We start from the raw sequence: 57,671 nt of genomic DNA, 5'->3' as shown, positions 1-57,671 counted from the left end.
CAGGCACGAAAGGCGCGGCAGGCACGGCGCCCGGTGAACCGGAGTCCCCGGAGGAAGCGAGGCCACCCATCCCATGACCACCTCTCCCCTCCTCGGCGCCGAGGGCGTGCACGTCACCTTCCCGGGCCGGCGCGGCGCTCCGGACACCCGGGCGGTGGACGGTGTCCACCTGGACATCGGTCCCGGTGAGATCGTCGCCCTGGTCGGCGAGTCGGGCTGCGGCAAGACGACGCTGGCCCGCGCCCTGCTGGGTCTGGTCGTGCCGACCGCGGGCCGGGTCACCTTCGGCGGACGGCCGCTGGAGTACTCCGGCCGCTCCCTGAAGGCGTACCGCAGGCGCGTGCAACTGGTGCCGCAGGACCCGGGCGGCTCGCTCAATCCGCGGCACACGGTGTACGACGCGGTGGCCGAAGGGCTGCGCATCCACGGTCACGGCGGTGACGAGCGGGCCCTGGTCGCCGACGCCCTGTCCCGCGCCGGGCTGCGCCCGCCGGAGCGCTTCTTCCTGCGCCGTCCGCACGAGCTGTCCGGTGGTCAGCGGCAGCGCGTGGTGATCGCGGGCGCGCTGGTGCTGGAACCCGGACTCCTCGTCGCCGACGAGCCGGTGGCCTCCCTCGACGCGTCCGTGCGCGGGGAGATCCTGGCCCTGCTGCTGCGGCTGCGCGCCGAGCTGGGCCTGTCCGCGCTGGTGGTCACGCACGATCTGGGGCTGGCCTGGAACATCGCCGACCGGGTCGCGGTGATGTACCTGGGCCGGATCGTGGAGACCGGAGCGGTGGAGCAGGTCCTGACGGCGCCCCGGCATCCGTACACCCGGGCCCTGCTGTCGGTCCTCCCCGAGGCGCCGGGCGAGCCGGTGATCCTCACGGGCGAGCCCCCGGACCCCTCCCGCGTCCCGTCCGGGTGCCGGTTCCACGCCCGCTGCCAGATCCTGGCGGGCGGTGAGGCGGACCGGGCGGGGGTGGCGGAGGCGTGCCGGGGCCGGGACCCGGGGATCCTCGACGGGGGTGGCGCGGCCCAGGTGGCGTGCCACTGGGCGCACGCCGGGAAGAGCTGACCGGCTACGGCTTCCCGGCCGCGGCCACGAGGTCCTTGCAGCGCTCGACGTCCTCGGCCATCTGCTCCAGCAGCGCCTCCAGGGTGTCGAACTTCGCCTGGCCGCGTACGAAGGCCAGGAAGTCGACGGCGACGTGGAGGCCGTACAGGTCGAGGCCGACGCGGTCGATGGCGTACGCCTCGACCGTGCGCTCGGTGCCGTCGAACTGGGGGTTGGTGCCGACGGAGATCGCGGCCGGCATGGCCTCGCCCTGGGCGTGCAGCCAGCCGGCGTAGACGCCGTCGGCGGGGACCGCGGTGTGCGGGAGGGTCTCGACGTTGGCCGTGGGGAAGCCCAGGTCGCGGCCGCGCTGGGCGCCCCGGACGACCACGCCCTCCACCCGGTGCGGGCGGCCCAGGATCTCGGCGGCGCCCTCGACCTCGCCCTCGGCGATCAGGCGGCGGGTGAGCGTGGAGGAGAACGGCTCGCCGCCGCCCGCCTCACCGGTCACGTACAGGTCGACGACCTCGACCTCGAAGTCGTAGACCTCGCCCTGCTCGGCGAGGAACGCGACGGTGCCCGCGGCCCGGTGGCCGAAGCGGAAGTTGGGGCCCTCGACGACCGCCTTGGCGTGGAGCTTGTCGACCAGCACCTTGACGACGAAGTCGGCCGCGGACAGCTTCGAGAACTCGCTGGTGAAGGGGAGGACGAGGACCGCGTCGACGCCCAGCTCGGCCATGAGTTCGGCGCGCCGGTGGTGCGGGGCGAGCAGCGGGGGGTGGCTGCCGGGGCGGACGACCTCGCTGGGGTGCGGGTCGAAGGTGACGACGACGGCGGGCACGCCGAGGTCCCGGGCGCGGTCCACGGCGTGACGGATGATCAGCTGGTGCCCGCGGTGGACTCCGTCGTAGGAGCCGATGGTGACGACGCTGCGCCCCCAGTCCTGGGGAATGTCCTCCAAGCCACGCCAGCGCTGCACTGTGCCTGCTCCTTGTCGAAACCTTGTCGGACGAACCCGGGTCCGTGGACTTCTCTGCGCAGCTCTAAGGGTGCCATGCCGCATGCCGGGGGTCCGCATCGGCATGGGGGCTGTGTGACGGGGTGCACGTGCCGGCCGGGGTCAGACGGGGACGCCCGCGCCGGCCGGGTTCTCGATCGTCCGGCGGGTGGCGGGGCCGACGAGCGCGGCCCACTCGTGCGGGGCGTCCGTCAGCCAGCCGGTCAGGGCGGCGGCGAAGCCCGGCACATGACGGCCCAGGTCGGCCAGGCAGCGGTCGAAGCGGGTGGCGCCCTCCGCGGTGCGGACGAGGAGCAGCCCGGTGCGGTGCACGAGGACGCGCGGCTCGGGGCCGCTGCCGCGGGCCGCGGCGCGCAGCACCGCCTCCAGGACGGAAGGGTCGGACTCGCGGGCGAGCAGGGTGTCCAGCAGCTCGCGGCGCAGCGGGCGGGAGGCCGGTGTGCCGGGAGCGGCGAGGACGCCGGCGAGGGCCACCCTGAGCGGTTGCGGGCCGCCGTCGAGCAGGCCGGTGAGCAGGGTCCTCAGTACGGCGCGGGCGGCCGGGCCCCGCTCCAGCCGTCCGTCGGCGTACGCGGCCACGTGTCCGGTCAGCTCCGGCCGCCGCTCCACCGTCTCCCGTACGAGTGCGGCGACCGGGCGGGCCAGGGCGGGTGGGGTGGCGTCGGCGAGGGCACGGAACGCCTCGCCCGCGTCGGCCCCGCCGAGTCTGGTCCGGAAGGCGTCGAGGACGGGCTGCGGATGGGTGCCGAGGGCGGGGGTGAGCGCGCTCGGCGGGAGGAGGGGGTCGCCGGCCGTGAAGCGCTCCAGGGCCCGTGGGAGGTGGCGGTCCCTGCTGTCGGGGTCGCGGACGAGGAGGGCGAGGGCGCCGCCGTGCAGATCGCGGTCGGCGGTGCGGACGAGGACCGCGAGCGCCGCGTACCTCAGCAGGGTGCGGTCGGTGTCGTCGCGCGCGTACGGCGCGACCCGCAGTCCGTGGGCGACGGCCGTGGCCCGGCGTGCGGGCCGTTCGTCCTTCGCCCACCGGTCGACGGCCCTGCACATCGCGGCGGGCTCCTCCTCCGCCAGCACGGTGAGCAGCTGGTCGGCCCGCCGGTGCGCGCTGTCGGCGAGCGCCTCCGTCAGCGCGTCCGGGGCCGCGTGCCGGTGGGTGTGCAGGAGCGCCTGCGCGGCGGTCGCCACGGTGGCGTGCGGGGTGGCGGGCAGCGGGCGCTCGTCCTCGAACCAGCGGATGAGGTACGGCATGACGGCGACGGGGTCGGCGGCGAGCAGCCGGGCGGCGGCGTCGAGGAAGCGGGGCCCGTTCTCGCACGGCGGGCCGTCGGCGTGGACGAGCCGGCGCAGCAGTGCGCAGCGCGTTTCCAGCGGCAGCCGGAGAGTGGTCCAGAAGGCGGGCCCCAGCTCGGGCGGCACGGCCCGCCGCTGCTCCCGCCAGGCCACGAGACGGTCGGCCAGCAGCCGCAGCACGTCCGTGTACGGCGTCGCGTCAGCCACGCGCGCGAGGGTCCCGCCGAGCAGGCGGGCGGCCCACCAGGAGCCCGGATCGGCGTCGAGGGCGTGCACCAGATCCGTGAGCCGCGAGGAGAGCCGTCGGCTCCCGTACCGCCGCGCGAGGAACAGCAGGGCCTCGACGACGGCGCCGATGCGGTGGTGCGGGACGGGGGTGACGCCCGGGAGGACGGCTTCGGCCCCGGGCGCGGCCCGGCGGCCGGCCGGTGGGAGACGGAGGCCGGACGCGGACCGTGACCGTGCGCCGGGGCCGGCGGCGGGCGGTGCCGGGCGGCCGGCGGCCGCACCGGCCCCACCGCCGTCGGCGGCGTTCCCCGGACGGGTGCCGGTCGCCGCGCCGCTGTGCCGGGAGGGCGGTGCCGGGAGGAGGTCGTCGTCGGCGGGCCGGTACTCGGCGTCGGCGACGGCCCAGGGGTCGGGGCCGGCGACGGTCCAGGGGTCGAAGGCGACGGCGGGCAGGGCGGCACGGCCGGCCGGCGGGAGAGGACCGTCGGCGGCGGGCCGGGTCCGGTGACCGGGCGGCGGGGAGCCGTCCCCGGTGGCGGCGGGCGGCGGGGTGCGGTCGTCGTGGATGGCCGTGGTGGCGGGGACGGTGTGGACCAGGGCGCGCAGGGCGTCGTCCACATCGAGGTGGGTGCCGTGGAGCCAGTCGGCCAGCTCCTCGTCCGCGAACCGGTGGCCGGTGGTCCCGGCCGGGACGAGGAGCCCCTCGGCGAGCACGGCGGAGGCCCAGCCGGTGCCGCCGCCGAGCCGGTCGGGGGCGACTCCCCGGGGGAACACCGCGTCGAACGTCTCCCGGTCCAGCTGCCCCGTGCCGAGACTGCGCCGGGCGGCCTCGTGCACCTGTCCGGCGACCCTGGCGGCGAGCCGGCGCACGGCGGTGCCGGAGATCCCGTTCCGGTCGGCGAGGCGGGCGGCGATCCGCAGGCACACCAGGTCCAGGTGGGCCGAGAAGACGGCGTCGCGGTCGACGGGGGCCTCGGGGGTGGCGCCGGCGAGGGCCGCCCGGACGTCCGCGAGCATCCGCAGGGTCAGGGGGTGGCGGGCGTCGGCGTCGGCGACCGCGCCCTCGGGGACGCCGTGGCGGGCGCGCGCCTCGCGGGCCTCCTCGGCGGTGAGGTCGCCGAGGACCACACGGGCGGGGAGCCCGTCGGGGCGGGGTGTGCCGGGGTGCAGCAGGTCCTCCGGGAACCCCGCCTCCTCCCAGTACTCCGCGCGGCACGCCACCACCAGCCGGGCCCCCGTCGCCCGCAGCCACCGCGCGGTCGCGGCGGTCCACTCGGCCGGCCTGTCGAGCAGGGCTTCCTCGGGTCCGTCGAGGAGCAGCAGCAGGGGACGGCCGGCCCTGCGGGCGATCCCGGCCAGGCGCTCCGGGCCGACGTCGCCGAGGGCGCCCGGGCCGGCCGGGAACGGGGCGCGGGAGGCGGCGACGACGGCGGCGGCCCGGTCCAGTGCCCGGCGGGCGGCGTCCGCGACCGAGCCGTCGCCCTCGCCCAGGTCGGCGCCGCGCAGCCGGAGGGTGGGCCGGCCCGCGCGGTGCCGGCGGGCGGCGAGCGCCGCGAGTTGCGTCGTACGGCCGCTGCCGGGCGGCCCGACCAGGCCCAGCACGGCGACCCCGCCCCGCTCGAACGCGGCGAACTCCGCGAGCACGGCGGGCCGGTCGACGGGCTCCACGGCACCGGGCGGCCCGTCCCGTCCGACCGGGCCGGCCGTGAGCCGCACCAGCCCGGCGAGGTTGAGATCGGCCCCGTAGGCCGGGACCGTCGCCGCGTTCTCGGCGAGCAGCTCGGCGAGCGGGCCCCGGGCGGGGGCCGGGGGAGGCAGCGGTACGGCGAAGCCCTCGCCCCGGTCGTCCGAGCGGAGCGCGGTGTTGAGGACGCCGAGCACAGTGCCGGTGGTGGCGTCGAGCACCGGGCCGCCGGCGGCCCCGCCGCCGAGCCGCAGCGCGTCCCGGCCCGAAGTGCCGACCGCCAGCTCCAGGGCGTCGCCGAGGGGGTACGCGCGGTCGGTGGCGGTGTAGGTCACGGCGCTCGTCCCCAGCACGCGCGCCTCGCGCCAGCCCCCGGCGGCGATCCGCACATAGGTGCCGGGCCGGACGGCGCGCCGCGCGGTGACCGGCAGCGGTGCGACGCCGAGCCCTTCGCTGCGGACCAGGGCCAGGCCGAGCGCGGGCAGCGGGGTCACCGCGTCCGCGGTCACCACGCACCGGCGGCCGGCCGCCGCGTGCAGCACGAGTCGGGGCAGACCGTCGACCGCCTCGTGGCTGGTGAGCACCGTGCCGCGGTGATCGGCCACGAAGCCGGTTCCGCGCGGCCGGCCGGCGAGGTCGTGCAGGCGGACCAGGACGTCGGACGGAACCGGAGTCCCGTCCGGCGTGTCCCGTTCGTCGCGGGGTTCGTAGGGGGACGGCATCGTCGAAGCCTCCCGTCGCGCATCCGTGCCCTTGACCGCGACAGTAGGGCCGGGATGATCAGCGGGACAGATCGCCCGGTGAACGCGCCCCTTCCGCTCCCCCGGTTCACTCCGAGCGCCCGCGCTTACGGGTGAACAGGCGGAGGTGGATGGATAACCCTAGGGGTGGGGGAACCGAGGGGGGCCGTGGAGCGGCGTCACGTCATTCCCGTGACGCCGCTCCACGGGCGGATCCGCCCGTGGAGCGGTCAGCCGAAGACGGCCAGGCTCCTGGCCTTGCCCCGCTGCTCCTCGACGAGCGCCAGGAACCGGTCCGCGGGGCCGAACACGGCCACGGCTCCGGAGCCGGCGTACTCCTCGGGCATCTCCAGGCGCACTCCGTTGGTGAGCAGCCTGGCCCGCCGGTCGTCGACGTCCCAGCGCGGGAACGCGGCCGTGGCGGCCTCGGCGATCGGCATCACCGTCAGCTCCTGCTGGAGCTGGTCCAGCGTCTTCGCGGAGTCCAGCTTGTACGGGCCGACGCGGGTCCGGCGCAGTGCGGTGAGGTGCCCGCCGACGCCCAGTCCTGCGCCCAGGTCGCGGGCGAGGGCGCGGATGTAGGTGCCGGAGGAGCAGACGACCGACACCACCAGGTCCAGCACCGGGGTGCCGTCCTCGGCGACCGCCTCCCGGACGTCGTACACGGAGAACGAGGAGACGGTGACCGGCCGGGCGGGGATGTCGAACTCCTCGCCCTCCCGGGCCCGCTTGTAGGAGCGCACCCCGTTGATCTTGATGGCGCTGACCTTGGACGGCACCTGCATGATGTCGCCGGTCAGCTCGGCGACGCCGGCGTCGATGGCCTCGCGGGTGACCGCGGAGGCGTCGGTGGAGGAGCTGATCTCCCCCTCGGCGTCGTCGGTGAGCGTGTTCTGCCCGAGCCGGACGGTGCCCAGGTACTCCTTCTCGGTCAGCGCGAGGTGGCCGAGGAGCTTGGTCGCCCTCTCGACGCCGAGGACGAGGACGCCCGTCGCCATCGGGTCGAGGGTGCCGGCGTGGCCGACGCGCCGGGTGCGCGCGATGCCGCGCATCTTGGCGACCACGTCGTGCGAAGTGAAGCCCGACGGCTTGTCGACGATGACGAGGCCGTCGGGCGTGGTGTGCTTCTGGGTCATTCGGCGGTGTCGTCCGTCTCGTCGTCTTCCGGCTTGCGGTACGGGTCGGCCTCGCCGGCGTACGTGGCGCCCGCGGACGCCTCGCGCACCTTCGCGTCGGACTGGCGCGCCTTGTCGAGGAGGTCCTCGATGGTGCGTGCCGTGTCCGGGAGCGCGTCCATGACGAAGGTCAGGATCGGCGTGAACTTCACGCCCGCCGCCCGGCCCACCTCGGAGCGCAGGACGCCCTTGGCGCTCTCCAGGCCCGCCGCGGCGGCCTTGCGCTCCTCGTCGTCCCCGTACACCGTGTAGAAGACGGTTGCCTCCCTGAGGTCACCCGTGACCCGGGTGTCCGTGATGGTGACGTGCGAGCCGAGCCGCGGGTCCTTGATCCCGCGCTGCAGCTTCTGGGCCACCACCTCTCGGATGAGGTCCGCCAGCCTTTTCGCCCGCGCGTTGTCGGCCACTGGTCCGTCTCCCGTTCTTTCCTGTCTGCGTATCTCTGGGCTGTGGTCGTCAGTCGTCTTCGCCGTGGAAGCGCCGCCTGACGGACAGCAGTTCCACCTCTGGGCGTCCGGCGACCAGCCGCTCGCACCGGTCCAGTACGTCGGTCAGGTGCCCCGCGTCGCCGGACACCATGGCCAGGCCGATGACCGCCCTGCGGTGGAGGTTCATGTGATCCACCTCGGCCGCGCTCACCGGGTACTTGCGCTGGAGCTCGGCGACGATCGGGCGGACTACGGAGCGCTTCTCCTTCAGCGAACGCACGTCACCGAGGAGGAGGTCGAAGGACAGCGTCCCCACATACATGTGTGCAACCGGTTCACCCGCCGGTACGGGATCGACGGCCCCGCCGTCCGTGGTGGGCGGGGACATCTGAACCGTACATCGAAGGGGGCGGGGTGATCGACGGATATTGCGCTCCGCCGGCCGCCCCGCCGCGCACACACGTGCCGGCCGGCGGGACCCGGGTGGGTCCCGCCGGCCGGCACGCACCGTGGGATGTTACGCCCGCGGCTTCTCGCGCATCTCGTACGTCGCGATGACGTCGTCGACCTTGATGTCGTTGAAGTTTCCGAGGTTGATACCGCCCTCGTAGCCTTCGCGGATCTCGGTGACGTCGTCCTTGAAGCGACGCAGACCCTCGATGTTGAGGTTCTCCGCGATGACCTTGCCATCGCGCAGCAGGCGCGCCTTGGTGTTGCGCCTGACCTCGCCGGAGCGGATGAGCACACCCGCGATGTTGCCCAGCTTGGACGAGCGGAAGACCTCGCGGATCTCCGCCGTGCCGAGCTCGACCTCTTCGTACTCCGGCTTGAGCATGCCCTTGAGGGCCGCCTCGATCTCCTCGATCGCCTGGTAGATGACCGAGTAGTAACGGACGTCCACACCCTCGCGCTCGGCCATCTGCGCGGCACGCCCGGCGGCGCGCACGTTGAAGCCGATCACGATGGCGTCGGAGCCCATCGCCAGGTCGATGTCGGACTCCGTGACCGCACCGACGCCGCGGTGCAGGACGCGGATGTCGACCTCTTCGCCGACGTCCAGCTGGAGCAGCGAGGACTCGAGGGCCTCGACCGAACCGGAGGCGTCACCCTTGATGATCAGGTTCAGCTGCTGGACCTCGCCGGCCTTGAGCACCTTGTCCAGGTCCTCGAGGGAGACGCGGCGCGTGCGCTTGGCGAACGCGGCGTTGCGCTCACGGGCGGCGCGCTTCTCGGCGATCTGACGGGCCGTACGGTCCTCGTCCACGACGATGAAGTTGTCGCCCGCACCCGGGACGTTGGTCAGGCCCAGGACCTGGACCGGCGTCGACGGGCCCGCCTCGGCGACGTTGTTGCCGTTGTCGTCGAGCATGGCGCGCACGCGGCCGTAGGCGTCGCCCACCACCATCGTGTCGCCGACCCGCAGCGTGCCTCGCTGGACGAGGACGGTCGCCACGGCACCGCGGCCGCGGTCGAGCCGGGACTCGATCGAGATGCCCTGCGCGTCCTGCGTGGGGTTGGCCCGCAGGTCGAGCGAGGCGTCCGCGGTGAGGATGACGGCCTCGAGGAGGCTGTCGATGTGCAGACCCTGCTTGGCGGAGATGTCGACGAACATGGTGTCGCCGCCGTACTCCTCGGCCACCAGGCCGTACTCGGTCAGCTGACCGCGCACCTTGGTCGGGTCGGCGCCCTCGACGTCGATCTTGTTGACCGCGACGACGATCGGCACGTCGGCCGCCTTGGCGTGGTTGAGCGCCTCGACCGTCTGCGGCATGACGCCGTCGTTGGCCGCGACGACCAGGATCGCGATGTCGGTCGAGCGCGCACCGCGGGCACGCATGGCGGTGAACGCCTCGTGACCCGGGGTGTCGATGAAGGTGATCTTGCGCTCTTCTTCGTTGACCTCGGTCGCGACCTGGTAGGCACCGATGTGCTGGGTGATGCCGCCGGCCTCGCCCGCGATGACGTTCGTCTTGCGGATGGCGTCGAGGAGGCGGGTCTTTCCGTGGTCGACGTGACCCATGACGGTGACGACCGGCGGGCGGACCACCAGGTCCTCCTCGTCGCCCTCGTCCTCGCCGAACTCCAGGTCGAAGGACTCGAGCAGCTCGCGGTCCTCCTCCTCCGGGCTGACGATCTGAACCGTGTAGTTCATCTCGCCGGCGAGGAGCTGGAGCGTCTCGTCGGAGACGGACTGAGTCGCGGTGACCATCTCGCCCAGGTTCATCATGACCGCGACGAGCGACGCCGGGTTGGCGTTGATCTTCTCCGCGAAGTCGGTGAGCGAGGCACCGCGCGACAGGCGAATGGTCTCGCCGTTGCCGCGGGGCAGCATCACACCGCCGACCGACGGGGCCTGCATGGCCTCGTACTCCTGGCGCCTCTGCCGCTTCGACTTGCGGCCGCGACGCGCGGGACCGCCGGGACGGCCGAAGGCGCCCTGCGTGCCACCGCGGCCACCGGGGCCACCGGGACGGCCGCCGAAGCCGGGACGGCCACCGCCGCCACCGAAGCCGCCGCCACCGCCGCCGGGACGACCGGCGAAACCGCCGCCGCCACCGGGACGACCGGCACCGGCACCGCCACCCGGACGACCGGCGAAACCGCCGCCGCCGGGACGACCGGCACCGCCGCCGGGGCGACCCGCACCGCCCGGACCGCGGCCACCGGGGCCGGGACGCGGGCCGGCAGCGGGACGCTGCGGCATCATGCCGGGGTTCGGACGCGGACCGCCGGGGCCGCCACCGGGACGGGGACCGCCCTGCGGACGCGGCATCGAGCCCGGGGTCGGGCGCGGGCCGCCCGGAGCCTGCGGACGCGGACCGCCGCCCTGGCCACCGGGGGCCTGCGGACGGGGACCGGCGCCGCCGGGACCGGCCGGACCGGGCCGCGCGCCCTGCGGGCGCGGAGCCTGCGGACGGGCCATGCCGGTGGAGCCACCGGAGGTGAAGGGGTTGTTACCGGGACGCGGACCGGCCGGGCGACCACCCGGACGCGGTGCGCCGCCACCGGGACGCTGACCCTGACCGGCCGGACGGCCCTGGCCGCCCTGACCCTGCCCCTGACCGGCGGGACGACCGCCGGGCTTGGGGGCACCGGGACGCGCGCCGCCGGGCTTCGGACCGGCCGGAGCCGGGGCCGCCGCCGCGGGCGGGGCCTGGAACTCCGGGGCCGCCGGAGCCGGACGCGGCGCGGGGCGCGGGCCCGGCGTCGGACGCGGACCGGGAGCCGCCGGCGCGGGCGCCGACGGGGCCGACTGAGCCGCCGGCGGCTGGGCCGCGGCGGGCTTGGGTGCGGCCGGCGGCTTCGGGGCGGCCGGACGCGCCGCCTGCGCCGGGGACGGCGCGGCGGGCCTGGGGGCCGCCTTGCGGGGCGCGCCGGGCTTCGCGGCGGACCTGCCGTTGCCCCCGCCCTGCTGGAAGGCGTCGGTCAGCTTGCGTACTACGGGCGCTTCGATGGTCGAAGACGCCGAACGGACGAATTCACCGAGTTCCTGGAGCTTGGCCATGACGACCTTGCTCTCGACACCGAACTCCTTGGCGAGTTCGTAGACCCGGACCTTAGCCACTTCGCTCCTTTGAGGTCCGGGTTGCGTCCGGACCGTCGCTAGTTCATGGGCGTACTCATCGCGTACTCATCGAGTGCTCATCGCAATCTCGACCTGCTTTCGACTCGCGAGGTACCAGACCGCACGGGGAGGTCCGTGCGGCATGTTCTTACGTGTTGCCTGTCCAGCCGGCGTGGAGCCGCTGCTCAGCAACCTTGTGCCTGCTCGACGTAGTGGCGCAACGCCTTTACGTCGAGCGGTCCCGGGACGCGGAGCGCCCGCGGGAACGCCCTGCGGCGCACCGCCTGGTCGAGACAGACCGGGACGGGGTGCACATACGCACCCCGGCCGGGCAGCGTACCGCGAGGATCGGGGACGCACGCGTCCTCGATCGCCACGATCCGCAGCAGCTCGTTCTTGACCGCTCGCTCCCGGCACCCCACGCAGGTGCGCTCGGGGCGTACGCCAGCACGTGTCCGGCCAGACACTCCTCAGTCTACCTCCCCGCGCCGACCTCACCCCTTTGGGGCAAGAATCGAACACTTGCCGCGCGCAAAGCTGTCGTGATCTCAGCGGCCTGCGGCCTGGATCTATTCCCCGGCCTGTTCCGTGTCCGGCCGGATGTCGATCCGCCAGCCGGTCAGCCGGGCGGCGAGGCGGGCGTTCTGCCCCTCCTTGCCGATCGCCAGGGACAGCTGGTAGTCCGGCACGGTCACGCGGGCCGAGCGGGCCGCCATGTCGACGATGTCCACCTTGGAGACCCGGGCCGGCGACAGCGCGTTCGCCACCATCTCGGCCGGGTCGTCGGACCAGTCGACGATGTCGATCTTCTCGCCGTTCAGCTCGCCCATGACGTTGCGCACCCGGCCGCCCATGGGGCCGATGCAGGCGCCCTTGGCGTTCAGGCCCGAGCGGGTGGAGCGTACGGCGATCTTGGTGCGGTGGCCGGCCTCGCGGGCGATCGCGGAGATCTCGACGGACCCGTCGGCGATCTCCGGCACCTCCAGGGCGAAGAGCTTCTTCACCAGGTTGGGGTGCGTGCGCGACAGGGTGACGGAGGGGCCGCGCACCCCCTTGGCCACCCGGACGACGTAGCTGCGCAGCCGCAGGCCGTGCGGATAGGTCTCGCCGGGCACCTGCTCCTGCACCGGCAGGATGGCCTCCAGCTTGCCGATGTCGACCAGCACGTTCTTCGGGTCGCGGCCCTGCTGGACCACTCCGGTGACGATGTCGCCCTCGCGGCCGGCGTACTCGCCGAGCGTCGCGTCGTCCTCGGCGTCGCGCAGGCGCTGCAGGATGACCTGCTTGGCCGTGGTGGCGGCGATACGGCCGAAGCCGGACGGGGTGTCGTCGAACTCGCGGGCCTCCTGGCCCTCCTCGAGGTCCTCGGGGTCCTCCTTCGCCCACACGGTCACGTGTCCGGTCTCCCGGTTCAGCTCCACGCGCGCGCGCCGGCGGCTTCCCTCGGTGCGGTGGTAGGCGATGAGGAGGGCCGATTCGATCGCTTCGACCAGCAGGTCGAGGGAGATCTCCTTCTCCCGTACCAAGAGCCGAAGGGCACTCATGTCGATGTCCACGATTACGCCTCCTCTTCCTTCTCGTTGTCCTTGCGGTTGAACTCGACCTGGACGCGCGCCCTGGTGATGCCGTCGAAGGCGAGTCTGCGCGCGGTGGCCTTGCGGCCCTTCACGCCGGGCACCTCGAGGTCGAGACCGTCGTCGTCCACCCCGAGGATCCTGGCGACCAGTTCTCCGCCCTCGGCCAGCTGGAACCGGACCAGGCGGCCGGTGGCACGCACGTAGTGCCGGTGCTCGGTGAGGGGGCGCTCCGCGCCCGGGGTTCCGACCTCGAGGGTGTACTCCCCGCCGCCCATCGCGTCCGTCTCGTCGAGCTTCGCCGAGAGCGCGCGGCTCACATCGGCGATCCGGTCGAGGTCCGCTCCGGTGTCGGAGTCGACGACGACGCGCAGCACACGCTTGCGGCCGACCGCGTCCACGGCGATCTCTTCGAGATCCAGGCCCTGGGAGCTGACGAGCGGTTCCAGAAGTTCTCGAAGCCTCTCGCTCTGGGTGGTGCTCATCCGGGTGACTCCTCGGCCGCGTGTGCTGTTGTGGGATGGGGCGCGTGTCTGGTCAAAGGGTATCCGGTCGCGGAGGGTGTTGCCGTCCACCCGGTCACGGAGGGTGCCGCTGAGCGTCCCCGCGCGGGCGCACGGGTACGGTGATCACGGGTCCCGCCCCATCTTTCGTCGCTACGTTCGTACGAGCCCCCCGAGGACGTCTGCCGTGTCGTTCACCCCGTCTCCGCGCGCCCGTTCGGGTCCGCGCAGAAGGAGTCTGCTCGCCGTCGCGCCGACGGCCCTGTTGGTGGCGGGCTGCTCCGCCGGATCCGAGGACTCCGGCGCCTCCGGCGGCAGCCGTCCCTCGGCCGCCGACCGGGCACGCGCGCGTGCGGCCCGGGACAGCAGGGAGCTGGCCGCACGGTACGACGCGGTCGTGGCCGCGCATCCGAAGCTGGCGGAGCGGCTGCGTCCGCTGCGCGCCGAGGTCGCACGGCACGCGGAGGCGTTCGGGGACACGGCGCAGCCCTCGGCGTCGCCGTCGTCGTCCGGGCCGGGTTCCCCCTCGGCCCCCCCGCCGGCCGCCGTGCCCGCGAAGGAGCGGGACGCCCTCGCCGGACTCGCCGCCGCCGAGCGGGAGGTCGCCGGCCGGCTCACGGAGGCGCTGCTGGACGCGCCGGGCGAGCTGGCCCGGCTGCTGGCCTCGGTCGCGGCGGCCGGCGCGGCACATGTGTACCTGCTGACGGAGGCACGAGGGTGAGCGAGTCACGCGAGGCGGAGGACCGGGAACTGCGGGCCCTCCAGGCCGCCCTGGCGGCGGAGCACGCGGCGGTGTACGGCTACGGGGTCGTCGGCGGCCGGATCGGCAAGGACCGGCGCACCGAGGCGCGAACGGCGTACGACGCGCACCGGGCGCGCAGGGACGCGCTGGTGCGCGCGGTGAAGGACGCGGGGGGCGCGCCCGTCGCCGCCGCCGCGGGGTACGCGCTGCCGTTCCCGGTGCCGGACGCGGCGGCGGCGGTCCGGCTGGCGGCGGAGCTGGAGGACAGGGTGGCCGGGGTGTACGCCGATCTGGTGCGCGCGAGCGGGGGCGAGCGGCGGCGGGGGGCCGCCGAGGCGATGCGGGAGGCGGCGGTGCGGTCGGTGCGCTGGAGCGGCGAGAGCGTAGCCTTCCCTGGGCTCGCCGAGCGGGGCGGTACGGCTTCGGGGACCCCGGCGCCGACGGCGTGACGGGACGGCGGGCACCGCGTACAGCAGGAAGGGAACGACTCGCGCATGGTTTTCGAACCGCCGCAGCGTCTGGTGAGGGCTCTCGGTGAGACGGCGCCCGAGGGTGACGACTGGCTGGCGAGGCTGCCGGAGCTGGCGCGCGAGGCCGTCGCGCAGCGTGAGTTGACCGTGGAGCGGGTGCAGGTGCCGGGCGGGCGCAGCAGCCTGGTCGTGCTGGTGCGGACGGCCGGCGGGACGCCCGCCGTGCTGAAGCTGGCGCCGCGCCGGGCGCGCCCGGAGAGCGAGCGGGCCGCGCTGGCCCACTGGGGCGGTCGGGGGGCGGTCCAGTTGCTGGAGCCGGTCCCGGACGCGACCGAGGGGGTGCTGCTGCTGGAGCGGCTGCATCCGGATGTGTCGGTGCGGTCGCTGCCGGAGGCGAAGGCGTTGCTGGAGGCGGCGGGGACGCTGCGCCGGCTCTGGGTGGACCCGCCGGACGGGCACGGTTTCGAGACGGTGGCCGGGCGGACGGAGCGGCAGGCGCGGGCGATGCGGGCGAGCGCGGCGGTCGACCCGGAGGTGGCTCCGCTGGTGGAGGCGGCGCTGGCGGCCCGCGAGGAGCTGCTGGCGGCGCCGCCCGAGCACCGGCTGCTGCACGGGACGTTCCGGCAGAGCAAGGTGCTGTCCGGGGAGCGCATGCCGTGGCTGGCGGTGGGGCCGGACCCGGTGGTCGGCGAACACGCGTTCGACCTGGCGCGGCTGGTGCGGGACCGGGTCGAGGACCTCATCGCGCAGGCGTCGGGAGCGGCGACGACCCGTCGCCGGGTGAAGCGGCTCGCGGAGTCGCTGGAGGTCGACCGGGAACGGCTGCGGGGCTGGACCCTGTTCCGCGCGGTGGAGTCGGGGGTGCGGGCCCGGCGCGTGGGGCGTGAGCGGGACGCTGAGCTCCTCCTGGAGTTCGCGGGCTGGCTCTAGGCCGGTCACCTGGCCCCGGGGCCCGCGGCACACCTCTCCGCCGCGGTCCGCCAGGTCTCCGTCGGGCCGGTGGCGGCAGACGGAGCGGCCCCGGAGGGGACGGCGGTGGGAACGCGTTCGATCACGGCGGAGTCCCGGCGGCTGCGCGGACGTCCGGGGACCCGCGGAACTCGCTCCGGAGCCCGCGGAGGTGCCGGCGGCGCTGTTCGGGGCCACCGGCAGCGGGCCGGTGCCGCGCTCCCCGGCCGGCCCGGTCCGGCTGCGCGCCGGCCGGTGGAAGTGAGACGGGCCGGGTGGGACCCGGGACTCGTGCGGCGGGTGGCCGGAGGCGGACCCGGGGCCCGTGCGGCGGGTGGCCGAAGGCGGACCCGGGGCCCGTGCGGCGGGTGGCCGGCACGGGCCCCGTGACGCCGTTACGCCGTGAGGCGGGCGATGGCCTCGTCGACCGTGAGTTCCTCGCGTTCGCCGGTGCGGCGGTCCTTGAGCTCGACGACGCCCTCGGCGGCGCGACGGCCCGCGACCAGGATCTGCGGGACGCCGATCAGCTCCGAGTCGGTGAACTTCACGCCCGGGGAGACTCCGGGGCGGTCGTCCACCAGGACGCGGAGGCCCGCGGCGGACAGCTTCTCGGAGACGTCCAGCGCCAGCTCGGTCTGGAGGGCCTTGCCCGCGGCGACCACGTGGACGTCGGCCGGGGCGACCTCCGCGGGCCAGCACAGGCCCTTGTCGTCGGCGGTCTGCTCGGCGAGCGCCGCCACCGCGCGGGAGACGCCGATGCCGTAGGAGCCCATGGTGACGCGGACCGGCTTGCCGTTCTGGCCGAGGACGTCGAGCTTGAGGGCGTCGGCGTACTTGCGGCCCAGCTGGAAGATGTGGCCGATCTCGATGGCGCGGTCGAGCTTGAGGCCGGTGCCGCACTTGGGGCAGGGGTCGCCCTCCTGCACCACCACGACGTCCACGTACGCGTCGACCTCGAAGTCGCGCCCCGCGACCACGTTCTTCGCGTGCGTGTCGGCCTTGTTGGCGCCCGTGATCCAGGCGGTGCCGGGTGCCACGCGCGGGTCGGCGATGTACGTCACCTTGCCCAGGCCCTGCGGGCCGACGTAGCCGCGCACCAGGTCGGGGCGGGCGCTGAAGTCCGCCTCGGTCACCATCTCCACGACGGCCGGGGCGAAGTGCGCCTCGACCTTGTCCATGTCGACCTCGCGGTCACCGGGGACGCCCACGGCGACGATCTCGCCGTCGACCTTGACCAGCAGGTTCTTCAGCGTGGCCGAGGCCGGTACGCCGAGCGACGCGGCGAGGGTCTCGATGGTCGGGGTGTCGGGCGTGGGGATGTCCTCGGCGGCCGGGACACCGGCGGCGTCGACCGGCTTCAGCTCGTGGGAGACCGCCTCGGTGTTGGCGGCGAAGTCGCAGTTGGGGCAGTCCGCGAAGGTGTCCTCGCCGGCCTCGGCGGGCGCGAGGAACTCCTCGGACTTGGAGCCGCCCATGGCGCCGGCGGTGGCCGCGCAGATGCGGTAGTCGAGGCCGAGGCGTTCGAAGACCTTCTGGTACGCCTGGCGGTGCAGGGCGTACGACTTCGCCAGGCCCTCGTCCTCCAGGTCGAAGGAGTAGGAGTCCTTCATCAGGAACTCGCGGCCGCGCAGGATGCCGGCGCGGGGGCGGGCCTCGTCCCGGAACTTGGACTGGATCTGGTAGAGGATCACCGGCAGGTCCTTGTAGGAGGACGCCTGGTCCTTCACCATCAGGGTGAAGATCTCCTCGTGGGTGGGGCCGAGGAGGTAGTCGCCGCCCTTGCGGTCCTGGAGGCGGAACAGCTCGGGGCCGTACTCGTCCCAGCGGCCGGTGGCGTCGTAGGGCTCACGCGGCAGCAGGGCGGGGAGCAGGACCTCCTGGGCGCCGATGGCGTCCATCTCCTCGCGGACGATGCGCTCGACGTTGGCGAGGACCTTCTTGCCGAGGGGCAGCCAGGTCCAGATGCCGGCGGCGGTGCGGCGCACGTAGCCGGCCCGGACGAGAAGCTTGTGGCTGAGGACCTCGGCGTCCGCCGGGTCGTCGCGCAGCGTCTTCGCCATCAACTGGGACATGCGCTGGACCGGTGCGTTCGCCATGGTGTACGTACTCCTGCTGCGTCTGGGTGATGGACAGGAGGTTAGCCGGGCGGGACACGGCGGCGGAAATCGATTGTCCGCTATCCGCGCAGGAGCGGCAGCGGGGCGCCCATGACGGCGTACGGCTTGGCGGCGCTGGGGAAGTGGACCTGGCGGGCGAGGTCCTGGTAGCCGAGCGAGCGGTACAGATGCCGGGCCGGGCTCTCGGTGTCGATCGCGGAGAGGATCGAGCGCGGCTGCTCGGCGCCGTCGGTGATCGTGGTGATCAGGGCGCGGCCGATGCCGTGCTTCTGGTACCGGGGGTGGACGTGCAGCTCGGTGATGACGAAGGAGTCGTCGAGCCAGTCGTCGTGGCCCCGGGCGCGCAGATAGGGCTCGACGACGGTGGACCACCAGTGGGCGCGGTCGTTGGGCATGCCGTAGACGAAACCGACCAGGCGGCCCTTGACGGTGGCGCCGAAGGCCCGGGCGCCCGGGAAGGTCATGTGGCGCAGCACGATCTGCCGGCGTACGGCCACCTCGTCGGGGCCGAGCCCGAACGCCACCGCCTGCACCGCCAGCGCCTCGTCGACGTGGCCGGGGAGGTCGAGGGGGCCGATCACGATGTCGTCGGGGTGGGGGCGTCCGTGACCGGGAAAGCGCAGCATGCCGGGGAGACTACAGGGCGTGCCCCGTCAGAACAGCACGCTAGAACAGCACGCTCATGAAGGCGCCGGCCTCTCGGAAGCCCACCCTCGCGTACGTCCTGCGGGCGGGCGTGTTGAAGTCGTTGACGTAGAGGCTCGCCACGGGCGCTATCTCCGTCAGGGCGTAGCGGAGGACGGCCGCCATGCCGGGGGCCGCGACGCCCCTGCCCCGGTGCTCGGGGGCCACCCAGACGCCCTGGATCTGGCAGGCGCGGTCGGTGGCGGCGCCGACCTCGGCCTTGAAGACGACCCTGCCGTCGGCGTCGAAGCGGGCGAAGGAGCGGCCGGCGCCGACGAGCTCGGCGACCCTGGCCTGGTAGAGCAGGCCGCCGTCGCCGGCCAGCGGGGAGACGCCGACCTCCTCGGTGAACATGGCCACGCACGCCGGCATGATCGTCTCCAGCTCGTCCTTGCGGACGCGGCGGACGCGGGGGTCCGGGGGTATGAGCTCGGACATGCGGTCGGTGACCATGAGGGGCTGGCGGGCGCGGACCTCGCGGGCCGGACCCCACTGGGGTTCGAGCAGCCGCCAGAGCGCGGCGGTGGGTTCGGCCGGGCCGACGATGGAGGAGCAGCGGCGGCCGGCCCGGCGGGCACGGTCGGCGAAGGCGCGGACCGCCCGGGGGGTGGCGCAGATGGGCACCAGGTTGGCGCCGGCGTAGCACAGGGACGTGAGGACGCCGCCCTCGTACCAGCCCCACATCTCACCGCCGAGCCGCCAGGGATCCAGGCCCGCGATCCGGACGCGGGCCGTCACGAAGGCGTTCGCGACCGGCTCGCGGTCGAGTACGGCGAGTGCGGCGTCCAGGTCGCTCGGTTCGAGGACCCGGGAAGTGGTCTGCGTCAACACGTGCGGGGCCTCACACAACGGGGTCTGCCTGATGTCCGCACTGTACCTTCGCGAGCCGGGGGCCGCCGCCCCCGGACCCGTGCTCCGGCCCTGGAGGGGCCTCGTCGTCGGGCGCCGGCCGGCACAGGTGAAAACCCGTCAGCCCGCCACCGAGACCTGCGGTTCGCCCGACGCGATGCCGTCCTTCTCCATCTCCTCGGCGATCTTCATCGCCTCCTCGATCAGCGTCTCCACGATCTTCGACTCGGGCACGGTCTTGATGACCTCGCCCTTCACGAAGATCTGCCCCTTGCCGTTGCCCGAGGCCACGCCCAGGTCGGCCTCGCGGGCCTCGCCGGGGCCGTTGACGACGCAGCCCATGACGGCGACGCGCAGCGGCACCTCCATGCCCTCCAGCCCGGCGGTGACCTCCTCGGCGAGCTTGTAGACGTCGACCTGGGCGCGTCCGCAGGACGGGCAGGAGACGATCTCCAGTCCGCGCTGGCGCAGGTTCAGCGACTCCAGGATCTGGATGCCGACCTTGACCTCCTCGACCGGCGGGGCGGACAGCGAGACGCGGATGGTGTCGCCGATGCCCTGGGAGAGCAGCGCGCCGAAGGCGACGGCCGACTTGATGGTGCCCTGGAAGGCGGGCCCGGCCTCGGTGACGCCGAGGTGGAGGGGGTAGTCGCACTGGGCGGCGAGCTGGCGGTAGGCCTCGACCATGATCACGGGGTCGTTGTGCTTGACGGAGATCTTGATGTCGCGGAAGTCGTGCTCCTCGAAGAGGGACGCCTCCCACAGGGCGGACTCGGCCAGCGCCTCGGGGGTGGCCCTGCCGTACTTCTGGAGCAGGCGCCGGTCCAGCGAGCCGGCGTTGACGCCGATGCGGATCGGGGTGCCGTGGTCCCTGGCCGCCCTGGCGATCTCCTTGACCTTGTCGTCGAACTGCTTGATGTTGCCGGGGTTCACCCGCACCGCCGCGCAGCCCGCCTCGATCGCGGCGAAGACGTACTTGGGCTGGAAGTGGATGTCGGCGATCACCGGGATCTGCGACTTGCGGGCGATGGTCGCCAGCGCGTCCGCGTCGTCCTGGGTGGGGCAGGCCACCCGGACGATCTGGCAGCCGGAGGCGGTGAGCTCGGCGATCTGCTGGAGGGTGGCGCCGATGTCGGACGTGCGCGTGGTCGTCATCGACTGCACGGACACCGGGGCGTCCCCGCCCACCGCCACCGACCCGACCTGGATCTGCCGGCTCTTCCGGCGCTCGGCGAGCTTGGTCGGAACGGACGGCATGCCGAGAGAAATCGCAGTCATCTGCTGTGCAACCCCAAGTCGTGGATCAAGGTCCGGCTCCCCGTGAGCAGCGGGCTCCGGGCTCCGAGATTACGGCACCGGCCGACGCGCGAGCACATCGCGCACGTAAACCCGCCCAAAGGGCGACGGCCTGGAAACCAAGGGTTCCAGGCCGTCGTGAACGGCGGGTGTCACGGCCCGGGCTAGGAGATCCGCACCGGGTTCACCACGTCCGCGATCAGGACGAGGAGGGTGAAGCAGACGAAGACCCCGGCCACCACGTAGGCCACCGGCATCAGTTTCGCCACGTCGAACGGGCCGGGGTCGGGGCGGCGCAGCACCTTGGCGAGGTTGCGGCGCAGCGACTCCCACAGGGCGCCCGCGATGTGTCCGCCGTCGAGCGGCAGCAGCGGGAGCATGTTGAACAGGAACAGGGAGAGGTTGAAGCCGGCGAGCAGCATCACGAACATCGCCAGTTGCTGCGAGGCCGGGATGTCGAGGGTGGCGATCTCGCCGCCGACCCGGGCCGCGCCGACGACGCCCATCGGGGAGTCGGGTTCGCGAGGGCCGTCGCCGAAGGCCGCGTCCCACAGGGCGGGGATCTTGGACGGCAGGGCGGCGAGGGAGTCGACGGCGTCGCCGACCCGGTCGGTCATCCAGGTCACGGAGTCGCCGAAGTCCTGTTTGACGACGCCGGTGGCCGCGCTGAAGCCGAGGAAGCCAGCCTTGACGTACTCGCCCTCGACGTAGGCGCCGTTGCCGTCCTTCTTGGCGACCATGTTGGTGGCGATCGTCGCCTGGAGGGTGACCTCCCGGCCGTCGCGTTCGACGACGATCGGCACGGTCTTGCCGGCGCTGTCGCGGATGAGGTCGGAGAGGGTGCCCCAGTCGTCGGTCCTGACCCCGGCGAAGGCGACGATCCTGTCGTCGGCCTTCATCCCGGCGGCGGCGGCCGGGGACTGGGGGTCGGACTTCTTGCAGTCGTCGCGGTTCTCGGTCTGCGAGATCACGCACTGCGAGACCGAGCTGACGGTGGTGGTCTGCTGCTGGATGCCGAAGCCCATCAGCACGATCAGGAACAGTACGACCGCGAGGACCAGGTTCATGAACGGGCCCGCGAACATCACCACGACCCGTTTCCACGGCTTGCGCGTGTAGAACAGGCGGTTCTCGTCGCCGGGCCTGAGCTCCTCGAACGCGGCGGAGCGGGCGTCCTCGATCATGCCGCGCCACGGTGAGGTGGAGCGGGCCTCCAGCCGGCCGTCGGGGCCGGGCGGGAACATGCCGATCATGCGGATGTAGCCGCCGAACGGGATCGCCTTGACGCCGTACTCGGTCTCGCCCTTGTTCCGCGACCAGAGGGTCGGGCCGAAGCCGACCATGTACTGGGGCACGCGGATGCCGAACATCTTGGCCGTGGAGAGATGGCCCAGCTCGTGCCACGCGATCGAGAACAGCAGGCCGGCCGCGAAGACGACTATGCCGAGGATGAACATCAGGGTCGTCATGCACGCGCCTCCGCGCTCGCCGTCCGGTCGGTCAGTTCCCGGGCCCTCGTCCGCGCCCAGGTCTCCGCTTCGAGGACGTCCGACACGGTCAGTGAAGTTCCCGTCGCCGGGGTGCCGTGTTCCTCGACCACCCGGGTGACGGTCTCCATGATCCCGTTGAACGGCAGCGCGCCGGCGCGGAACGCCTCCACGCACTCCTCGTTCGCGGCATTGAACACCGCCGGGGCGGTTCCCGCGAGCTCGCCGACGTGCCGGGCGAGGTTCACGGAGGGGAAGGCCTCGTTGTCGAGGGGGAAGAACTCCCAGGTGGACGCCTTGCTCCAGTCGAAGACGGGGGCGGCGTCGGGGACCCGTTCGGGCCAGCCGAGACCGATGGCGATGGGCCCGCGCATGTCGGGGGGCGTCGCCTGGGCCAGTGTCGATCCGTCCGTGAACTCAACCATCGAGTGGACATACGACTGCGGGTGCACGACGACCTCGATGCGGTCGAAGGAGATGTCGTACAGCAGGTGCGCCTCGATGACCTCCAGGCCCTTGTTGACGAGGGTCGCGGAGTTGATCGTGATGACCGGGCCCATGGCCCAGGTGGGGTGGGCGAGGGCGTCCTCGACGGTGACGTCCGCCAGCTGCTCCTTGGTGCGGCCCCGGAAGGGGCCGCCGGAGGCGGTGACGACGAGCCTGCGGACATCGGCGCGGGTGCCGGCGGCCAGCGCCTGGAAGAGGGCGGCGTGCTCGGAGTCGACCGGGATGATCTGACCGGGCTTGGCGAGGGCCTTGACCAGCGGGCCGCCGACGATGAGCGACTCCTTGTTGGCGAGCGCGAGGGTGCGGCCCGCCTCCAGGGCGGCGAGGGTCGGGGCGAGACCGATGGAACCGGTGATGCCGTTGAGGACGGTGTGGCAGTCGGAGGCGGCGACCTGGGTGGCCGCGTCCTTGCCGGCCAGGATCTCGGGCAGCGGTTCCCCCGCCTCGTACTGCGCGGACAGCGCCTCGCGCAGCGCCGGTACGACGTCCTCGCGGGCCACGGCGACCGTGCGCACCCGCAGCCGGCGGGCCTGCTCGGCGAGGAGGGCGACCCGGCCGCCGTTGGCGGACAGGCCGGTGACCCGGAAGCGGTCGGGGTTGCGCAGCACGAGGTCGATGGCCTGGGTGCCGATCGACCCGGTGGAGCCGAGGATCACCACGTCCTTCGGGCCGTCTCCCGCCACGGGGTCGTAGACGAGGTGCGGGTCGGCGAGGGGGGCTGGAGCGTCGGTCATGGACCCATTGTGTCGGGTCTCGACCGCCGCCGGGCCCCGCCCCGGCGACCCAGGGGCGCACCCCGGCAACCCGGGGACGCACCCCGGCGACCCAGGGGCGCGCCCCGGTGTCCCGGAGGCGCACCCCGGCAACCCGGGGGCGCGTCCCAGCGGCCCGGGGGCGCACCCCGGCGCCCCGGAGGCACCCCCGGCCGACCCGGGGGCGCGTCCCAGCGGCCCGGAGGCGCACCCCGGCGACCCGGAGGCGCGCCCCCGCTCCGTGCGCCGGCCCGGTGGTCCGCCGGCGTTCCCGCCCGCCGGTCAGCGGTCGATGTGGTCGACCTCACGGCCGCCGCGCGGCTGGATCGGGCGGTTGCTCCTCGGGAACAGCTCCCGGTACGCCGCGACCTGCCGCGGGGTGACGCGCACCTGGTCCTCCAGCACGGTCCACTTGACGCCCTCCGTGCAGGGCGGGGTGGTCAGGGAGCCCTCGTAGCGGTACTGGCCGCGGCCGCCGGGGAGGAACCGTGCGAGGTCGACGGGCTTGGTGACGCGGCTCCGCCCGCCCTCCTCGGCCGGGAGGCGCTTCCACAGGTCCGTGAAGGCGGAGTGGCCCTTCGCCGCCCTCATCAGCACGCCGAGGACGGCGAGTTCGCCCTTGCCGTCCTCGTGCACGAAGTGCATCTCCATGGCCGCGTGCGCACCGTCCTCGGTGTGCTCGCTGGGGAGGTGGAAGTGGAACTGCCGCAGCTGGTACGTGGTGCCGTCGACGACGATGCTGCTGCCGGCGGAGACATTGGCCTGAACGGTGTGGCCGTTGTTCACGAGCTCCGCGGTGACGGGTCGGTAGTGGACGGTGACGGGTGTGTCCGTCTCGACGGCGATGTCCTCGGTGAGGTCGATGGGTGACTGTTCACGGCCCTTCTCGCAGGCCTCGAAGTCCTCGCTGAGCGAGGCCCAGTGCTCCGGGCCGGTGGCTCCCTCGTAGCTCCAGTGCGGGGTCTCCCGGGACGCGCCGGCCGGGGAGGCGGTGGCGGTGGCGGTGCAGGCGGTCGCCGTGGCGGCCGTGAGGACGACGGCCGCGGAGACGACGGCCGTGCGTATGTGGTGGGAGAACATGCGGATGACCCCTCATCGGATGGTGGGAGGTCATCCACCTTTCGCCATCGACCGCAACGAACGGGGCAAGGTTCGAACAGGGAACGGCAAGGAAGGGTAAGCAAACGTCCAAGGACCCGGCACATGGTCCGCAAAACAGGAAAAACCTTCAGCTGTAAGGGAGTTGGGCGCTCAGGACGGGAAGGAGGGAGGGCGGCCGGGTGCGGGGACCCGGCCGCCCTCCCTCCGGTGCCGTGATGGCACGCGTCGTCAGCGGATCGGACGGTGCGCGTTCTCCCGGGTGCTCGGGCCGGGTGTGGCGTCGGCGATCCAGGGACCGTCGTCGGAGGGGTCGATGACGCCCTGCTCCAGCCACTCGTAGGTGCCGGAGAGCACGCCCCTGACGACCTTGCGGTCGAGGTCGTCGGTGTTGGTCCACAGGCGGCCGAAGAGTTCCTCGACGCGGATGCGGGCCTGACGGCAGAAGGCGTCGGCGAGCTGGTAGGCCTCGCGGCCGTGGTCGTCGCGGCCGCGCAGGAGCTCGGCGCGGACGCAGGCGGCGCTCATGGCGAACAGTTCGGCGCCGATGTCGACGATCCTGCCCAGGAAGCCCTGCTTGGTCTCCATCCTCCCCTGCCAGCGGGACATGGCGTAGAAGGTGGAGCGGGCCAGCTTGCGGGAGGTGCGCTCGACGTAGCGCAGGTGCGGGGAGAGGTCGACGCCGTGCTTGAACTCGCCGTACGCGCCGGGGAGCTGTCCGGGGCCGGCGACGAGTCTCGGCAGCCACTTGGCGTAGAAGACGCCCGCGCCGGCGCCCGCCCGCGCCTTGTCGCCGAGGGACTTCTCGGGGTCGATCAGGTCACCGGCGACCGAGAGGTGGGCGTCGACGGCCTCGCGTGCGATCAGCAGGTGCATGATCTCCGTGGAGCCCTCGAAGATGCGGTTGATGCGCAGGTCACGCAGCAACTGCTCGGCGGGGACCGCCCGTTCGCCGCGCGCCCGCAGGGACTCTGCGGTCTCGAAGCCGCGGCCGCCGCGGATCTGGACCAGTTCGTCGGCCATCAGCCAGGCCATCTCCGAGCCGTACAGCTTGGCGAGGGCGGCCTCGATGCGGATGTCGTTGCGGTCCTCGTCGGCCATCTGCGAGGAGAGGTCGACCACGGCCTCCAGGGCGAAGGTGGTGGCCGCGATGAACGCGATCTTGGAGCCGACGGCCTCGTGCAGCGCCACCGGCCTGCCCCACTGCTCCCGGGCCGCCGACCACTCGCGGGCGATCTTCAGGCACCACTTGCCGGACCCGACGCACATCGCGGGCAGGGAGAGCCGGCCGGTGTTGAGCGTGGTCAGGGCGATCTTCAGGCCCTGCCCCTCCTCGCCGATGCGGTGGGAGGCGGGGACCCGGACCCGGTGGAAGCGGGTGACGCCGTTCTCCAGCCCGCGCAGGCCCATGAAGGCGTTGCGGTTCTCCACGGTGACGCCCTCGGACGCCGCCTCGACCACGAACGCGGTGATGCCGCCCCGGTGGCCCTCGGACCCCGGTACGCGCGCCATGACCACGAGGAGGTCGGCGACCACGCCGTTGGTGGTCCACAGCTTCACCCCGTCGAGGACGTACTCGTCGCCCTCGGGGACGGCGGTGGTGGCGAGCCGCGCCGGGTCCGAGCCGACGTCGGGCTCGGTGAGCAGGAAGGCCGAGATGTCGGTGCGGGCGCAGCGCGGCAGGAACGTCTCCTTCTGCTCCCGCGTGCCGAAGATCTTCAGCGGCTGCGGGACGCCGATCGACTGGTGCGCCGAGAGCAGCGCGCCGACCGCCGGGTTCGCGGAGCCGACCAGGGCCAGGGCCTTGTTGTAGTAGACCTGGGTGAGGCCGAGGCCGCCGTACTTGGTGTCGATCTTCATGCCGAAGGCGCCGAGCTCCTTGAGCCCGGTGATCACGTCGTCGGGGATCAGGGCGTCGCGCTCGATCCGGGCACCGTCGATCTTCGTCTCGCAGAAGTCGCGGAGTTTGGCGAGGAACTCCTCGCCGCGCTGGACGTGCTCGTCGGCGGGCAGGGGGTGGGGGTGGATCAGGTCGAGCCGGAAGCGGCCGAGGAACAGTTCCTTGGCGAAGCTGGGCTTGCGCCAGTCCTGTTCCCGGGCGGCCTCCGCCACCTGACGGGCCTCACGTTCGGTGACCGTGGGCCGGGACGGAGACTCGGGTGCTGCGGACATGAGGCTCACCTCGCCGCGAATGGGATGGGATCATTACATTACCGACTGGTGCCACTCGATCGTGTGTACCCGATCCGTAGCCGCCCCGCCACCCTTCGTACGGCCGCACGGCCGACACTCCCGTGCCCGGCGGGCGGGCGGGGTGAGGGAGAATTCCTCCGGCGCCTCCTCCCATCCGATCCGGTTCCGGAGAAGGGTGTCGAAGCGCTTCGACAGCCTATGGACATCCGTCCTCCTGTGGGATTACTGTCGGACCACCCTCACCTGCCCCCCTTACATTGCGCGCACTGTCGAAGCGCTTCACAAGCTTGGAGACTGGATGGTCACCCTCGCCGAGGTCGCCCAGCACGCCGGAGTCTCCGCGAGCACGGTGAGCTATGTCCTCAGCGGCAAGCGGTCCATCTCCGCGAACACCCGGCAGCGGGTCGAGCGGAGCATCCACGAACTCGGGTACCACCCGAACGCCGGGGCCCGTGCCCTGGCCAGCAGCAGGTCGAACATCATCGCACTGATGATCCCGCTGCGTACGGACATGTACGTGCCGGTGATGATGGAGATCGCCATCGCGGTGGCCACCACGGCCCGCACCCACGGGTACGACGTGCTGCTGCTCACCGGCGAGGAGGGCCCGGACGCGGTGCGCCGGGTCGCGGGCAGCGGACTCGCCGACGGCATGATCCTGATGGACGTCGAACTCGACGACGAGCGGCTGCCGCTGCTGCGCGGCGGGGGTTCCCCCGCTCGGGCGAAGCCGGGGGCGAGGGACGACCAGCCCGCGGTGCTGATCGGGCTGCCCGCCGACACCACCGGGCTGACCTGCGTCGACCTCGACTTCAAGGCCACCGGTGCGCTGTGCGTGGAGCATCTGGCGGAGCGGGGGCACCGCGACATCGCCGTCATCGGCGAGGCGCCGGCGGTCTACGAACGGCACACCGGCTTCGCCGAGCGCACCCTGGACGGACTGCGCGGCCGGGCGGGGGAGCTGGGACTGCGGCTGCTGCACCGGCCGTGCGAGGGCGGGTACGACGCGATGGCCGTGACCCTGGCCCGGATCCTCGACGAACGCCCCGGCACCACGGGCTTCGTCGTGCAGAACGAGTCGGCGGTGGAACCGCTGCTCGCCCTGCTGCGGCAGCAGGGGCGGGCCGTGCCCGAGGACGTCTCGGTGGTCGCGATCTGCCCGGAGCAGGTCGCCGTGCAGGCCTCGGTGCGGCTGACGTCGGTCGCCGTCCCCGCGCAGGAGATGGGCCGGCTCGCCGTGGAACAGCTGGTCGCCAAGCTCGGCGGGCGGGGCGGCGACGAGGTCGTCCTGATCGCACCCGAGCTGACGGTCCGCGCCAGCTCGGGCCCGGCGCCCGTCCGGTAGTCCGCCCGTACGGCGAGGGGCCGGCCCGGGCGGACCGGCCCCTCGCCGTACGGGCACGGATCAGCCGCCGCTGACCGTCAGGTTGTTGGTACGGAAGTCCAGCCCGCCGGCCGACGAGGTGATCTCGTAGCCGAACTGCACGTCACCGATGGTCTCGTTGCCCATCCAGCCCTTGGTGTCCTTGATCCACCTGAGGATCGGGAGGATGTCGACGGTGCCGGAGTTCGAGTCCGAGGTGCGCAGGAACGAGAAGACCTCGTTGGCCCCGTTGTTCCCCTTGTACACGTTCCAGGTGTGGCCGCCGAGGCTCACGGTGCCCTGCGGGCTGCCGAGCGGGCCCACGGCCCCGTTGTGGTTGACCCACAGCATGATCTCGTAGTCGTAGTCCGTGTCCCAGATGTCGTACGAGGTGTTGTACGCGCCCGAGGACGGGACGGTGACGTTGTAGCTGCTGGTGAGCGAGGAGAGGGAGGTGATCGGCTTGTTGATCACCTTCTTGGCGTTCGGGTAGGACTTGATGCCGCCCGTGTTGGGGTGGTCGGCCCACGCGCCCCAGTTGGTGCCGGAGTTGGCCCAGACGCACTGGGCGCCGGCGCCGGAGCCCCAGATGTTGTTGTAGAGGGTGTAGCCGTTGAGGCTGGTGTTGCCCCACTGGTCGCAGGAGCTCCAGACTGCGGCGTGCGCGGGGGCGGAGGCGAGGCCGACCGTCGCGCCGAGGGCGAGGGCGGGCGCCAGCAGGGCCTTGGTGATCCTGCTCAAGGTGCTTGGTGCCATGGCTTTCCTTCCATGGGTGGGGGGAATTGCGGGAGGGTCACCGCGCCTTCGGGGTGAGGACGCGGTCTTCTCCGGCGACCAGGTCGAGCGGCTCGGCGCCGGCGGAAGTCCACAGGTCGATGCGGTGGGTGCGGGTGGGCCGCAGGACGGCGGTGACGCCGTCCTGGGACCAGGTGAGGTCGAGCGAGGCGCCGAAGCGGGTGCGGATGCCGCGCAGTTCGCCGCTCGGGTACGCCGGGAGCGGCGCCGGCAGCAGGACCAGCCGGTCGGGGGTGGACTGCACGAGCGCCTCGATCAGCACGGCGGGCAGGGTGTGGGCGGCGTCGGCGTTGTAGACGTGGCGGTGCGGGTAGTGCGCGCTCATCAGGGAGGCGTGGAAGAAGTCGCCGTCGAGGACCTGGCCGAGCGCGTGGGCGACCCGCTCGCCGTCCCGGAGGCGGGCCGCGATCAGCGCGTGGTGCAGATGGCCGTGCGCGGAGTCGTTCTCGGCGCCGCGCAGTTCCAGGGCGCGGTGGGCGGCGGCGGCCAGGTCCGGGGTGTCGTAGGGGGTGATCTCGTCCAGGGGCCAGACGCCGTAGAGGTGGCTGAGGTGGCGGTGGTCGTAGGAGTCCTCCAGGCCGGGCCACGCCCATTCGGCCAGCGCGCCGTCGGCGTTGATCCGGTGCGGGGGCAGCCGGTCGGCGAGCGCCCGCCAGCGGTCGGCGTGCTCCGGGTGGTACGCGGCGGCGGTCCGCAGGGCGTGCCGGGCCGCGGAGAGGTCCATGGCCGCGTTGACGGTGCCCCAGCTCGCGTTGGCGGGCCGGTTCTCGGGCGAGTAGGAGGGGACGACGGCCGGCCGGCCCTCGCTGTCGGTGCGGGTGAGGAAGTCCTCGTAGAACAGGGCGACCTCGGCGAGCGCGGCGGCGGTGTGCGGGTCGCGTCCGCCGTGCGTCTCGTCGTGGTCGACGAGGGGCTTGAGCAGCCAGTCGGCGCCGGCGGTCCACAGGTGCAGCGGGTACTCGCGGCTGAAGTGGTACGAGTGCCCCGACTCGCCGTCGCTGTGGGCGGGCGCGACGACGCCCCGGGCGCCGAAGACCGCGCGGGCGTTGTCCCGCCAGTCGGGCAGCTGCCGCCGGATCAGGGCGGCCAGCGCCCCGGTCACCTCGGGGAGGTCCGCCGCGGCGGCGGAGGCGGTCTGGAGGTTGAGGTTGGCGTCGTGGGTGAAGGCGCCGGACCAGGCGGTGTCCCAGTCGCCGGTCCACAGTCCGGTCAGCCGGGGCGGGAACAGGCCGCTGGAGGACAGCAGGTGGTAGCGGCCGGCCGCGAAGAGCCTCTCGAGCAGGGCGGCGCTGCGCGGCCGGGTGAGCAGCTCCGAGCCCGGCAGGGCGCGTTCGTCCGGGTCGGCGGCCAGGTCCAGGGTGACGCGTGCGTAGGCGGTGCGGTGCAGCGGGAGGTGGCGGGCGAGGAGGCCGTCGTACGAGGACCCGGGGTCGTCGTCGAGCAGATCGCGCAGGGCGCGGCCCTCGGCGACCACGTCGAGTTCCCCGGTGTGCCGCCGCACCCGGGTGAGCAGCAGCACGGACCGCGCGCCCTCGACGTGCACGCCCGGCGGCGCGAGCGCCGTCCGGCCGCCGGTGACGGCGACCAGGGTGACGCCGGTGCAGGCGAGGTCGCTGCCCGGGTAGCGGGCGCGCAGGCTCAGCAGGGCGCCCTCGGGGGTGAGGACCGCTCCGTGGCCGACGCCCAGGCCGGCGGGGGCGCCCGGGAGCCGGTGGTCCAGGCAGACGTCGAGGGTGAGTCCGGGGCCGGTGACGTGCTGGACGATCACGTCGTCGGCGCGGGAGACGAAGACCCGGCTGGTCCGGCCGGCGCGGGTCGCCTCCGCGACGCCGGTGGCGAAGTCGAGCGCCCGGCGGTATCCGTCCCGCTCCCGGTCGTCGTCGTCCGGGCGGCGGAGGCGGATCTGGAAGGCGGGGTGGAAGGGCCGCACCCACTGGAGCGGGCGGCCGTCGGTGAACCCCTCGGCGGCGGCCGGGTCTCCGGACAGCAACCGGTCCTGGAGGTCGGGCAGCCGGTCCGCCAGCCGCGGCGGCAGCCGGTTGTGGTCGTCGCCCTCGCCCGGGCGGACGAGGGTGTGGTGGGTGACGACGGTCCGGTCGTCGTCCGGATCGCCGAACACAAGGGCGCCGTGGTGGCCGTTGCCGCTCAGGAAGGCGTCCTCCCAGCGGGCGGCCGGCCGTGGTTCCCAGGTTCCGTGGACGGGCGCGGCGCTCATGACCCGAGCACCGCCACGCCGTAGCGGCCGAGGGTGATGCGGTCGGTCACGGTGGCCTCCGTCAGCAGGTCGTGGTGGGTTCCCGGGACGTCCACGGTGACCGGCTCGCGGCCGTGGTTGAGCAGGAACAGCAGGTCCCCGCGGCGGACCGCCTCGACTCCGTCGGGGAGTCCGTCGAGCACCGGCCGGACGCCCGCACCGGCCGCGACGCGGGTCAGCAGCGCGCGCAGCGCCTCCGGTTCGGGGAGCGTCGAGACGTACCAGGCGCGGCCCTTGCGCAGCACGGCGGGCAGTCCGTCGAGTTCCCCGCCCCGGTAGGGGACGGTCTCGTCGGCGGTGCCGTCGGGCTCCAGTTCCTCGGACCACAGGGTGCCGCGCAGGCCGTCGCACTCGGCGGTCTCCCCCGGCTCCAGCGGCCACCACTCGTGCAGGGTGCGGATGCCGAAGAGTTCCCGCAGCCGGGCGTCCATGCCGCCGGGCCGCACCCGGTCGTCCTGGTCGGCGACGCCGGTCAGGAACCCGCAGACGAGGGTGCCGCCGCCGCGTACGTAGGCCAGGAGGTTGTCGACGGCCGTGTCGGTGAGGAGGTAGAGCTGCGGGACGACGACGAGCCGGTAGCCGGAGAGGTCGTGTCCGGGGTGGGCGAAGTCGGCGGTGAGGTGCGCCTGCCACAGCGCCCGGTGCCAGGCGCCCAGGACCTGCGGGTAGTCGACCTCGTGGGAGGGCCGGGCCTCCTGGTCGCCGGCCCACCAGGAGTGCCAGTCGTGCAGCACCGCGACCTCGGCGGTGATCCGGCCGCCGGTGACGTGCGGGGCGATCCGGGCCAGGTCCGCGCCGAGTTGCCTGACCTCCTGGTACGTACGTCCCTGCTCACCGGCGTGGCCCACCATCCCGGAGTGGAACTTCTCCGCGCCCTGCCGGGACTGGCGCCACTGGAAGTAGCAGACGGCGTCCGCGCCGCGGGCGACGGCCTGGAGGGACCACAGGCGGTTGAGGCCGCGCGGCTTGGGGTGGTTCACCCGGCGCCAGTTGACCGGTCCGGCCGCCTGCTCCATCAGCATCCAGGGGCCGCGGGCCTGGGAGCGGGTCATGTCCTGGACCAGGGCGCCGCTCTGGGCGCCGAGCGGGTCGCGCGGGTCGGGGTAGAGGTCGACGGAGACGACGTCCTCCTCCTCGGCCCAGCGCCAGGCGTCCTGGCCGGCCCACAGCGGCATGAAGTTGGTGGTGACCGGCAGGTGCGGGGTGTGCCGGCGGACGATGTCGCGTTCGGCGGTGTAACACTCCAGGAGCATGTCGGAGGTGAAGCGCTTGAAGTCCAGCACCTGGGCGGGGTTCTTCAGGTAGTGCGCGTGCCGGGGCGGCAGCACCTCGGCCCAGTCGCCGTAGCCCTGGCTCCAGAAGGCGGTGCCCCAGGCGGTGTTGAGGGCGTCGAGGGTGCCGTGGCGGTGGCGCAGCCAGACCCGGAAGCGGGCGGCGGCCTCGTCGCCCCAGTCGTAGGTGCAGTACTCGTTGTTGATGTGCCACAGGGTGAGGGCGGGATGGGTGCCGTAGCGGGCGGCCAGGTCCTCGGTGATGGCGGCGGCGTACCGGCGGTAGGTGGCGCTGGAGTGCGAGAAGTGCTGGCGTCCGCCCCACCCCTCGGTCCGGCCCTCCGCGTCGCGGGGCAGGGTGTCGGGGTGCAGGTGGCCCATCCAGGGCGGCGGGGAGGCGGTCGGGGTGGCGAGGACGACGCCGATGCCGTTGTCGTGCATCAGGTCCATCAGGCGGTCCAGCCAGTCGTAGTCCCGCTCCCCCGGGCGGGGTTCGAGCTTCGACCAGGAGAAGACGCCGAGGGTGACGGAGTTGACGCCGGCCTCCTTCATCAGGCGGACGTCCTCGTGCCAGACCTCCTCGGGCCACTGCTCGGGGTTGTAGTCGCCGCCGTAGAGGAGGCGGCCGCGGGTGGCGTCGCTCAGGTTCGGCATCAGACGGGCTCCCCGTACTGGATGCCGCGCCCGTTGGTGGCCAGGTAGACCCGGCCGTACACGCGCGGGTCGCCGGTGACGGTCTCGCCGGTCCAGCCCCACTGGTGGCCGTCGTCGTTGATGCGCACCCAGGTCCTCGCCTCGTCGTCGGAGCGGTACACGGCGGTGATCGCCCCGGTGGAGCCGACCTGGTAGACCGCCGGGTAGCCGGCGCCGTCGGCGGCCTTGCCGAAGCCGCGGGCGTGGGAGGACCGGCAGCTGTCGACCTTGGCGAAGCTCCCGCCCCCGTCGGTGGATCGGTACAGCCCGTTCCCCTTGGCGCTCAGCCACGGGTCGCCGGTGCGGCCGGGCGCCGCGGCCAGCTTGAACTGGCTGTCGCCAAAGGGCAGTCCGGTCGCCCGGGCGGTGAAGGAGCGGCCGCCGTCGGTGCTGGCGAGCAGCGTTCCCGTGTCGGTGTCGTACGCGTAGAAGAGCGCCGGGTCGGCCCGGTCGTCCCAGCGGTAAGCGCCGCCGATGTCGGTCCGGGCGTAGGCGAGCCCGCGCACGGAGGGATGGAACAGCACACCGGTGATGAACCCGGTCCCGCCGATGACGACGCTGCGCCAGCGGTAGGCGGAGGACCCGGCGGCCTCCGCCCGGCCGGCGAGGACGGGGACTCCGGCGACAGCGGCGACGGCCGCCGCTCCTGCAAGAACGGCACGCCGACCGAGGGAGGACGCGAGCATGACAGGGTGACCTCGTATCAGGGGTGGGCGGAGAGACTTCAGGGGCGCGGGGAACTGCGCGACCAGCCGCAAGGGACCCGCAGCCGAACAACCGCGCGGTTCCCCGGAAAGACAAGGGTGTCAACCCTTGACCGCGCCGGTGAGCATGCCCTTCTTGAAGTGCTTCTGGACGAACGGCGACAGCACGGCCACCGGCAGCAGGGCCATGACCATCACCGCCATCTGCACGGCCAGGCCGGACAGCTCACCGGTCTTGATCGCCTGGCCCAGGCCGACCGGCGCCTCCTGCTTCTGCACCAGCTGGATCATGACGTTCTGCAGCGGCAGCATGTCCTGGTCGTTCAGGTACAGGGAGGCGTTGAACCAGGCGCTCCAGTAGCCGACGGCGTAGAACAGCGTGATCACCGCGACGACCGCGCGGGAGAGCGGCAGCACGATCTGCCACAGGATGCGCAGGTCCCCGGCCCCGTCGATGCGGGCGCTGTCGATCAGCTCCTGCGAGATGCCCATGAAGAAGCCGCGCAGCACCAGGATGTTGAAGACGCTGATCGCGCTGGGCAGGATCAGCGCGAGGTAGCTGTCCGTCAGGCCCATGGACTGCACCAGCAGGTAGGTGGGGATGAGGCCGGCGCTGAAGAACATCGTGGCCAGCAGCACCATGAGGATCCAGCGGTGGCCGAGGGAGCCGGTGCGGGACAGTCCGTAGGCGCACAGCACCGACACCGCCATCGAGAACAGGGTGCCGACGAGGGTGATGCCGATGCTGACGAGCGCGGCCCGGGTGACCTGGCCGCCGCTGAGCAGTTCCTGGTAGGCGACGAAGGTGATGTCCGTCGGGATCATCACCAGCCCGCCGGCCTCGTCGATGGCCTTGCGCGTGGACAGGCTGGTGACCACGACGATCCAGAGCGGGAACAGGATGGCCAGGCAGGCGAGGAACAGGACCAGCCCCTTGCCCGCGAGCCCGGCCCGGCTGGGCTTCTCCTCCCACACCGGCCGGGGCGGGGCCGCCCAGCGGCCGGGCGTGCGCGCGGGCTTGTCGATGACGGCGGTCACTTCTTGTACACCCCCTGTTCGCCCATGAGATGGGCCACCTTGTTGGCTATCAGGACCAGGCCGAGACTGATGACGCCCTTGACGAGTCCCGCGGCGGCCGCGTAGCCGAAGTCCTGGTTGCGCACGCCGTTCCACCACACGAAGGTGTCGAGGACCTCCGCGGCCCCCGGTCCGACGGCGTCGCGTTGCAGCAGGATCTGTTCGAAGCCGACCGTCAGGGCGTCACCGACGCGCAGCACCAGCAGCAGGGCGATCACCGGGCGCAGCGCGGGCAGCGTGACGTGCCACATGCGGCGCCAGCGGTTGGCGCCGTCCATCGCGGCGGCCTCGTACAGGTCGGGGCTGACCGAGGCCAGCGCGGCGAGGAAGACGATGATCCCCCAGCCGGCGTCCTTCCACACGCTCTGCGCGGTGACCAGGAACTTGAAGGTCTCCGGGTCGGTCATCAGGCTGAGCCCGTCGTACCCGTGGTCGCGCAGCAGCTGGGACAGCAGCCCGGCGCCGCCGAACAGCTGCTGGAAGACGGCGATGACCAGCACCCAGGAGAAGAAGTGCGGCAGGTAGAGGACGGCCTGTGAAATCGCCCGCACCCGCGGCCTGACCACGCTGTTGATGAGCAGCGCGAGCAGGATGGGGATCGGGAAGTAGAGCACCAGCTGGAGGAAGAACAGCACCAGGGTGTTCTGCACCGAGTTCCAGAAGGCGGAGTCCTCGAAGATGCGCTGGAAGTTCTCCAGGCCCACCCAGGGGCTGTGCAGGATGGAGACGACCCCGTTGTCACTGATGTAGGGGTCGTACTCCTGGAACGCGACGACGTTGCCGAGGATCGGCACGTAGTTGAAGAGCAGCACCAGCAGCACGGCCGGCAGCGTCATCAGCAGCAGGACGCGGTCGCGTCGGAACCTCGCCCGGAGGCCGAGCTTCCCGGCGGGCGGTTTCCCCGTGGTCCCGGTGGCGCCGCCGTGCGCCGCCGGGGGGTTCTCCTTCGCTTCGGCCTCGGTGTCGGTCCGAGGCACCGTGCTGTGGGACACGGCGGTTCTCCTTGCCTCGGTATCCGGTCAGCCGGCCGCCGAGCCGTTCTCGTCGAGGATCTTCTTGTACCAGTCGCGGAGTTCGTCCCCGCCCTTGCTCTTCCAGTCGGAGACGGCCTGCTGCACGTCGCTGATCTTCTTGCGGCCGCGGATGACGTCGTCCTCCAGCTGCTCGAAGTCGTTGGAGAGGTTGGTGTAGCGGGCGGGCTCGGTGATCTGCATCCCGTAGAAGGACGACTTCCGGGTGAAGGCGCCCATCCGCTGCTGCCACTCCACCTGGCCCTTGGCGACCTCGGGGAAGTCGGGGTGGGCGATGGTCGGGGCGGGGCTCGCGACCATCACGTAGGCGTTCATCACGTCGATGTTGCCCTGGTCGGTCTTGGTGGGCACGCCGTCCTTGACGGTGTAGTGGGTGCCCTCCACGCCGTAGTTGGTGGCCATGTACTCCTTGGTGCCGTACGGCGCGGCGGTGACGTTGGCGACGGCCAGCACGTCCCGGATCACGGCCTCGGAGGCCTTCTTGTTGACGAAGGCGAAGATGCCGGCCGGGTTCTTCGCCCACAGCGTGGGGTCACCGCCGTCGTGGCCGAAGACGTCCATGCCCCAGATCTTGAAGTCGGGGTTCTGCGTGGCCTGTTCGGCGGTGCGGCTCCACCACTGCGAGGAGTCCTGGTTGTAGATGAGGAACTCGCCGGCGGCGAACTTGGGCCCGGGGTCGGTGGCGTTGCTCTTGCCCAGCTTGGCGTCGGGGTGCACGACTCCGGCGGCGAACAGCTTGCGCGTCCACTCCAGGGCCTCGAGGTACTCCTCGGTCTCGATGCGGTAGATCAGCTTGCCGTCGACCAGGTTCCAGCCGAGCGACTTCTCCTCGCCGGAGAGCACACCGAAGGCGTTGAAGGCGGTCCACTTCATGTCCAGGCAGGCCCAGCGCTTGGCCTTGGCGTTGGTGGCGTCCTTGGCCAGCGCCATGAACTCGTCGCACGAGCGGGGGACCTCGTAGCCCTCCTTCTCGAATATGTCCTGGCGGTAGAGCGGCACGATGCCGGTGACGTACGAGGACGGCATGGGCAGGCCGCGCAGCTTGCCGCCGAAGATGGACCGCTGCCAGGCGTCGGTGGGGATCGCCGCGAGGTTCGGGTAGTCCTTGACCGCGTCTCCGGACAGGTACGGGCCGAGGTCGGCGAACTTGCCGATGATGGCGCTGGGGATCTTGCCCGTCATGTTCCAGCCGGGCACGACCACCACGTCGGGCACCTCGCTGGAGGCGAGGACCGCGCCGAGCTTCTGGTCGTAGGTGTTGCCGTCCTGGTTCTGCCAGACCACGTCGACGCCGATGAGGTCGTTCATCGACGTGTAGTAGGCGTTGCCGTCCTTGGGCGGGGAGCCCCAGAACGGCGACATGATCGTGACCTTGCCGCCCTTGCCGAGCTTCTTCGGCACCGACGTCTTCAGGTCCGCCAGGTCGAGCTTGCCGGTGAAGCCGACCGCGGAACCGTTCTTGCTGGGGATGTCGGGCGTGACCACGTTGCTCGCCACGTACGCCGGGAGGATCTTCTTGGCGTCCTTGCCCGACGTGGTGCCGTCCCGCGAACCTCCGTCGGATCCACCGCACGCGGCGAGCAGCGGCATTCCTCCCGCCACCGCTGCGGTGGCGACCGCCGTGGAGGCGAGGAAGCTTCTCCGGCTCGGTCCGGAGGAGCTGGGGGCGGCGTTCGGCGTCATTGCGTCAACCCTTCATGGCGCACCGGGACACCCGGCAGGTGGCCGTCGGCTGCGGTGTCTTCAGTGGAACTGGCTGAGCCGAAGCGGTGGTTCGGCGGAAGGTGCGCCGGAAAGGCGGGCCTCGCAGTCGAAGCGCTTCGATGTTGCTGCGAGGTTAAGTGAACACCCAGGGGCACACAAGGGCCGCATCCAAGATTCCTCGGATGTATGCGCGATTGCGATGCAGGCATATTGTCCATGCATCGTTCATGAGGTGTTCGATCCGTTGTCCTCGGATCCCTTGACACCCACCCCCACCCCGAATGAGCATCGAAGCGCTTCGAAAGCGCCTCGCCGCTCCATCCCGAGGGGAACCCCACGTGACCGCACAAACGCCGCCTACGCCGCCTTTCCGCGATACGGCTCTGCCGTTCGCGAAGCGCATCGACGACCTCCTGTCGCGGCTCACCCTCGACGAGAAGATCGGATTTCTGCACCAGTTCGCGCCGGCCGTCGAGCGCCTGGACGTCGCCGCCTTCCGCACCGGCCAGGAGGCCCTGCACGGTGTCGCCTGGATGGGTCCGGCGACGGTGTTCCCGCAGGCCGTCGGCCTGGGCGCGACCTGGAACCAGGAGCTGGTGCGCCGGGTGGGCGAGGCGGTGTCCCGCGAGACCCGCGCGATGCGCGCCCGCGACGACCGTGTCGGCCTGAACGTCTGGGCGCCGACCGTCAACCTGCTGCGCCACCCCCTGTGGGGCCGCAACGAGGAGGGCTACTCGGAGGACCCGAAGCTCACCTCGGCGATCGCCACCGCCTACACCCAGGGCCTGCGCGGCGACCACCCGGCCTACTGGCGCACGGCCCCCGTCCTCAAGCACTGGCTGGCGCACAACAACGAGACGGAGCGCGACACCACCTCCAGCTCCGTCCGCCCGCGCGTGCTGCACGAGTACGACCTGCGCGCCTTCCGGGAGACGGTCGAGGCGGGCACGGTGGCCGGCGTGATGCCGGCCTACAACCTGGTCAACGGCCGCCCGAACCACGTCTCCCCGTATCTGCGCGAGCAGTTGCGCGCCTGGACCGAGGAGGACCTGCTGGTCTGCTCGGACGCCGGGGCGCCGTCCAACCTGGTCGACTCCGAGCACTACTTCGACACCCACGAGGAGGCCACCGCGGCGGCCCTGCGGGCCGGGGTCGACAGCTTCACCGACCACGGCACCGACGGCTCGAAGATCATCGGACGTGTCCGGGGCGCGCTGGAACAGGGGCTGCTGACGGAGGCCGACATCGACACGGCCGTACGCCGTCAGCTCTCGGTGCGGTTCCGGCTCGGCGAGTTCGACCCGGGCGCGGACCCGTACGCCGGGGAGCAGCCCTTCGACACCCCGGAGCACCGGGCGCTCGCCCGGGAGGCCGCCGAGCAGGCGATCGTCCTGCTGAAGAACGACGGCCCGCTGCCGCTCGCCCCGGACGCCCGGGTCGCGGTCGTCGGGCTGCTCGCCGACGAGTGCAAGCTCGACTGGTACAGCGGCAGCCTCATCCACCGCGTCACCCCGCTGGAGGGCCTCCGCGAGCGCTTCGGCGCCGAGCGCGTGGAGTTCGCCGAGGGCGTGGACCGGGTGCTGCTGAAGACCTCCGCCGGTACGTTTCTGCACGTCCCGGAGGCCCCCGGGGCCCCCGAGGCGGCGCGTGGCGCCGAGGGCGCCCTCGACCCGGCGCTGCTCGCGGGCCGCACCGACCTGCCGCCGCTCACCGCCGGGGCGGGCGGCACCGAGCTCGCCCTGGCCGACTGGGGCGAGGGCGTGCTCACCCTGCGGGCGCCCGACGGCCGCTACCTCTCGGTCGCCGAGGACGGGTACGTGCGCGCCTCCGCCGACCAGCCGGGCGGCTGGGTCGTGCAGGAGACGTTCCGGCTGGAACCGCACGGGGACGGTCACCTCCTCAGGCATGTGGGGACGGGGCGCCACGTGCAGGTCGCCGCCGACGGCGTGAAGGTTGCCGAGGAGGATCCCGAGGTCTTCGAGCTGGTCGTCGTCGAGCGCGGGGAGGACGCGGTCACGCGCGCCGCGGCCGGCGCCGACGTGGTCGTGGTGGTCGCCGGAAACGATCCGCACATCAACGGGCGCGAGACCGAGGACCGTACGACGCTGCGGCTGCCCGCCCAGCAGGAGCGGCTGCTGCGCGCGGCCCGGGCCGCCAACCCGGACACGGTGCTGGTGCTGACCTCCGCCTACCCGTACGCGGTGGACGCGGCGGACCTCCCGGCGCTGCTGTGGACCGCGCACGGCGGACAGGCCGCGGGCACCGCGCTGGCCCGGGTGCTCGCCGGCGACGTCTCCCCCGCCGGCCGGCTGCCGCAGACCTGGTACGCCGACGACGCCGACCTGCCGGACCTCCTCGACTACGACGTGATCGGCGGCCGGCAGACCTACCTGTACTTCGAGGGCACGCCGCTGTTCCCCTTCGGGCACGGCCTGTCGTACGCCGGTTTCTCCTACGGGGAGCTGACGGCGGACGTCGTCGAATCGGCGGTGCACGTCTCCTTCACCGTCACCAACACCGGTGACGTCACCGCCGACGAGGTGCCCCAGCTCTACACCCGGGCCGTGGACCCCTCGGTCCCGCGTCCGCGCCGCGAACTGCTGGCGCACCGGAGGGTGACGCTGGCGCCCGGGGAGACGGCCGGGCTCTCCTTCGTGCTGCCGCTGTCCGCCTTCGCGTTCTGGGACGTCGCGACGGGCCGGTGGCGCGTGGAGCCGGGGACGTACGAGCTGCTGGCCGGGGCCTCCAGCGAGGACGTGCGCGCACGGGCCGCGGTCACGCTGGACGGCGAGCCGGCCGCTCCGCGTCCCGTCCTCGAACGCGGCCTGGACGCCGCCGACTTCGACGAGCAGAGCGGCATCGAGATCGTCGACCGGACGAAGGCGGCGGGCGACTCGGTCACCGCCGTGGCCGGGAAGGACGGCGAACTCCTCTTCCGCAGCTGTGACTTCGGCGGCGGGGTGACGGAGGTGACCGTGCAGGTGTCCGGCGCGGGCACGGTCGAGGTCTCGCTCGGCAGCGGGCCGGTACGCGCCGAACTGTCTCCAGAGGCGCCCACGTCCGGCCCGTACGACTACACCACGCTCCGCGCGTCCCTCGCCGTCGCCGGCGGGGTGCACGACGTGCGCCTGCGACTGCGCGGCCCGCTGCGGCTCGCGCACGTCGGCTTCTCCGGTTGAGGGTCCGGAGGCGGCCGGCGCGATGAAGGGGCCCGGCACCGGTGGGAACCGGTGCCGGGCCCCTTCCCGTCGGACGCGGACCCTCCCGGGGCGCCGCTGCGGGAGGCGGTCCGGGCCCGGCGGAATCCACCCCTGGGGAAGCCGCGCAGTCCCTATGATGCCGGGGTCAGTTGTAAGTGGAGGGGAGAGCTTTCTCATGTCCGGCACCAATCCCGCACCCGGTGGGTTCGGGCCGCCGTCCCAGCCCCCGCAGCAGCCGGGCCCCGGTTACGGCCATCCGCAGTCCGGCCCGTCCTACGGCTATCCCTCGGCTCCCGCTCCGCAGGGCATGCCCCCCGCGCCCTATCCGCAGACGCCCGGCTACGGGATGCCCCTGCAGCCGAGCAACGGCATGGGGACCACCGGACTGGTGCTGGGCATCATCGGCCTGGTCTGCAGCCTGACCTTCTTCCTGTGGTTCTTCGGAGTGATCCTGGGCATCCTCGCGATCATCTTCGGGGCCGTCGGCCGGGGGAAGGCGAACCGCGGCGAGGCCACCAACAAGGGCTCGGCGACCGCCGGGCTGATCTGCGGCATCGTGGCCACGGTGATCCTGCCGCTGCTCGGCGTCCTGCTGTTCGCCAGTGTCATGGGAGGCGTCGGCGCCGCGTCCTGAACGCCCGTCCCGGCGGAGGGGCCGGTCCGGACGGACCGGCCCCTCCGCCGTGTGCGAGGGCTCGCGTTCAGCCGGTGCGCAGCCGTCTGCGGGCTTCCATCAGCGCGAACCCCAGCAGGTTCGGGCCCAGCCAGCGCTCCGGGTCCGCCGCCCCCTCGTCGCCGGCCGCGAGGCCGATGCCCCACACCCGGTCCACCGGACTCGCCTCGACCAGCACGCGCTCGCCCGTGCCCAGCAGAAAGGCCCGCAGGCCGTCGTGGGCCGCGAACTTGTGCACGCTGCCCTCGACGACGACGCCGAACCGCTCCCGGCGCCAGGTCTCCTCGTCGAAGCCCCGCACCAGCCGTCCCGCCTTCTTGGCCTGCGAGGGGTGCCCCGCGGCCAGCACCCGCCGCTCCCCCTCCGGGTCCCCGAACAGCCGGGCCTTGGCCGCCATCATCCAGTGCTCGGCGGTCGCGTACTCCACGCCGTCCACCGTGAACGGCGACGGCCACCACTGGCTCAGACAGCTCGCCCCGATCCGGCCGTCGGGCAGCGGCCGGTGCCCCCAGAAGTACAGGTATGTGACCCTCGCCCCGGCACGGACCGCCTCGATCAGCGTCTCCCGTGAGTCCGTCGCCCCCGTGATCCTCTCCATGCACGCGAGTCTGGCAGCAACCACTGACACCCCGTCCCGCCTTTTCCGTGGCCACTCGACACCTGGTCGACAGATTCCGTCGCGTAACCAAAAGGCAACAACGGAATCACTTGTTGGAGTCCCATCACTCTGTCAGGATCGGCACTCAAATCGAGCTGGAGCCACGCCGCCCCCCTCGGGGACACGGAGGAGAGCGACATGCACAACCCGGGCAGCACCACCCCGGAACGGTTTCCCGCCCAGGACCGGTTCGCGGACGGCGCGCAGTTCATCGCGGGCCGCCCGGCGAAGGGCACCTCGGGCCGGACCCACGCGGTCGTCGACCCGGCCACCGGCGCGGAGGCGTACACGTACGAACTCGCCGGCCCCGACGACGTCGACGCGGCCGTCGCCGCCGCGCGGGAGGCGTTCGCGGCGTGGGCCGGCGCCACTCCCGGCGAACGGTCCGACGCCCTGCACCGGTTCGCCGCCGTCGTCGCCGACCGCGCGGAGGACTTCGCCCGCGCGGAGTCACTGCAGTGCGGCAAGCCCCTGAAGCTGAGCCGCGGGTTCGACGTACCGGGCACGATCGACAACATCGCCTTCTTCGCCGGGGCCGCCCGTCATCTCCAGGGCCAGTCGGCCGGCGAGTACTCCGGCGACCACACCTCCTACGTCCGCCGTGAGCCGATCGGTGTCGTGGGCTCGATCGCGCCCTGGAACTACCCGCTCCAGATGGCCGCCTGGAAGATCCTCCCGGCGGTCGCCGCGGGCAACACCGTCGTCCTGAAGCCGGCCGAGCTCACCCCGCTGACCTCGCTGCTCTTCGCACAGGCCGCCACCGACGCGGGCATCCCGGACGGTGTGATCAACATCGTCACCGGGACCGGCGGGGAGGCGGGCGAGCGCCTGGTGGGCCACCCCGATGTGGCCATGACCTCCTTCACCGGTTCCACCGCCGTCGGCAAGCGGGTCGCCGAGATCGCCACCGCCACCCTCAAGCGTCTCCACCTGGAGCTCGGCGGCAAGGCCCCCTTCGTCGTCTTCGACGACGCCGACCTCGACGCCGCCGTCAACGGCGCCGTGGCGGGCGCGCTCATCAACACCGGCCAGGACTGCACGGCCGCCACGCGCGCGTACGTGCAGCGTCCGCTCTACGAGGCGTTCGTCGAGCGGACCGCCGCCCTGATGGAGACCGTCCGGCTCGGCGACCCCTTCGCCCCCGGCACCGACCTCGGCCCGATGGTCTCGCACGCCCAGCGCGACCGGGTGGCCGGCTTCGTCGACCGGGCCCGTGCCTACGCGCGCGTCGTGACCGGCGGCGAGGCACCCCTGGGCGAACTGGGGAACGGCGCGTACTATCGCCCCACCCTCATCGCCGGCGCGCCGCAGGACAGCGAGGTCGTGCAGTCCGAGATCTTCGGGCCGGTGCTGGTGGTCCTGCCCTTCGACACCGACGACGAGGGCATCGCGCTGGCCAACGACACCCCGTACGGGCTCGCCGCCTCCGCCTGGAGCCGGGACGTGTACCGCACGGGCCGTGCCACCCGTGAGATCAGGGCCGGGTGCGTGTGGATCAACGACCACATCCCGATCATCAGCGAGATGCCGCACGGCGGCTTCAAGGCGTCCGGCTTCGGCAAGGACATGTCCGCCTACTCGTTCGAGGAGTACACGCAGGTCAAGCACGTCATGTTCGACAACACCGCGGTGGTCCGCAAGGACTGGCACCGCACCATCTTCGGGGACCGATAGCAGCCAGGCCGCCCGACCTGCGGCCACCCTCCCGAAAGGGCACCACGCGCATGGAGCAGTACGAGCCCGACCGCCTCTCGCCGGCCCAGGTGGCCGCCGTGCGGCGCAGCTTCCGCAAGAGCAGGGCGGCCCTGTCCCGCCGTTCCCTGCTGCGCGCCTCCGCGGGCGGCGCGCTCGTGGCCGGCGGACTCGGCGCGCTGAGCGGCTGCGGCATCCCCGCCGCCGGCACCACCCGGGGCGGCGTTCCGGCGGAGGACCACTCCGAGGAGGAGAAGTCCGTCAACTTCTCCAACTGGACCGAGTACATGGACGTCGACGACAGCGGGCGCACCCACCCCACGCTGGACGCGTTCACCAAGAGGACCGGCATCAAGGTCACGTACACCGAGGACATCAACGACAACACCGAGTTCTTCGGCAAGATCAAGCCGCAGCTCGCCGCGGGCCAGGACACCGGCCGCGACATCGTCGTCCTCACCGACTGGCTGGCCGCCCGGCTGATCCGCCTCGGCTGGGTCCAGAAACTGGACCCCTCCAACCTCCCGAACGCCTTCACCAACCTGTCCGCCCAGTTCCGCGACCCCGACTGGGATCCCGGCCGCGCCTACTCGTATCCCTGGCAGGGCATCTCCACGGTCATCGCCTACAACAGGAAGGCGCTCGACGGCGTCGAGGTGAGGACCCTCTCCGACCTGCTGGACAACCCGAGGCTCAAGGGCCGCGTCGGTCTGCTCACCGAGATGCGCGACACCGTCGGCATGACCCTGCTCGACATGGACAAGGACCCGGCGAAGTTCGCCGCCGACGACTACGACGCGGCGATCGCCCGGCTGCAGAAGGCCGTCGACAAGGGCCAGGTCCGCCGCTTCACCGGCAACGACTACACCGCCGACCTCACCAAGGGCGACTTCGCCGCCTGTCTGGCCTGGGCCGGCGACGTCGTCCAGCTCAAGGCGGACAACCCGGACATCGGGTTCCTGATCCCGGACAGCGGCTACATGACGTCCACCGACGCCATGCTGATCCCCAACAAGGCCCGGCACAAGACGAACGCCGAGCGGCTGATCGACTACTACTTCGAGCCGCAGCCGGCCGCCGAGCTCGCCGCCTACATCAACTTCGTCTGTCCCGTCGACGGAGTGAAGGACGAACTCGCGAAGATCGACGAGGACGCGGCGAACAACCCGCTGATCCTCCCCGACAAGGCCATGCAGGCCAAGTCCCGTGCCTTCCGCTCCCTGAGCTCCAAGGAAGAAACGGAATACGAAGAGAAGTTCGCGAAGCTCACTGGGGCGTGACGAGATGAAGACGACCGAAGACACCACCACGGCCGGCAACGGCGGCGGGGACGTCCGCCTCACCGGCATCGGCAAGACGTACGGCTCCTTCACCGCCGTGCACCCGCTCGACCTGACCGTTCCGCAGGGCTCCTTCTTCGCCCTGCTGGGCGCGTCCGGCTGCGGCAAGACCACCACCCTGCGCATGATCGCCGGCCTGGAGGAGCCCACCACCGGCACCGTCCACCTCGGCGACCAGGACGTCACCGCGCTCCCGCCGTACAAGCGGCCGGTGAACACGGTCTTCCAGTCCTACGCCCTCTTCCCGCACCTCGACATCTTCGAGAACGTCGCCTTCGGTCTGCGCCGGCGCGGCATCAAGAGCGTGAAGAAGCAGGTCGAGGAGATGCTGGAGCTGGTGCAGCTCGGCGAGCAGGCCCGCAAGAAGCCGCACCAGCTCTCCGGCGGCCAGCAGCAGCGCGTCGCCGTGGCCCGCGCGCTGATCAACCACCCCAGGGTGCTGCTGCTCGACGAGCCGCTCGGCGCCCTCGACCTGAAGCTGCGCCGCCAGATGCAGCTGGAGCTCAAGCGCATCCAGACCGAGGTCGGCATCACCTTCGTGCACGTCACGCACGACCAGGAGGAGGCCATGACCATGGCCGACACGGTCGCCGTGATGAACGCCGGCCGGGTCGAGCAGCTCGGCTCGCCCGCCGACCTGTACGAGAACCCGCGCACCACCTTCGTCGCCAACTTCCTCGGCACCTCCAACTTCATCGAGGCCGAGGTCGACGGCAGGTCCGGCGACGGGATCGTCCTCAAGGCGGGCGGCGGCAAGCTGGTCCTGCCCGTGGCCCGTAACAGCGCGCCCGCGACGACCGGCGGCAGGGTGCTGGTCGGGGTGCGCCCGGAGAAGGTCTCCCTCACCCACGCCGACGACGCCGGCCGGATACCCGAGGGCCGCAACCGGATCACCGGCCGGATCACCGGCGCCGGTTTCATCGGCGTCTCCACGCAGTTCGTCGTCGACAGCCCGGTCTGCGCCGACTTCGAGGTCTACGTCCAGAACATCGACCGCGATACCCGGCTGGTGCCCGGCGCCGAGGTCGTCCTGCACTGGAACCCGGCGCACACCTTCGGTCTGGACGCGGCCCAGTCCCTGCTTGCCGGGACAGCGGACTCCGCCGGCGTCGAGGCGGCCGGGGAAGAGGTCGCCCGATGACGACGGTCACCGAGGCGCCGCCCCTGGCGCCCGCCCCGCCGGAGCCGGAGCCGGCGCGCAGGCGGGGGCGCTGGACGCCGTACTGGCTGCTGCTGCCCGGCCTGCTCTGGCTGTTGGTGTTCTTCGCGCTGCCGGTGATCTACCAGGCCTCCACGTCCGTGCAGACGGGCTCCCTGGAGGAGGGCTACCGGGTCACCTGGCACTTCGCCACCTACGGGGACGCGCTGTCCGAGTACTGGCCGCAGTTCGTGCGCTCGGTGCTCTACGCGGCCTCCGCGACCGTGCTGTGCCTGCTGCTCGGCTACCCGCTGGCGTACCTCATCGCCTTCCGCGCGGGACGCTGGCGGAACCTGATCATGATCCTGGTGATCGCGCCGTTCTTCACCAGCTTCCTGATCCGCACCCTCGCCTGGAAGACGATCCTCGCCGACGGGGGCCCGCTGGTCGGCGCCCTGGACACGCTGCACGTCCTGGACGTCACGGCGTGGCTCGGCTGGACCGTCGGCGACCGGGTGCTCGCCACGCCGCTCGCGGTCGTCTGCGGTCTGACGTACAACTTCCTGCCGTTCATGATCCTTCCGCTCTACACCTCGCTGGAGCGCATCGACCCCCGGCTGCACGAGGCGGCGAACGACCTGTACGCCACGCCCTCGACCACCTTCCGCAAGGTCACCTTCCCGCTGTCGATGCCGGGCGTGGTCTCCGGCACGCTGCTGACCTTCATCCCCGCCACGGGCGACTACGTCAACGCGGATCTGCTCGGCTCGACCGACACCCGCATGGTCGGCAACGTCATCCAGTCGCAGTTCCTGCGGATCCTCGACTATCCGACGGCGGCGGCACTCTCGTTCCTCCTGATGGCCGCGATCCTCGTCATGGTCACCCTCTACATCCGCAAGTCCGGGACGGAGGATCTCGTTTAAATGGCCTTCGTCAACTGGCTCAAGCGCCGTCTGGTCGTGATCGCGGGACTGCTGACGCTCGCGTACCTCCTGCTGCCGAACGTCGTCGTCACGGTCTTCTCCTTCAACGATCCGAAGGGCCGCTTCAATTACCAGTGGCAGGAGTTCTCCACCGGGGCCTGGCGGGATCCCTGCGGTGTCTCCGGCCTGTGCGGCTCGCTGACGCTCAGCCTCCAGATCGCGCTGTGGGCGACGCTCGGCGCCACCCTCCTCGGCACGATGATCGCCTTCGCGCTGGTCCGCTACCGCTTCCGCGCCCGCTCCGCCGTGAACTCGCTGATCTTCCTGCCGATGGCGATGCCCGAGGTGGTCATGGCGGCCTCGCTGCTCACCCTGTTCCTCAACATGGGCGCCCGGCTGGGATTCTGGACGATCCTGATCGCCCACATCATGTTCTGCCTCAGCTTCGTCGTGGTCGCCGTGAAGGCGCGCGTGATGTCGATGGACCCCCGCCTCGAGCAGGCCGCGCAGGATCTGTACGCCGGCCCGGTCCAGACGTTCGTCCGGGTCACGCTGCCGATCGCCGCCCCCGGCATCGCGGCGGGCGCGCTGCTCGCCTTCGCGCTCTCCTTCGACGATTTCATCATCACCAATTTCAACGCCGGCTCGACCGTCACCTTCCCGATGTTCGTCTGGGGATCCGCCCAGCGCGGCACCCCCGTACAGATCAACGTCATCGGTACGGCCATGTTCGTCATCGCCGTGCTGCTGGTGCTGGTCTCCATGGCCGTCGGCAATCGCCGCAACCGTCAGAAGGCATAGCAACACAGCCGCAGTCCCCCGTAGGGAGTTGAAATCATGGCCCCGAGCGCCATGAGCCGTTGGACGAGATCCCTTTCCGAGGCCCGGCCGGTCTCCTACTGGCTGGACGACCCCGGCAGGCCCGGACCCGAGCCCGCCCTCACCGGCGCCGAGACCTGCGACCTGCTGGTCGTCGGCGGCGGCTACAGCGGGCTGTGGACCGCGCTGATCGCCAAGGAGCGCGACCCCGCGCGGGACGTGGTGCTGGTGGAGGGCCGTGAGGTGGGCTGGGCCGCCTCCGGCCGCAACGGCGGGTTCTGCGCCGCCTCCCTCACCCACGGCCTGCCCAACGGGCTGACCCGCTGGCCGGACGAGATCCACACCCTTCAGCGGCTGGGCGCCCGCAACCTCGACGCCATCGAGGAGACGGTCGCCCGCCACTCCATCGACTGCGACTTCGAACGCACCGGCGAGATCGACGTCGCCACCGAGCCGTACCAGGCCCGGGAACTCAGGGACCGGTACGAGGAGATCCGGGCCGAGGGCCTCGCCGACGGCATCGAGTACCTGGACGCCGGGGCCGTACGGGAGCAGGTGGACTCCCCGACCTTCCGGGCGGGCCTGTACGACCGCCGGGGCGTGGCGATGCTCCACCCGGCCAGGCTGGCCTGGGGACTGAAACGGGCCTGCCTCGACCTCGGCGTCCGCGTGTACGAGCACACCCCCGCCCTCACCCTGAAGCCGTACGGCGCCGGCATGGCCGTACGCACCCCGTACGGGCGGATCCGCGCCCGCGCGGCCGCGCTCGGCACCAACGTCTTCCCGAACCTGGTCAGACGGGTCCGCTCCTACACCGTCCCGGTCTACGACTACGCCCTGATGACCGAGCCGCTCACCGCCGGCCGGCTGGCGTCGGTCGGCTGGAAGAACCGGCAGGGCCTCGGGGACAGCGCCAACCAGTTCCACTACTTCCGGCTGTCCGCCGACAACCGGATCCTGTGGGGCGGTTACGACGCGGTCTATCCGTACGGCGGCCGGGTGCGTGCCGAGTACGACGACCGGCCGGAGACCTACGCCAAGCTCGCCGGGCACTTCTTCACCTGCTTCCCGCAGCTGGAAGGCGTCCGCTTCACCCACGCCTGGGGCGGCGCGATCGACACCTGCTCCCGCTTCTCGGCGTTCTTCGGCACGGCCCACGCGGGGAGGGTGGCGTACGCGGCGGGCTACACCGGGCTCGGCGTGGGCGCCACCCGCTTCGGGGCCGAGGTGATGCTGGACCTGCTGGCGGGGGAACGGACCGAGCGCACGGAGCTGGAGATGGTGCGCAGGAAGCCGCTGCCGTTCCCGCCGGAGCCGTTCGCCTGGACCGGCATCGCCCTCACCAAGTGGTCCCTGGCCAGGGCGGACGCACACGGCGGGCACCGCAATCTGTGGCTGCGCACGATGGACCGGCTGGGCCTCGGCTTCGACAGCTGAACCCGCGGACCCGGGCCGCCGGATCCGGGCCGGCCCGGATCGGTCAGCCCGTACCGGGCCGGGGGTGCCGGCGGGCCTGCGGCGACCACCCCGCCCGGTTCGACGGCTGAACTTGCGCCCCCGGGCCGACAAGGCAGTCAGCCCGTACCGGCCCGAGGGCCAGGGGTCCCCGGTCGGTCAGCCCGTACCGGGCCGGGGGCCGGGGTGCCGGCGGGCCCGGGGCGAGCGCCCCGGACGGCCAGCAGCCACAGGCCGGTCAGCAGTACCGCGCCGAGGCACCAGCTGGCCGCCACGTCCAGCGGCCAGTGGTAGCCCCGGCGCACCAGCCCGAACGAGACGCCGGCAACCAGGGCGGCGCAGACCACGACGAGCGCGCGACGCACCGCCGGCGAACGCAGCAGCGGGAGGAGGAGCAGCGTCGCCGCGCCGTACGCCACGACGGCGGTGGCCGTGTGACCGGAGGGGTAGTAGCCGACCGCCGGGGGCACGGCCGGGGTGCCGGGGCGGTCGGTCCACTCCTTCAGGGGCGCGACCAGCGCCGGCACCAGCACCATCGCCAGGACCCCGGCCGCGGGCGGCAGCCACCAGCGGTCCCGTCCCGCGGCACGTCCGCGCCGGGCGACGTACGCCAGCGCGATCACCAGGACCGGCACGGCGACCTGGACGTTGCCGAGGTCGGCGAGGAGTTCGGAGGCCCGGTCCGGACGGACCAGGGCCCGGCTCAGCCGCTCGTCGAGGCCCACCAGCGGACCGTCGGCGACGACCTGCCAGGTGATCAGCGCGAAGAGGAGGACGGGCGGTCCGAGCAGCAGCATGGTGCACAGCTTCGCAGGTGCGGACCCGGCACACGCCGAAGGGCCGGCGCAGGGGGGTGCGCCGGCCCTTCGGGAACGGCTTGCCGTGTGATGCGCCCGGACGGCCGTCCTGACCGGAACGTCGCGCGCCCCGGGGGGTTTGGGGCGGGCGACCGTCCGATCGTGAGGAGACCCGGGGCCCTGGGGCCCCGGTTCGTGTGCGCGAAGGCACGACCAGGTCGAAGCTGGGGAGGCCCCGGCCTGAACCACCCACAGTTCCCTGTGGGCGGGGTGTATCTCTCATCCGCGGAAAAACCTACGGCAGGGGGTGGCCCCGCGACAGGGCCGACGGGGTCCTGTCATCCACCCCGCACACGTTCTTCACACGCTCTGCCGCTCGTCGGCCCCGGCGGCCGTTCCGGGCGGCTCACCTGCCCGGATGCCGGCTCAGATGCGCGCGAGCGCCTGCTCGATGATGTCGAGGCCCTCGCCCAGCAGGTCCTCGCCGATGACCAGCGGCGGCAGGAAGCGCAGCACGTTGCCGTAGGTGCCACAGGTCAGGACCAGCAGGCCCTCCTGGTGGCAGGCCTTGGCCAGCGCGGCCGTCGCCGCGGGGTCCGGCTCCTTGGTGTCGCGGTCCTTGACCAGCTCGATGGCGATCATCGCGCCCCGGCCGCGGACGTCGCCGATGACGTCGAACTTCTCGGCCATGGCGGTGAGACGGGCCTTCATGACGGCCTCGATGTGCTTCGCCCTGGCGTTGAGGTCGAGCTCCTTCATCGTCTCGATGGCGCCGAGCGCGCCCGCGCAGGCGACCGGGTTGCCGCCGTAGGTGCCGCCCAGGCCGCCCGCGTGCGCGGCGTCCATGATCTCCGCGCGGCCGGTGACGGCGGCCAGCGGCAGACCGCCGGCGATGCCCTTCGCGGTGGTGATCAGGTCCGGGACGATGCCCTCGTCCTCGCAGGCGAACCACTGGCCGGTGCGGCAGAAGCCGGACTGGATCTCGTCGGCGACGAAGACGATGCCGTTGTCCCGGGCGAACTCGACGATCGCGGGCAGGAAGCCCTTGGCCGGCTCGATGAAGCCGCCCTCGCCGAGCACCGGCTCGATGATGATCGCGGCGATGTTGTCCGCGCCCACCTGCTTGGACATCTGGTCGATGGCCTGCGCGGCGGCCTCCGGGCCCGCGTTCTCGGGTCCGGTCGGCCAGCGGTAGCCGTAGGCGACCGGGACGCGGTACACCTCGGGCGCGAACGGACCGAAGCCGTGCTTGTACGGCATGTTCTTCGCGGTCAGCGCCATGGTGAGGTTGGTGCGGCCGTGGTAGCCGTGGTCGAAGACGACGACCGCCTGCCGCTTGGTGTAAGCACGCGCGATCTTGACGGCGTTCTCGACGGCCTCGGCGCCACTGTTGAACAGCGCCGACTTCTTGGCGTGGTCGCCCGGGGTCAGCTCGGCGAGCGCCTCGGCGACGGCCACGTAGCCCTCGTACGGCGTGACCATGAAGCAGGTGTGGGTGAAGTCGGCGAGCTGGGCGGAGGCGCGGCGGACGACGGCCTCGGCGGAGGCGCCGACGGAGGTCACGGCGATGCCGGAGCCGAAGTCGATCAGGCGGTTGCCGTCGACGTCCTCGATGATGCCGCCGCCCGCGCGCGCGGTGAACACGGGCAGCACGGAGCCCACGCCCTGCGCGACCACGGCGGTGCGGCGGGCCTGCAGCTCCTGCGACTTCGGCCCGGGGATGGCGGTGACGACGCGGCGCTCCTGCGGAAGTGCGGTCATGCGGGGCTCCTGGGGGGTTCGGACATGTGCGTTCTTTTCTCGCAGGCTAGGGCGGGGAGCGGGGGGTGGGCATGCTCCATGTGGGCGCTGTTCGGGGGCCCGGGTTGTCCGTGGTGGACATAGCGGGGGGCGACGCCCGCGCCGCGCCGCCGGGCGGGAGGTGTCCTTCTCACCGGCCCCAGCCGCACGACTGCCCGCGGCCGGGCCGTGTAAGCGGTGGACTACGCCTGCCGGGGCGTTAGATTGACTCGCTGACGGCGGATGGAGCGGCGGCTCAGGGGGCAAGGGCGATGAACAGCGACGGTACCCAGGACGCGCGGGGCACACAGGCGGACCCCGTACCGCGCCCGGCGGGCCCACCGGACGTACCGGCGGTGCCCCCGCGCCCCACGAGGGCCCCGGGCACGCCGCCCCCGCCCGACGGTTCCGCGTTCCTCACCTGGCTCCGCACCCCCCGCCCCGAGGCCCTCCCCGGCGTGTGGCGGTTCGGGCACCGCCCCCGGCCGGAGGAGGAACCGGAGCGCGTCCCGGGGCGCCAGCTGCTCAGCGGAGCCCTGATCGCGTTCCTCGTCGGCTGGCTCCTCTGGTCGCTCCTGTGGAACGGCTACCTCGGCGGCTGGTGGCTGCTGCCGCTCTACGCGATGATCCCCGACTCCTGGGCGGAGCCCCACAGCTTCGGCGCCGTCGTGGTCGTCTACGCCTACTACGTGCTGGTCGCCGGGATCATCATGGTCGGCGTGGGCCGCCTCGGCCGCTGGGGCGAGATCTGGCACCGCTACGGCCCGCCCGCCTGGCGCCGCGGCACCGTACCAGACGAGCGCCCGCCCGCCCCCGAGGCCGACCCCGCCGCCTGGCCCGACCTGCGCGCCGCCGGTGCCGCGGACGCCGCCGAGCGGCTCGCCGCCGACGCCCGCGCCGGGCTGATGCGGGACGTCGACCACGCCCGCATCACCCGTGCCTGGCAGGGCGTGCGCAGCGGCCGGCACAGCCTCGCCACCTTCACCGGTGCGGTGCTCAGCCACGGCGCCGCCGCCTGCGCCCACCCCTCCGGCGCGCGCGACCTGCCGGCCCGCCGGGCCCGTCACGACCTGCTGACGGGGCAGGTGCGGCTCGGCACCACCGCCGACGACCCCCGCAACCCCTACGCCTACCGCGGCACCGGCCTGGCCCTCGGCCCGGAGCTCCTCGGCACCTCGCTCCTCGCCGTCGGGCCGGCCGGCTCCGGCAAGACCGGCGGTGTCGTCCGGCCGCTCGCCGAGTCGCTGTGCCTGCACGCGCTGGCCGGGAAGGCCGCCGTGGTGGTGGTCGGCGCGGCGGGCGCGGGGCTCGGCGAGGCCGACGCGTACGACGTCGTCGTCCGGATCGGCAGCCCCGACTCGGTCCACGACCTCGATCTGTACGGCGGGACCACGGACCCCGACGAGGCCGCGGCCGTACTGGCCGAGGCGCTGGTGGGGGACCTGGCGGATCCGCACCCGGGCAGCGACAGCCGCCGCTCCACCACCGTCCTCGCCCAGCTGCTGGGCCCGTTCCGCGCGGTGCACGGCCGCTTCCCGTCCGTCCCCGAGCTGCGGCGGCTCCTCGACGGCTCCCCCGGCCCGCTGGCCGAGCTGCGCAGCGGGCTCCAGGCCGCCGGCCAGGAGTCGCTGCTGCGCGAACTCGACGCCCGCGAGCGGCAGCTGGCCCACCCCGGCGACGTCGGCGGCGTCCTCGCCGACCGGGTGGCGCTGCTGGACCGGCCGGCCTTCGCGGGGTTCTTCGACACGTCCGGACAGTCCCGGCCGTTCTCGCTCAAGGCACTGGACCACCCGGTGCGGGTCCGCGTCGACCTGCCCCAGCGCGGGCACGCGGACGCCTCGCGGATCCTGGCGCGGCTGGTCCTGGCCCAGTTCACGGCGAGCGTGACGGTGCGCGAGGACCGCTCGCTGTTCGCCTGCCTGGTGCTGGACGACGCGACCGGCGTGGTCACCCCGGAGGCCGTGCGGGGCATCCAGCGGCTGCGGTCGGCCAACGCGGGCGCGGTGCTGACCCTGCGCACCCTGGACGACGTGCCGAGGCCGCTGCGCGGGCCGCTGCTCGGGGCCACCGGATGCCGGATGGCGCTGTCCGGCGTCACCCCCTGGGACGGCCAGGACTTCGCCGAGGTGTGGGGCAAGGAGTGGACCGAGGCCCGGGACGTCACCGACCGGCAGATCATCGCGGAGAGCCCGGCGGGCAAGGCGGTGCACGCACTGCGGCGGGCCATCACCGGCAAGGCGCCGACCGCGCGGGCGGTCACCGTGCGGCAGGTCGAGCGGGAGCGGTGGTCCGCCTCGGAGCTGGCACACGCGGTGCCGGCCGGGCACGCGGTGCTGTCCCTGACCGACGTCAAGGGCGAGCACGCGCCGCCGCTGCTGGTGGACCTGCGGGAGTGAGCTGTCCGGTCGGGGCAGCCGGGGACCGTACAGTGAGGCAGAATCGACACAGGCCGTTCATACACGGCGGCCAAAGGATCACGGCGTTCCCACCCACCCGACGCAGACCCGAAGGGTCCAGGCACCCATGCCCCCGACGCTCGCCTCGCTCGTCCACCACTCCGCGCTCAAACTGACCGTGCGCGCGGGCGAGGACCGCCTCGACGTGCCGGTCCGCTGGGCGCACGCCAGCGAGCTCGCCGACCCCGTGCCCTACATGGAGGGCGGGGAGCTTCTGCTGATCACCGCGCTGAAACTCGACGCGGAGGACCGGGAGGCGATGCGCCGCTATGTGAAGCGGCTGGCGGGGGCGGGAGTGGTCGGTCTCGGCTTCGCCGTCGGCGTCCACTACGACGACATCCCCGACGCCCTCGTCGACGCGGCCCGCGCGGAGGGTCTGCCGCTCCTCGAGGTACCGCGCCGCACCCCCTTCCTCGCGATCAGCAAGGCCGTCTCCGCCGCCATAGCCGCCGACCAGTACCGCGCGGTGACCGCGGGCTTCGCGGCCCAGCGGGAACTGACCAGGCAGGCCCTGGCGGAAGGCCCCGAAGGCCTGCTGGCCGCGCTCGCCGCCCAGGTCGACGGGTGGACCGCGCTGTACGACGCCTCGGGCACCGTCGTGGCCGCGGCGCCGGAGTGGGCGGTGCGGCGCGCCGCGCGGCTCACCCCGGACGTGACGCGGCTGCGGGAGCGGCCCGCGCCCGCCTCCTCGGTGGTGGCCGGCCCGGAGCACGAGGACCGGGTCGAACTGCACTCCCTCGGTACCGGCAAGCGCCCCCGCGCGGCGCTCGCCGTCGGCACCGCCGCCGCCCCCGGCACCGCCGAGCGGTACGCCGTCCACTCCGCGGTCGCCCTGCTCACCCTGACCACGGAACGCTCCCGCTCCCTGCACGCCGCCGAGCAGCGCATCGGCGCCGCCGTCCTGCGCATGCTGCTCGCCGGGGAGCCGGACCACGCCCGCGCGGTGGCCGGGGACCTGTACGGGGACCTCCTGGACGCACCCTTCCGGATCATCGTGGCCGCCGGGGGCGAGGCGAACGGTGACGCCCTCGGCGGCCTCGTCGAGGCAGCGGAGTCCGCCGCCGCCCGCTCCGGGGAGGCGGTCCTGGTCGTGCCGGAGGGGAACCGGCTGGTCGTACTCGCCTGCGACGGCGGCGCCGTCGTGGCCGCCTGCCGCGACCACGCCGCCGCGCGGGAGGCGGCCCGTAAGAGCGACGACGAACTGGTCGTCGGACTGTCCGCACCGGCCGGGCCGATCGCCGCGTCCGCCGCCTACAAGCAGGCCGAACAGGCGCTCTCGGTGGCGCGGCGGCGGGGGAGGGTGCTGGTGGAGCACGAGCACATGGCCGCCGGGTCGGTGCTGCCGCTGCTCGCCGACGACGCGGTCAGGGCGTTCGCCGACGGGCTGCTGCGCGCCCTGCGCGAACACGACGCGACGGGCCGCGGCGACCTCGTCGCCTCCCTCCGCGCCTGGCTCTCCCGCCACGGCCAGTGGGACGCGGCGGCGGCCGACCTCGGCGTCCACCGCCACACCCTCCGCTACCGCATGCGCCGGGTGGAGGAAATCCTCGGCCGCTCCCTCGACGACCCGGACACCCGCATGGAACTGTGGCTGGCCCTGAAGGCGACCACATCGGAGTGACACCCCTCCCCCGGCCCGGCCCTCCCGGCCCGTCCAGCACTTCCAGCCCGTCCGGCGTTCGAGGACAAGGGGGCCGGGGGCGCAGCCCCGGGGACAGGAAGGGAAGGGGCGGCGGGGGCGAAAAACCCGAAGCCGACACCCCCACCCACCCCGCCAAACCGTAGAACCCTCCCACCCCCACCACTACGACTCGGCCAAACTCCGCCCCCCGCCCCCCGCCCTACCGTGGACCCAGCACTCCACCCACACCCCGACCGCGGAAGGGCCGGAACCCGCACATGACTTCCACCACCGCCTTCTGGCTCGCCGGCCGCCAGGCCACCGGCGAGACCGCCTTCGACGTCACCTCCCCCTGGGACGGCCGCACCGTCGGCACGGTGAGCGTCCCGACCGACGCCCAGATCGAGGACGCCGTCTCCGCCGCCCACGCCGTCCGCGAGGACTTCGCCGCCACCCCCGCCCACGTCCGGGCCGCCGCCCTCGACCACGTCAGCCGCCGCCTCGCCGAGCGCACCGAGGAGATCGCCCGCCTGATCTCCGCCGAGAACGGCAAGCCGGTCAAGTGGGCCCGCGGAGAGGTCGGCCGCGCGGTCTCCGTCTTCCGCTTCGCCGCCGAGGAGGCCCGCCGCTTCAACGGCGGCGAGGCCCAGCGCCTGGACACCGACGCCGGCGGCCAGGGCCGGCTCGCCCTCACCCGCCGCTTCCCCAAGGGCGTCGTCCTCGGCATCGCGCCGTTCAACTTCCCGCTGAACCTGTGCGCCCACAAGGTCGCCCCCGCCATCGCCGCGGGCGCGCCCATCATCCTCAAGCCCGCGCCCGCCACGCCCCTCTCCGGCCTGGTCCTCGGTGAGCTGCTCGCCGAGACCGAGCTGCCGGCCGGCTCCTGGAGCATCCTCCCGGTCCCCAACGACCGCATGCCCGCCCTGGTCCAGGACGAGCGGCTGCCGGTGATCTCCTTCACCGGCTCGGAGACGGTCGGTTACGCGATCATGGACTCGGTGCCGCGCAAGCACTGCACCCTGGAGCTGGGCGGCAACGGCGCGGCCGTCGTCCTCGCCGACTTCGCGAGCGACGAGGACCTGGACCGGGCCGCGCAGCGCATCGCGACCTTCTCCAACTACCAGGGCGGCCAGTCCTGCATCTCCGTGCAGCGCGTGATCGTCGACGCCTCCGTCCACGACCGTCTGCTGCCGCGCATCGTCGCCGCCGTCGAGGCGCAGGTCACCGGCGACCCGAACGACGACGCCACCGACGTCGGCCCGCTGGTCAGCGAGGCCGCCGCGCAGCGCGTGGAGTCCTGGGTCGACGAGGCCGTCGCCGCGGGCGCCACCCTCCTCACCGGCGGCAAGCGCGACGGCGCCTCCTACGCGCCGACCGTGCTCACCGACGTACCGGCCGAGGCGACGATCTCCTGCGAGGAGGTCTTCGGACCGGTGCTGACCGTGCAGAAGGTGGACGGGGAGGCGGCGGCCTTCGCCGCCGTCAACGACTCCAAGTACGGCCTCCAGGCGGGCGTGTTCACGCACGACCTGCAGACCGCCTTCCGGGCCCACCGGGCCCTGGAGGTCGGCGGCGTGGTCATCGGTGACGTGCCCTCCTACCGCGCCGACCAGATGCCGTACGGCGGTGCCAAGCAGTCCGGTGTGGGCCGCGAGGGCGTGAAGTTCGCGATGGACGACTACACCTACGAGCGCGTGATGGTCCTGACGGGCCTCGCGCTCTGACCCGTCCGGAGAAGACCGACGGCCCCCGCCCCCCCGGGGGGGGGGCGGGCCCGAGGTCATGAACCGGCCAAGGCGACCCGGGTCCCCCCGGGCGGGGACCGGGAGGCGGGGGCGGGGGCGGGC

At 72.8% G+C, this 57,671-nt stretch carries 43 protein-coding genes and 1 pseudogene (1 of these 44 running past the window's edge); 17 read left to right on the top strand and 27 right to left on the bottom strand.

The features are described 5' to 3' along the window. Positions 1 to 77 carry the end of an ABC transporter ATP-binding protein gene (locus ACFY3N_RS33990; RefSeq protein ID WP_390820669.1) on the top strand. Its footprint begins 967 nt before the window's first position, so 77 of the gene's 1,044 nt are visible here — the last part of the coding sequence; its start codon lies beyond the left edge, outside the window; the stop codon is at positions 75 to 77. Next, positions 74 to 1,057 carry an ABC transporter ATP-binding protein gene (locus ACFY3N_RS33985; protein WP_390820668.1) on the top strand — a complete coding sequence of 328 codons (984 nt, stop codon included), beginning with the start codon at positions 74 to 76 and terminating at the stop codon, positions 1,055 to 1,057. The genes ACFY3N_RS33990 and ACFY3N_RS33985 overlap by 4 nt, the downstream gene beginning before the upstream one ends. Positions 1,058 to 1,061: 4 nt before the next feature. On the opposite strand, the gene ACFY3N_RS33980 is transcribed toward ACFY3N_RS33985, so the two are convergent. The 9 genes from ACFY3N_RS33980 to rimP all read right to left on the bottom strand — a co-directional run bounded on the left by ACFY3N_RS33980 (position 1,062) and on the right by rimP (position 13,217). Next, entirely contained in the window at positions 1,062 to 2,015 is a 954-nt protein-coding gene (locus ACFY3N_RS33980) for a bifunctional riboflavin kinase/FAD synthetase (protein ID WP_390820667.1), read from the bottom strand. 141 nt (positions 2,016 to 2,156) lie between these two features. Continuing rightward, positions 2,157 to 5,972: a trypsin-like peptidase domain-containing protein gene (locus ACFY3N_RS33975; RefSeq protein WP_390820666.1), complete on the bottom strand. Its 3,816-nt coding sequence runs from the start codon at positions 5,970 to 5,972 to the stop codon at positions 2,157 to 2,159. A gap of 248 nt (positions 5,973 to 6,220) precedes the next feature. Then, complete coding sequence (truB, locus tag ACFY3N_RS33970) at positions 6,221 to 7,126, bottom strand: tRNA pseudouridine(55) synthase TruB (RefSeq protein WP_390820665.1); 906 nt, start codon at positions 7,124 to 7,126, stop codon at positions 6,221 to 6,223. Further along, positions 7,123 to 7,572, bottom strand: coding sequence for a 30S ribosome-binding factor RbfA (gene rbfA / locus ACFY3N_RS33965; protein WP_390820664.1), 450 nt, complete (start codon positions 7,570 to 7,572; stop codon positions 7,123 to 7,125). Before rbfA ends, truB begins: the two co-directional genes overlap by 4 nt. A 49-nt stretch (positions 7,573 to 7,621) precedes the next feature. Next, complete coding sequence (locus tag ACFY3N_RS33960; RefSeq protein WP_390820663.1) at positions 7,622 to 7,915, bottom strand: DUF503 domain-containing protein; 294 nt, start codon at positions 7,913 to 7,915, stop codon at positions 7,622 to 7,624. Between the two features lie 195 nt (positions 7,916 to 8,110). Continuing rightward, positions 8,111 to 11,158, bottom strand: a complete 3,048-nt coding sequence (gene infB / locus ACFY3N_RS33955) for a translation initiation factor IF-2 (protein ID WP_390820662.1) — start codon at positions 11,156 to 11,158, stop codon at positions 8,111 to 8,113. Between the two features lie 185 nt (positions 11,159 to 11,343). Then, on the bottom strand, positions 11,344 to 11,625 hold the full coding sequence (locus tag ACFY3N_RS33950) for a YlxR family protein (RefSeq protein WP_390820661.1): 282 nt from the start codon (positions 11,623 to 11,625) through the stop codon (positions 11,344 to 11,346). 102 nt (positions 11,626 to 11,727) lie between these two features. Further along, a complete protein-coding gene (gene nusA, locus ACFY3N_RS33945) occupies positions 11,728 to 12,714 on the bottom strand; it encodes a transcription termination factor NusA (protein ID WP_390820660.1) in 987 nt (328 codons plus the stop codon). A 2-nt stretch (positions 12,715 to 12,716) separates the two neighbouring features. Then, positions 12,717 to 13,217: a ribosome maturation factor RimP gene (gene rimP, locus ACFY3N_RS33940; RefSeq protein ID WP_390820659.1), complete on the bottom strand. Its 501-nt coding sequence runs from the start codon at positions 13,215 to 13,217 to the stop codon at positions 12,717 to 12,719. A gap of 205 nt (positions 13,218 to 13,422) precedes the next feature. On the opposite strand from rimP, the gene ACFY3N_RS33935 reads away from it, so the two are divergent. Genes ACFY3N_RS33935 through ACFY3N_RS33925 form a run of 3 tightly spaced genes read left to right on the top strand, consistent with a single transcriptional unit; the run spans position 13,423 to position 15,377 of the window. Beyond that, positions 13,423 to 13,956 (top strand): hypothetical protein, encoded by a 534-nt coding sequence (locus ACFY3N_RS33935; RefSeq protein ID WP_390820658.1) that lies wholly within the window; start codon positions 13,423 to 13,425, stop codon positions 13,954 to 13,956. Next, positions 13,953 to 14,426 (top strand): ferritin-like domain-containing protein, encoded by a 474-nt coding sequence (locus tag ACFY3N_RS33930; protein ID WP_390820657.1) that lies wholly within the window; start codon positions 13,953 to 13,955, stop codon positions 14,424 to 14,426. Before ACFY3N_RS33935 ends, ACFY3N_RS33930 begins: the two co-directional genes overlap by 4 nt. Before the next feature lie 45 nt (positions 14,427 to 14,471). After that, positions 14,472 to 15,377 carry an aminoglycoside phosphotransferase family protein gene (locus ACFY3N_RS33925; protein WP_390820656.1) on the top strand — a complete coding sequence of 302 codons (906 nt, stop codon included), beginning with the start codon at positions 14,472 to 14,474 and terminating at the stop codon, positions 15,375 to 15,377. 413 nt (positions 15,378 to 15,790) lie between these two features. Here the strand turns inward: ACFY3N_RS33925 and ACFY3N_RS33920 are convergent, their stop codons facing one another. The 8 genes from ACFY3N_RS33920 to ACFY3N_RS33885 form a co-directional block, all read right to left on the bottom strand. Then, positions 15,791 to 17,491 (bottom strand): proline--tRNA ligase, encoded by a 1,701-nt coding sequence (locus ACFY3N_RS33920; protein ID WP_390820655.1) that lies wholly within the window; start codon positions 17,489 to 17,491, stop codon positions 15,791 to 15,793. An 80-nt stretch (positions 17,492 to 17,571) separates the two neighbouring features. Next, positions 17,572 to 18,138, bottom strand: a complete 567-nt coding sequence (locus ACFY3N_RS33915; protein ID WP_390820654.1) for a GNAT family N-acetyltransferase — start codon at positions 18,136 to 18,138, stop codon at positions 17,572 to 17,574. Positions 18,139 to 18,178: 40 nt separating this feature from the next. Continuing rightward, complete coding sequence (locus ACFY3N_RS33910; RefSeq protein WP_390820653.1) at positions 18,179 to 19,027, bottom strand: GNAT family N-acetyltransferase; 849 nt, start codon at positions 19,025 to 19,027, stop codon at positions 18,179 to 18,181. A gap of 138 nt (positions 19,028 to 19,165) precedes the next feature. After that, entirely contained in the window at positions 19,166 to 20,323 is a 1,158-nt protein-coding gene (ispG, locus tag ACFY3N_RS33905; protein WP_390820652.1) for a flavodoxin-dependent (E)-4-hydroxy-3-methylbut-2-enyl-diphosphate synthase, read from the bottom strand. A 182-nt stretch (positions 20,324 to 20,505) separates the two neighbouring features. Beyond that, positions 20,506 to 21,798, bottom strand: coding sequence for a M50 family metallopeptidase (locus ACFY3N_RS33900; protein WP_390820683.1), 1,293 nt, complete (start codon positions 21,796 to 21,798; stop codon positions 20,506 to 20,508). A gap of 8 nt (positions 21,799 to 21,806) precedes the next feature. Next, entirely contained in the window at positions 21,807 to 23,069 is a 1,263-nt protein-coding gene (gene dxr, locus ACFY3N_RS33895) for a 1-deoxy-D-xylulose-5-phosphate reductoisomerase (RefSeq protein ID WP_390820651.1), read from the bottom strand. A 300-nt stretch (positions 23,070 to 23,369) separates the two neighbouring features. Beyond that, positions 23,370 to 24,167 carry a carbonic anhydrase gene (locus tag ACFY3N_RS33890; protein WP_390820650.1) on the bottom strand — a complete coding sequence of 266 codons (798 nt, stop codon included), beginning with the start codon at positions 24,165 to 24,167 and terminating at the stop codon, positions 23,370 to 23,372. 249 nt (positions 24,168 to 24,416) lie between these two features. Then, positions 24,417 to 26,357: an acyl-CoA dehydrogenase family protein gene (locus tag ACFY3N_RS33885; RefSeq protein ID WP_390820649.1), complete on the bottom strand. Its 1,941-nt coding sequence runs from the start codon at positions 26,355 to 26,357 to the stop codon at positions 24,417 to 24,419. 319 nt (positions 26,358 to 26,676) lie between these two features. Here ACFY3N_RS33885 and ACFY3N_RS33880 point away from each other — a divergent pair, with 319 nt between their 5' ends. After that, positions 26,677 to 27,723: a LacI family DNA-binding transcriptional regulator gene (locus ACFY3N_RS33880; protein ID WP_390820648.1), complete on the top strand. Its 1,047-nt coding sequence runs from the start codon at positions 26,677 to 26,679 to the stop codon at positions 27,721 to 27,723. A 60-nt stretch (positions 27,724 to 27,783) separates the two neighbouring features. On the opposite strand, the gene ACFY3N_RS33875 is transcribed toward ACFY3N_RS33880, so the two are convergent. The 7 genes and pseudogenes from ACFY3N_RS33875 to ACFY3N_RS33845 all read right to left on the bottom strand — a co-directional run bounded on the left by ACFY3N_RS33875 (position 27,784) and on the right by ACFY3N_RS33845 (position 37,249). Further along, positions 27,784 to 28,497: a hypothetical protein gene (locus tag ACFY3N_RS33875; protein ID WP_390820647.1), complete on the bottom strand. Its 714-nt coding sequence runs from the start codon at positions 28,495 to 28,497 to the stop codon at positions 27,784 to 27,786. Between the two features lie 37 nt (positions 28,498 to 28,534). Further along, positions 28,535 to 30,751, bottom strand: coding sequence for a glycoside hydrolase N-terminal domain-containing protein (locus ACFY3N_RS33870; RefSeq protein ID WP_390820646.1), 2,217 nt, complete (start codon positions 30,749 to 30,751; stop codon positions 28,535 to 28,537). After that, positions 30,748 to 32,715, bottom strand: a complete 1,968-nt coding sequence (locus ACFY3N_RS33865) for a DUF4434 domain-containing protein (protein WP_390820645.1) — start codon at positions 32,713 to 32,715, stop codon at positions 30,748 to 30,750. Before ACFY3N_RS33865 ends, ACFY3N_RS33870 begins: the two co-directional genes overlap by 4 nt. Beyond that, positions 32,715 to 33,206, bottom strand: a pseudogene (locus ACFY3N_RS33860) (WD40/YVTN/BNR-like repeat-containing protein); the annotation flags it as partial. The gene ACFY3N_RS33865 and the pseudogene ACFY3N_RS33860, both read right to left, overlap by 1 nt. A gap of 354 nt (positions 33,207 to 33,560) precedes the next feature. Continuing rightward, the gene (locus ACFY3N_RS33855) at positions 33,561 to 34,496 is read right to left on the bottom strand and encodes a carbohydrate ABC transporter permease (protein ID WP_390820644.1); all 936 of its coding nucleotides are present in this window, start codon (positions 34,494 to 34,496) and stop codon (positions 33,561 to 33,563) included. After that, the gene (locus ACFY3N_RS33850; RefSeq protein WP_390820643.1) at positions 34,493 to 35,527 is read right to left on the bottom strand and encodes an ABC transporter permease; all 1,035 of its coding nucleotides are present in this window, start codon (positions 35,525 to 35,527) and stop codon (positions 34,493 to 34,495) included. Before ACFY3N_RS33850 ends, ACFY3N_RS33855 begins: the two co-directional genes overlap by 4 nt. A 27-nt stretch (positions 35,528 to 35,554) precedes the next feature. Continuing rightward, on the bottom strand, positions 35,555 to 37,249 hold the full coding sequence (locus ACFY3N_RS33845; protein ID WP_390820642.1) for an extracellular solute-binding protein: 1,695 nt from the start codon (positions 37,247 to 37,249) through the stop codon (positions 35,555 to 35,557). A 359-nt stretch (positions 37,250 to 37,608) separates the two neighbouring features. On the opposite strand from ACFY3N_RS33845, the gene ACFY3N_RS33840 reads away from it, so the two are divergent. After that, positions 37,609 to 40,449, top strand: coding sequence for a glycoside hydrolase family 3 C-terminal domain-containing protein (locus ACFY3N_RS33840; RefSeq protein ID WP_390820641.1), 2,841 nt, complete (start codon positions 37,609 to 37,611; stop codon positions 40,447 to 40,449). 196 nt (positions 40,450 to 40,645) lie between these two features. After that, positions 40,646 to 41,104 carry a DUF4190 domain-containing protein gene (locus tag ACFY3N_RS33835; RefSeq protein WP_390820640.1) on the top strand — a complete coding sequence of 153 codons (459 nt, stop codon included), beginning with the start codon at positions 40,646 to 40,648 and terminating at the stop codon, positions 41,102 to 41,104. Between the two features lie 67 nt (positions 41,105 to 41,171). Here ACFY3N_RS33835 and ACFY3N_RS33830 read toward each other — a convergent pair whose 3' ends face one another. After that, positions 41,172 to 41,741 (bottom strand): NADAR family protein, encoded by a 570-nt coding sequence (locus ACFY3N_RS33830; RefSeq protein WP_390820639.1) that lies wholly within the window; start codon positions 41,739 to 41,741, stop codon positions 41,172 to 41,174. Positions 41,742 to 41,939: 198 nt separating this feature from the next. On the opposite strand from ACFY3N_RS33830, the gene ACFY3N_RS33825 reads away from it, so the two are divergent. The 6 genes from ACFY3N_RS33825 to ACFY3N_RS33800 are packed head-to-tail and all read left to right on the top strand — an operon-like array spanning position 41,940 to position 49,153. Next, the gene (locus tag ACFY3N_RS33825; protein ID WP_390820638.1) at positions 41,940 to 43,475 is read left to right on the top strand and encodes a gamma-aminobutyraldehyde dehydrogenase; all 1,536 of its coding nucleotides are present in this window, start codon (positions 41,940 to 41,942) and stop codon (positions 43,473 to 43,475) included. A 50-nt stretch (positions 43,476 to 43,525) separates the two neighbouring features. After that, on the top strand, positions 43,526 to 44,773 hold the full coding sequence (locus tag ACFY3N_RS33820) for a spermidine/putrescine ABC transporter substrate-binding protein (RefSeq protein WP_390820637.1): 1,248 nt from the start codon (positions 43,526 to 43,528) through the stop codon (positions 44,771 to 44,773). Between the two features lie 4 nt (positions 44,774 to 44,777). After that, complete coding sequence (locus tag ACFY3N_RS33815) at positions 44,778 to 45,974, top strand: ABC transporter ATP-binding protein (protein WP_390820636.1); 1,197 nt, start codon at positions 44,778 to 44,780, stop codon at positions 45,972 to 45,974. Then, entirely contained in the window at positions 45,971 to 46,897 is a 927-nt protein-coding gene (locus ACFY3N_RS33810; RefSeq protein WP_390820635.1) for an ABC transporter permease, read from the top strand. Before ACFY3N_RS33815 ends, ACFY3N_RS33810 begins: the two co-directional genes overlap by 4 nt. Beyond that, the gene (locus tag ACFY3N_RS33805; RefSeq protein ID WP_390820634.1) at positions 46,898 to 47,698 is read left to right on the top strand and encodes an ABC transporter permease; all 801 of its coding nucleotides are present in this window, start codon (positions 46,898 to 46,900) and stop codon (positions 47,696 to 47,698) included. A gap of 36 nt (positions 47,699 to 47,734) precedes the next feature. Beyond that, positions 47,735 to 49,153, top strand: coding sequence for an NAD(P)/FAD-dependent oxidoreductase (locus ACFY3N_RS33800; protein WP_390820633.1), 1,419 nt, complete (start codon positions 47,735 to 47,737; stop codon positions 49,151 to 49,153). A gap of 137 nt (positions 49,154 to 49,290) precedes the next feature. Here the strand turns inward: ACFY3N_RS33800 and ACFY3N_RS33795 are convergent, their stop codons facing one another. Both ACFY3N_RS33795 and gabT read right to left on the bottom strand, forming a co-directional pair. After that, positions 49,291 to 49,968 carry a phosphatase PAP2 family protein gene (locus ACFY3N_RS33795; RefSeq protein ID WP_390820632.1) on the bottom strand — a complete coding sequence of 226 codons (678 nt, stop codon included), beginning with the start codon at positions 49,966 to 49,968 and terminating at the stop codon, positions 49,291 to 49,293. 426 nt (positions 49,969 to 50,394) lie between these two features. Next, positions 50,395 to 51,729: a 4-aminobutyrate--2-oxoglutarate transaminase gene (gene gabT, locus ACFY3N_RS33790; RefSeq protein ID WP_390820631.1), complete on the bottom strand. Its 1,335-nt coding sequence runs from the start codon at positions 51,727 to 51,729 to the stop codon at positions 50,395 to 50,397. 290 nt (positions 51,730 to 52,019) lie between these two features. On the opposite strand from gabT, the gene ACFY3N_RS33785 reads away from it, so the two are divergent. From ACFY3N_RS33785 to ACFY3N_RS33775, 3 genes are all read left to right on the top strand, one after another. Continuing rightward, complete coding sequence (locus ACFY3N_RS33785) at positions 52,020 to 54,143, top strand: ATP-binding protein (RefSeq protein WP_390820630.1); 2,124 nt, start codon at positions 52,020 to 52,022, stop codon at positions 54,141 to 54,143. Positions 54,144 to 54,270: 127 nt separating this feature from the next. Then, entirely contained in the window at positions 54,271 to 55,824 is a 1,554-nt protein-coding gene (locus ACFY3N_RS33780; protein ID WP_390820629.1) for a PucR family transcriptional regulator, read from the top strand. 278 nt (positions 55,825 to 56,102) lie between these two features. Beyond that, positions 56,103 to 57,548 (top strand): aldehyde dehydrogenase family protein, encoded by a 1,446-nt coding sequence (locus tag ACFY3N_RS33775; protein WP_390820628.1) that lies wholly within the window; start codon positions 56,103 to 56,105, stop codon positions 57,546 to 57,548. Positions 57,549 to 57,671: the final 123 nt, after the last annotated feature.

The organism is Streptomyces sp. NPDC000348, from assembly GCF_042898795.1.
Lineage (GTDB): Bacteria > Actinomycetota > Actinomycetes > Streptomycetales > Streptomycetaceae > Streptomyces.
This window is presented reverse-complemented; position numbering and strand designations above follow the sequence as displayed.

Coding starts and splice junctions, on each gene's coding strand:
- ACFY3N_RS33820 (WP_390820637.1), top strand. CDS start 43,526: ATGGAGCAGTACGAGCCCGACCGCCTCTCGCCGGCCCAGGTGGCCGCC.
- ACFY3N_RS33870 (WP_390820646.1), bottom strand. CDS start 30,751: ATGAGCGCCGCGCCCGTCCACGGAACCTGGGAACCACGGCCGGCCGCC.
- ACFY3N_RS33775 (WP_390820628.1), top strand. CDS start 56,103: ATGACTTCCACCACCGCCTTCTGGCTCGCCGGCCGCCAGGCCACCGGC.
- ACFY3N_RS33925 (WP_390820656.1), top strand. CDS start 14,472: ATGGTTTTCGAACCGCCGCAGCGTCTGGTGAGGGCTCTCGGTGAGACG.
- truB (WP_390820665.1), bottom strand. CDS start 7,126: ATGACCCAGAAGCACACCACGCCCGACGGCCTCGTCATCGTCGACAAG.
- ACFY3N_RS33960 (WP_390820663.1), bottom strand. CDS start 7,915: ATGTATGTGGGGACGCTGTCCTTCGACCTCCTCCTCGGTGACGTGCGT.
- ACFY3N_RS33800 (WP_390820633.1), top strand. CDS start 47,735: ATGGCCCCGAGCGCCATGAGCCGTTGGACGAGATCCCTTTCCGAGGCC.
- ACFY3N_RS33845 (WP_390820642.1), bottom strand. CDS start 37,249: ATGACGCCGAACGCCGCCCCCAGCTCCTCCGGACCGAGCCGGAGAAGC.
- ACFY3N_RS33815 (WP_390820636.1), top strand. CDS start 44,778: ATGAAGACGACCGAAGACACCACCACGGCCGGCAACGGCGGCGGGGAC.
- ACFY3N_RS33795 (WP_390820632.1), bottom strand. CDS start 49,968: ATGCTGCTGCTCGGACCGCCCGTCCTCCTCTTCGCGCTGATCACCTGG.
- ACFY3N_RS33975 (WP_390820666.1), bottom strand. CDS start 5,972: ATGCCGTCCCCCTACGAACCCCGCGACGAACGGGACACGCCGGACGGG.
- ACFY3N_RS33875 (WP_390820647.1), bottom strand. CDS start 28,497: ATGGCACCAAGCACCTTGAGCAGGATCACCAAGGCCCTGCTGGCGCCC.
- ACFY3N_RS33830 (WP_390820639.1), bottom strand. CDS start 41,741: ATGGAGAGGATCACGGGGGCGACGGACTCACGGGAGACGCTGATCGAG.
- ACFY3N_RS33825 (WP_390820638.1), top strand. CDS start 41,940: ATGCACAACCCGGGCAGCACCACCCCGGAACGGTTTCCCGCCCAGGAC.
- ACFY3N_RS33785 (WP_390820630.1), top strand. CDS start 52,020: ATGAACAGCGACGGTACCCAGGACGCGCGGGGCACACAGGCGGACCCC.
- ACFY3N_RS33985 (WP_390820668.1), top strand. CDS start 74: ATGACCACCTCTCCCCTCCTCGGCGCCGAGGGCGTGCACGTCACCTTC.
- ACFY3N_RS33920 (WP_390820655.1), bottom strand. CDS start 17,491: ATGGCGAACGCACCGGTCCAGCGCATGTCCCAGTTGATGGCGAAGACG.
- ACFY3N_RS33890 (WP_390820650.1), bottom strand. CDS start 24,167: ATGTTCTCCCACCACATACGCACGGCCGTCGTCTCCGCGGCCGTCGTC.
- ACFY3N_RS33780 (WP_390820629.1), top strand. CDS start 54,271: ATGCCCCCGACGCTCGCCTCGCTCGTCCACCACTCCGCGCTCAAACTG.
- ACFY3N_RS33880 (WP_390820648.1), top strand. CDS start 26,677: ATGGTCACCCTCGCCGAGGTCGCCCAGCACGCCGGAGTCTCCGCGAGC.
- rimP (WP_390820659.1), bottom strand. CDS start 13,217: ATGAGCACCACCCAGAGCGAGAGGCTTCGAGAACTTCTGGAACCGCTC.
- ACFY3N_RS33900 (WP_390820683.1), bottom strand. CDS start 21,798: ATGTTCATCCTCGGCATAGTCGTCTTCGCGGCCGGCCTGCTGTTCTCG.
- gabT (WP_390820631.1), bottom strand. CDS start 51,729: ATGACCGCACTTCCGCAGGAGCGCCGCGTCGTCACCGCCATCCCCGGG.
- ACFY3N_RS33835 (WP_390820640.1), top strand. CDS start 40,646: ATGTCCGGCACCAATCCCGCACCCGGTGGGTTCGGGCCGCCGTCCCAG.
- ACFY3N_RS33885 (WP_390820649.1), bottom strand. CDS start 26,357: ATGTCCGCAGCACCCGAGTCTCCGTCCCGGCCCACGGTCACCGAACGT.
- dxr (WP_390820651.1), bottom strand. CDS start 23,069: ATGACCGACGCTCCAGCCCCCCTCGCCGACCCGCACCTCGTCTACGAC.
- ACFY3N_RS33915 (WP_390820654.1), bottom strand. CDS start 18,138: ATGCTGCGCTTTCCCGGTCACGGACGCCCCCACCCCGACGACATCGTG.
- ACFY3N_RS33805 (WP_390820634.1), top strand. CDS start 46,898: ATGGCCTTCGTCAACTGGCTCAAGCGCCGTCTGGTCGTGATCGCGGGA.
- ACFY3N_RS33865 (WP_390820645.1), bottom strand. CDS start 32,715: ATGCCGAACCTGAGCGACGCCACCCGCGGCCGCCTCCTCTACGGCGGC.
- ACFY3N_RS33810 (WP_390820635.1), top strand. CDS start 45,971: ATGACGACGGTCACCGAGGCGCCGCCCCTGGCGCCCGCCCCGCCGGAG.
- ispG (WP_390820652.1), bottom strand. CDS start 20,323: ATGACTGCGATTTCTCTCGGCATGCCGTCCGTTCCGACCAAGCTCGCC.